This window comes from Pseudomonas sp. AL10 (assembly GCF_029960685.1).
Lineage (GTDB): Bacteria > Pseudomonadota > Gammaproteobacteria > Pseudomonadales > Pseudomonadaceae > Aquipseudomonas > Aquipseudomonas lactis.
On the sequence record NZ_JASBQZ010000011.1, the window covers coordinates 57,535 to 115,205 of the forward strand.

Below are 57,671 nucleotides of genomic sequence, written 5' to 3' on the forward strand. Positions count from 1 at the left end.
AGCTTTTGCTCGCCACGGCCGGATGGTGCAGCACGCGTTCGATGCTGTTGGCCAGGTCCAGCGTGCTTGGGTCGAAATCATCGCCCAGTTCAGCTTCACGGTTGGCCGAACGGTGCATGCGCGGGGCCTTGCCCAGCAGCACTTCCAACGGCATGTCCACGGGGCTGTTGCCAAAGTGGCTGTCGGTGACTGTCAGCTGTGGCTCGGCAGTGGCTTCGCCGACCACGGCAAACGGGCAACGCTCGCGTTCGCAGATGGCCTGGAAGCGTGCGAAGTCTTCAGGGCCAACGGCCAGTACGTAGCGTTCCTGGGATTCGTTGCTCCAGATTTCGTGCGGGGCCATGCCCGGCTCGTCGTTTGGAATGTTGCGCAGTTCGAAACGGCCACCACGGTCGCCGTCGTTGACCAGTTCCGGGAAGGCGTTGGACAAACCACCGGCGCCGACGTCGTGGATGAAGCTGATCGGGTTCTTGTCACCCAACTGCCAGCAACGGTCGATGACTTCCTGGCAGCGGCGCTCCATCTCAGGGTTTTCGCGCTGTACGGAAGCGAAGTCCAGGTCTGCCGAGCTGGTGCCGGTGGCCATGGAAGAAGCCGCGCCGCCGCCCAGACCGATCAGCATCGCCGGGCCGCCGAGCACGATCAGCTTGGAGCCGACCAGAATCTCGCCTTTCTTGACGTGTTCTTCACGGATGTTGCCCATGCCGCCGGCCAACATGATCGGCTTGTGGTAGCCGCGCACTTCATCGCCACGCGGGGTGGTGATGGACTGTTCGAAGGTCCGGAAGTAACCGGTGAGCGCCGGGCGCCCGAATTCGTTGTTGAACGCGGCGCCGCCCAGCGGGCCTTCGATCATGATGTCCAGCGCGGTGACGATGCGCTCAGGCTTGCCGTACGGCACTTCCCACGGCTGTTCAAAGCCCGGGATCTGCAAGTTGGATACGGTGAAACCGGTGAGGCCCGCCTTGGGCTTGGCGCCACGGCCGGTAGCACCTTCATCGCGGATTTCACCGCCCGAACCGGTAGCTGCGCCCGGGAACGGGGCAATCGCGGTCGGGTGGTTGTGGGTTTCAACCTTCATCAGGATGTGCACCGGCTCCTGCACCGCGCCGTACTGGCGGGTTTCCGGGTCCGGGAAGAAACGGCCGGCGACGGAGCCGACGATCACCGAGGCGTTGTCCTTATAAGCCGACAGAACACCTTCGCTGTGCATCACGTAGGTGTTCTTGATCATGCCGAACAGGCTTTTCTCTTGGCTTTGGCCGTCGATGTCCCAACTGGCGTTGAAGATCTTGTGACGGCAGTGCTCGGAGTTGGCCTGGGCGAACATCATCAGTTCGATGTCGTGGGGGTTGCGCTTCAAGCCGTTGAAGGCGTTGACCAGGTAGTCGATCTCGTCTTCGGCCAGGGCCAGGCCCAGCTCGGTGTTGGCCTTCTCGAGGGCGGCGCGGCCACCGCCCAGCACGTCAATGGCGGTGAGCGGCTTCGGCTCGGCGTGGCTGAACAGGCCGGCAGCCTGTTCCAGCTGACTGACGATGATCTGGGTCATGCGGTCGTGCAGGCTGCTGGCGATCAGCTCCGCCTCGGCGTCGCTGAACTGGCCGGCGACGTAGAAGGCGATCCCACGCTCCAGGCGCTGGATTTTGTCCAGGCCGCAGTTGCGGGCGATGTCGCTGGCCTTGCTCGACCAGGGCGAGATGGTGCCGAACCGTGGCAGAACCAGGAACAAGCGGCCAGTCGGCTCTTGAACGGGAACGCTTGGGCCGTACTTCAGAAGGCGTGCCAGCACTTGCTGTTCGTCGGCGGTCAAGACGCCGGTTACGTCGGCGAAGTGAGCAAATTCAGCGTACAGGCCTGTAACAGCTGGAACCTTCTGGCTCAGTTGCTCAAGGAGTTTGCTGTGGCGAAAGGCAGAAAGGGCAGGAGCGCCGCGCAGGATCAACATCTTCGGGACAGCCTCGGGAAGGGGTGTGCTTTGAGGCCGTGCATTCTAGCGTAAACCTTCGCCAACGGCACCCGAAACGCTACCGGTGGCCGCCGCCGAACGTCAGTTGGCACGCTTTGCCTGGGATCAGGGCGTTATCCAGGGCATTGGGCGCAGTTATTTTAACCGTCACAAACGCTCGCCAAGCCCCGTTTCTGCGGGCTGCAGCACAGTTTTGCGCTGGCTAGCAGACAAGTGCGCCGCTGTCGAGATATGGCGCCGTGAGCCGTTTGCGTATACTGCGCAGATGTTCTTCCCAACTGTTTCGCGCCAGCGATGCGTCAAATGGCTCATCGCCACCTTGCTCTTCCTGATGCTCAGTGCCTGTGTTGATAAACCCAGCACACTGGAGCGAATCAAGGAGGATGGCGTATTGCGGGTGGTCACTCGCAACAGTCCCGCTACGTATTTCCAGGACCGTAACGGTGAAACCGGCTTCGAATACGAACTGGTCAAGCGCTTTGCCGACGACCTGGGCGTGAAGCTGGAAATCGAGACGGCCGACAACCTTGACGACCTGTTCAACCAGTTGAGCAAACCCAACGGCCCGGTACTCGCTGCCGCCGGCCTGGTGAGTAGCGACCAGCGCCAGCAGCAGGTGCGCTTCTCCCACCCGTACCTTGAAGTCACCCCGCAGATCATCTACCGCAACGGCCAATCGCGCCCCACCAACGCCGCCGACCTGGTGGGCAAGAAGATCATGGTGCTCAAGGGCAGCACCCACGCCGAACAACTGGCGGCACTGAAAAAACAGAACCCGGCGATTGAGTACGAAGAATCCGACGCCGTTGAGGTGGTGGATCTGCTGCGCATGGTCGACGAAGGGCAGATCGACCTGACCCTGGTGGACTCCAACGAAGTGGCCATGAACCAGGTGTACTTCCCCAACGTGCGCGTGGCCTTCGACCTCGGTAATGCCAGCAACCAGAGCTGGGCGGTGGCGGCCGGTGAAGACAATAGCTTGCTCAACGAGATCAACAGTTACCTGGACAAGGTCGAGAAAAACGGCACCCTGCAGCGTCTGAAAGATCGCTACTACGGGCACGTCGATGTACTCGGCTATGTCGGCGCCTATACCTTTGCCCAGCACCTGCAACAACGCCTGCCCAAGTACGAGAAACACTTTCGCGCCTATGCCAAGGCCGAGAAAGTCGATTGGCGGTTGTTGGCAGCCATTGGTTATCAGGAATCGCTGTGGCAACCCACGGTCACGTCCAAGACCGGCGTGCGTGGCCTGATGATGCTGACCCAGAACACTGCCCAAGCCATGGGCGTGTCCAACCGCCTGGACCCCAAGCAGAGCATCATGGGCGGCGCCAAGTACCTGGCCAGGATCAAGGATGAGCTGGACGACAAGATCGCCGAACCCGACCGCACCTGGTTCGCCCTCGCCGCCTATAACGTGGGCACCGGCCACCTGGACGACGCGCGCATCCTGGCGAAGAAAGAAGGCCTGAACCCGAACAAGTGGCTGGACGTGAAGAAGATGCTGCCACGCCTGTCGCAGAAGCAGTGGTATAGCAAGACCCGCTACGGCTACGCCCGCGGCGGCGAGCCGGTGCATTTTGTGGCGAACATCCGGCGTTACTACGACATCCTCACCTGGGTGACCCAGCCGCAGCTGGAGGGTAACCAGGTGGTGGAAGGCAACCTGCATGTGCCGGGTGTGGACAAGACCAAGCCTGCGCAAGACACCCCACAACTCTGATTACGACAGCCCGCACACTGCAAATCCCTGTGGGAGCCGGGCTTGCCCGCGATGGCGGCCTGACAGTCAAGGTATTCGGCGCCTGACACACCGCTATCGCGGGCAAGCCCGGCTCCCACATCTGATCATCGTCGCCTTATAGGCCGGTGAGCAGATGAACCACGCCGCCCGGCAGTACCATCACTGCGGGTACACCGGCAGCCTTCAACGCCGACTCATCCAACCCACCCACCTCCTTCAATTGCACCCGCACCCGCGTGAGCGCCACGCGCTGCTGTGACGTGACGTTGCACTCCCCGCCCAATGCACTCAGCACCTCGGCCGACAACAGGCTGGGTGTCGACGCGGTAACCGTCTCCGCCACCAAATCAGGCGTCAGGGCTTTCCAGAACGCCCGCTGCAATTTCTCGAACATGCTCAGTGCTCCACAACAGGTGAGGTTTCAACGGTGGCCGCGTGGTACAGGCGCAGGGCCTCGCGTACTTGGTCGGCTTCTTCCAGGCCCAGCACCTGGCGGGCGATGATCTGGCAGTCGTGCAGGTCCAGCTCGCGCACGGTGGCCTTGATGGTGGGGATCAGCGGCACACTGACCGACAGCTCATCCACGCCCAGGCCGATCAACACCGGCACCGCCATGGTTTCGGACGCCAGCGCACCACACACGCCGACCCATTTGCCGTGGGCATGGGCCGCTTTGACGGTGATGTCGATCAGGCGCAGCACCGCCGGGTGAAAACTGTCGGCCTGGCTGGCCAGCCGGGGGTGGTCGCGGTCCATGGCCAGGGTGTATTGGGTGAGGTCGTTGGTGCCGATAGAGAAGAAATCCACATGGGGCGCAAACACATCCGCCATCAGCGCCGCACTCGGCACTTCGATCATGATGCCCAGCTTGGGCAGTTCGCTCAGGCCAAGGGCCTGTGCTTCCTCTTCGAGCATTTTGCGCGCCAGGTGCAGCTCCGACAGCAGGCTGACCATCGGCAACATGATATGCAGCCGCGCCAAGCCGGCGCTGGCAAGAATCGCACGTAACTGTTCACGCAACAGTTCGGGGCGTTCCAGGCACAGGCGGATACCGCGCAGGCCAAGGAATGGGTTGGTCTCGCTGTCCATCGGCACATAGGCCAAGGGTTTATCGCCGCCCACATCCAGGGTACGTACCACCAGATTACGCTCGGTGCCGAGGGCGCGGGCGATGGCGCTGTAGGTGTCGGCCTGCTCCTCTGCGCTCGGCGCACGGTTGCGTTCCAGGTAGAGGAACTCCGAACGCAGCAGGCCCACGCCTTCACCGCCCAGGGTCAGGGATTGTTCCACTTCCTGCAACGAGGCGACGTTGGCTGTGACCTCGACGTGGTGACCGTCGCGGGTGACCGCTGCCCGTGAGGCCTGCGCCACCTCACGCTGCAGCCGCAGCTTTTGCTGTTGGCGCACCGCCTGCAGTTGCTCGATTTCGGCCAGGTTCGGCTCCAGCTGCAGCTCGCCTTTGTCGGCATTGAGCAATACCCGCTTGCCGTTGGCCAAGGCCAGTACTTGGCTGGGTACGCCGCAAAGGGATGGCAGGCCGAGGGCCCGGGCGAGGATGGCCACGTGGCTGGTAGCGCCACCGGCGACCGTGACGAAGCCCAGCACTTTGCTGGTGTCCAGGCCGGCGGTTTGTGAGGGTGTCAGTTGTTCAGCGACCAGGATGGCGCATTCCGGCAGCTCCATGGACCGCTCTGGCACGCCCAGGATCAACTTGAGCACGCGCTGGCCGACGTCGGCCAAGTCCGCCGCACGCTCAGCCAGCAGCGCTTTGCCCAAGCCTTCAAAAAGTTTGGCGGTCGCCACCGTTGCCGTGTTCCAGGCAAAGGCGGCACTCTTGCCTTCGGCCAGCAGGCTATGGGCTTGTTCAAGCAGGGTCGGGTCTTCGAGCAGTTCTTGGTGGGCGCGGAAGATCTCGGCCTGGGCGCTGCCGGCCGCCTTGGCCTGCAACGCTTGCAACGCCTCGTTTGCAGCCCGCAGGCCACGCGCCAATGCGGTACGTTCGAAGGTTTCTCCCGCACCGGCTTCGGGAATCTCAAGCGCTGGCTCAGCCACTTGGACAACCTGGCCGAACGCCGAACCCGGCGACGCACAGACGCCTCGCAATACGGAGGCCGAAGACGCAGGCGCAGCGGGCTTGCTGATTTTCTCGATCGCTACCGGCAGCGTCTCGCCACAGCCGTCGAGCAACAACGCCACCAGCGCCTGGATAGCCGCCTCGGCATCCTCCCCCGCCGCGCTCACTTGCACGCTGTCGCCCTGGGAGGTCTGCAGCGCCATGATCGCCACGAGAGACTTGGCATTCGCGCTCAGGGTTTGCTTGTGCAGGAAAATGCTGGAACTGAACCCCTTCGCCGCCTGGGCAAACACCGCCGCAGGGCGGGCGTGCAAGCCGCTGGCATTGGGCAGGGTCACTGGCTTGGAAAACAGCGCATTGCCCGCCTCCTCGTCCACCTCAGCTTTCATCGGCCCCGGTGAGACCTGCAACAGTGGCTGGCCGGACTCGACCAGCGCCTGATCGGCCACCAACGGCACAAACGGCTCGCCGCTCACAATGAGCATCAAGGTCAGCAGGCTGCGTGCATTGAGCGCGACATAGTCGGCATCGAACTCAATCAGCGGCTGTCCGGCCTCCACCCGCTGGCCCTCCTCGACCAGCCGGGTGAAGCCCTGGCCCGCCAGGTTCACAGTGTCCAGGCCAATATGCAGCAGCACTTGCACACCGTTATCGGCGGTGACGCTGACCGCATGGCCGCTGTCCTGAATGTTGCTGATCACCCCAGCCAACGGCGCGCAGAGGGTTTGCGAGGTGGGGTCGATGCACAGGCCATCGCCAATCACGCGGCCAGAAAATACCGGGTCGGGCACCTGGTCCAGCGCCAGCAAAACCCCGGACAAGGGTGCCAGCAGTTCCAGGGGTTGAGATGTGATCATGACTTCACCTGTTTGTGTTGTTCTTTAAAAATCATTGAGTCGATGCAAGGTTGAGGTTGACGAAGGTCAGTGTGGGAGCGGGCTTGCTCGCGAAAGCGGTGTATCAGGCGACACATTCACTGACTGACCCACTGCATTCGCGAGCAAGCCCGCTCCCGCATTAGCCCGCGTACTCCCTCCTGATTACTTCCACCAATATTCGACCTGCACACCGACGTTCGACCCATGCCGCGCCGTGCCATAGGCGCCGGTGTCGGACAACGCCGTGCCCGCCGCCAGCTCATTGGCCGCACGCTTGGCCGCTTTGTTCCAGGACGCATAGGTGTAATACAACCGCACCTCCGGCCGCGCCCAGAATTCAGGGCCTTTGGGCGACCAGGTCGGGGCGAAGGTAAATTTGCTCAATTTGCGCGTACCGCCGGTGGCATCGACTTGATCGTGCCCCAGCTCAGCAACCAGTTTGAATTGCTCGCTGAGCGCATACGCCGGGCGCACACCCAGGGACATCCAGTTCTGGTCCTGACGCCCTGGGCGCACATCTTTCTGGTACACCGCTTCAACTTGCCCGCCAAAACGCGGAGTCAGTTGCCAATCAAAGAACTCCACCGCGCGGTAACTTTTGCTGCTCTTGTCCAGCGCGGTATTGCCGGTGTAGCCCAGGCCGGTGCCGGGGCCTTCGCCGTACTGCAGGGCAAACTTGTTCTTGCCACCCAGGAAGGCTGCTTGCACATGCTGCGCCGTCAGCGCCCAGCCGCTGTTGGTGTCACGCCCACCGGCCTTGGCGATGTAGCTCAAGCCCAGTTCCAGTTCGCCACCGGGGTTGGTCTTGAAACCGGCGACATTGAAGTCGTGACGGGTGGCGTATTCCTTCTGGTACAGGTTGTCCTTGCGCGACAGGGCGTAGCTGTATTTCAAACCGCCGATCAGCACGTCCTCGATCCCGCCACCGGTGGCGCTCTGGTTCCAGTAGTAGAAGTCGGAGATATGGATATCGTTACGCTTGTAGTAACGCCGCCCGGCCCACAGCGAACCACCATTGAGGCTGGGCAGGTTGGACCATTGCGCATACATCTGCGGCATGCGCGCCGAGCCGTTGTTTTCACCCTGGAATTTCAGGGCACGATCGTACTTGTTATAAAGGGAAGCCATGGCATCGACGCTGAGCACCGAACCGTCGTCGAAGGTCAGCAAATCCTGACGCAGTTCCAGCTCGGCGTACTGCTCGCATTCGTTACCCAGGCGGTATTTGGTTTGCGCACCCGGCAGTTGGAAACATTGCTGCTTGCCGCTGCCCGTTGACGTGCCCACGCCGCTGCGCAAATACCCGGCAAACTCCAGGGCTTGCGCGCCAAAAGGCACCGTGAGGCAGGAGGCAATAAGGCCCAGCTTTATTGTTGTTTTCATGAAACGCTCCTTTTATTTTTATTGTTTTTTCTTACTGTCTTGCGTGACGCGATCACCTGTAGGAGCGAGCTTGCTCGCGAAGAATTTGCAGCCTCCACGCAACACCTGGAGGGGCGCGTTTTCGTTGACGATCTTCGCGAGCAAGCTCGCTCCTACAGGGGGTGTTTCAATCAGTCAGGTGCAGCACGAAGGATTCATAGGGGCGTAGCACCACCGTGCTCGTGCGCAGCGGGCAGTCGGGGTAGTTGCTGATCAGCAGGCGTTGCTCGTTTGCGGCGTTGATCACGCCTTCTGGCAGTTGGATCTCGCATGGCGATCCATAGAAGTTGTTGAGTACCAACAGGCGCTCGCCATGGCCTTCACGCAGGTACGCCCAGACCTGGAGATGGTCTTGCAGCAACGGGCGGTAAACGCCTTGCTGTATCAGCGGTTCGCGACGGCGCAAGTCGATCAGCCTGCGGTAGTGATGCAGCACCGAATCCGGGTCATCCATCTGGCTGTTGACGTTGATCTGCGCAGCATTGGCGGGGATGCCGATCCAGGGTTCACCGCGGCTGAACCCCGCATTCGCTTCGGTGCTCCACTGCATGGGCGTACGCCCGTTGTCGCGGGACTTCTGCATGATCGCCGCCATGCTTGCGGCTTCGGACTCGCCCGCATCGCGCTTGAGCCGGAAGATGTTCAGGGTTTCCACATCACGGTACTGCGAGATGCTGTCGAAGCCGGGGTTGGTCATGCCAAGCTCTTCGCCCTGATACACATACGGCGTGCCCTGCAGAAAGTGCAGCGCCGTGGCGAGCATCTTGGCCGAGACCACGCGGTATTCGCCGTCGTCACCAAAACGCGAGACCACCCGTGGCTGGTCGTGGTTGCACCAGAACAGCGCGTTCCAGCCGCCACCGGCTTGCATGCCCATCTGCCAGTCGGAAAAAATCTGCTTGAGTTGAAGGAAATCGAAGTCGGCCTTCACCCACTTTTGCAGGTTCGGGTAATCGACTTTCAGGTGGTGGAAATTGAAAGTCATCGACAGCTCTTTCGACGCTGGATTCGAATAGCGAATGCAATGTTCCAGGCGGGTGGAGGACATCTCGCCGACGTTGATCAGGTCATGGCCTTCAAAGACTTCGCGGTGCATTTGCTGCAGGTATTCATGCACGTTCGGGCCGTCGGTGTAGAAACGGCGGCCGTCACTGTTGTCCTCGGGGAAATCGGCGGGCTTGGAGATCAGGTTGATCACATCCAGGCGGAACCCACCCACGCCTTTGTCGCGCCAGAAACGCATCATCTTGAACACCTCGGCGCGCACCTGGGGGTTGTCCCAGTTGAGGTCGGCCTGGGTGTGGTCGAACAGGTGCAGGTAGTACTGGCCGGTCTGTGCTTCGTATTCCCAGGCCGAGCCGCCGAACTTGGATTCCCAGTTGTTCGGCTGGTCGCGCCAGATGTAGAAGTCGCGGTAGGGGTTGTCGAGGCTGCTGCGCGCCTGCTGGAACCATTCGTGTTCAATGGAGGTGTGGTTGACCACGATATCGAGCATCAGCTTGATGCCACGCTTGGCGGCTTCGCTGATCAGCAGCTCGCAATCGGCCATGGTGCCGTAGCTGGGGTCGATGGCGTAGTAGTCGCTGATGTCGTAGCCGTTGTCGCGCTGGGGCGAGCGCAGGAACGGCGTGACCCACAGGCAATCCACGCCCAGCCACTTGAGGTAGTCGAGTTTGTCCACGATGCCCAACAGGTCACCGGTGGCGTTACCCGCGTGGCTGTGGAAGCTTTTGGGGTAGATCTGGTAGATCACCGAGTGTTGCCAGGTTTGCATGGTGGGTTCCTTCAGTAGAGTTGGGTGCTGGCCCTTCTGGCCTCATCGCAGGCAAGCCAGCTCCCACACTTGAATGTGTTCACACATCACTGTGGGAGCTGGCTTGCCTGCGATAGCGATCTTCAGGCGACCCGGTAACCAGGCCGAACGATCTTCATGCTCAACATGCACGTCAGCGCAAACGGCACGACCATCGCCACGACCATGCCGATCACGAACATCGGAATCGCGCTTGGCACGATCGAGATAAACCCGGGCAACCCACCGACACCGATGGCCGACGCCTGTACCTTGTTCAACGACAGGAAGATGCTGCCCAGCGCCGAGCCCAGCAGCGCGGCGTAGAACGGAAACTTGAAGCGCAGGTTCACCCCGAACATCGCAGGCTCTGTGATGCCGAAGTAAGCGGAAATCGCCGAGGTCGAGGCCATGCTTTTGTCCCGTGCATTGCGGGTCATGTAGAACACCCCGAGGGCGGCGCTGCCCTGGGCCAGGTTGGACATGACAATCATCGGCCAGATAAAGGTGCCGCCCTGGGTGGAGATAAGCTGCAGGTCGACCGCCAGGAACATGTGGTGCATGCCGGTGATCACCAGCGGCGCATAGAGCAGGCCGAAAATCGCGCCGCCGATCATCGGGGCGATCTCGAACAGGGTCACCAGGCCTTCGGTGATCAGGATGCCAAGGTGACGAGTCACCGGGCCGATGATCGCCAGGGCCAGCACACCAGTGACAACGATGGTGGTGATCGGCACCACCAGCAGTTGAATGGCATTCGGCACCCGCGCCCGCAGCCACTTCTCGATCACGCTCATGACAAAGGCGGCCATCAGGATCGGCAGGATCTGCCCCTGGTAACCCACCTTCTCGATCTGGAACCAGCCGAAGATTTCGAAGTACGGCAGGCTCTGGCCGTCGAGGCCGGCGACCGCCTTGCCGTAGTTCCAGGCGTTGAGCAGGTCCGGGTGTACCAACATCAGGCCCAGCACGATGCCGAGGATTTCACTGCCGCCGAACCGCTTGGCCGCCGACCAGCCCACCAGCGCCGGCAGGAACACGAAGGAGGTGTTGGCCATCAGGTTGATCAGGCTCCACAGGCCATCCAGGTTCGGGTAGGCCTCCAGCAGCGTCTGGCCTTCGATGAACATGCCCTTGGCGCCCATCAGGTTGTTCACGCCCATCAACAGGCCGGCGATGATCAGCGCGGGCAGGATCGGCATGAACACATCGGAGAACACCCGCACCAGGCGCTGCATGGGGTTGGTCTTGTCGCCGCCGGCTTTCTTGACGTCGGCAATGGTCGACGCGGCCAGGCCGGTCAATTCGCGCAGGGCGGCGTAGACCTTCTCCACTTCGCCGGGGCCGATCACCACTTGGAACAGGCCGCCGGTAAAGAACGAGCCCTTGACCAGGTCGACCTGGTTCAGGGCACTGCTGTTGACCAGGCTAGGGTCCTTGAGCGCAAGGCGCAGGCGGGTCACGCAATGGGCAGCCTGCTCAAGGTTTTCGCGGCCCCCGAGGTTGTCGAGAATCTCGCGGGCAATCGTTGAATAGTCGTGGCTCATGCTCGTTTTCCACTGTGATTGTTTTTATGGGTGGCAGTCGTTGGCAGCACGCCGAGGAGGGAAAAGTACTCGTCTGTACGAGTTAAATCAACAACTCGTCTGTACGAGTTACACTTTTGTTTATGCCTGCGAGCTTTCTGTCAGATTTTTCCCCGGCTCGTACCTCCGTCCAATGGACAAACCCCACCTCTGCCACTATGGTTCCTGCCTTGAACGCGCAGTCCACCTTCATAACGCCGGGCAAGAGCCATCCCATGAGCAAATACAACCAGATCTATACGGATCTGCTTGCCAGCATCACCACCGAGCGCCTGCAGCGCGGTACGCGCCTTCCCTCCGAAACCGAACTGATGGACGCCTACCAGGCCAGCCGTGGCACCGTGCGGCGCGCCATCGAGCAGTTGCAGGAACGTGGCTTTGCACAAAAAATCCACGGCAAGGGCACCTTTGTGTTGTCGCCCAACCCGATCGAGTTCCAACTGGGCGGCATCGTCAGCTTCCACGAAACCCACGCCGACCTGGGTGATGACGTACGCACCGAGGTGGTCGAGTTCACCCAGATTCCACTGGAAGGCTCACTGCTGCAGCACATCGAGGCCGAGCCCGGCACCCTCATTACGCGCATCAAGCGGGTACGCCGCATCGGTGGCAAACGGGTGATCCTGGACATCAACCACTTCATCAGTGACCTGATTCCCGGCCTGGATCACGACATCGCCGAGCAGTCGATCTACGCGTTTATCGAGCAAACGCTGCAGCTGCAGATCAGCTATGCGCAGCGCACCATCGAAGCCTTGCCGCGCAGCAAGGACGACCAGGCGCATCTGGATCTGGATGGGCAAAGCCATGTGATTGTGGTGAGCAACCAGACGTTCTTGCAGGATGGAAGGCAGTTCGAGTACACCGAGTCGCGACATACGTTGGATAAGTTTTATTTTTCGGATGTGGCACGGCGCTAAACCCGGCTGCTCCCTGGGGCTCGCTTAAACCCGGCCCCTCACGACACCGAGATACTCCTGGCCAAGCCTGCTGCCCATGCGCCGGCCATCTTTTCCCCCACGGCTTCGAACTCCGGGTGGGTACTTCGATACTCGGATAGCTCCGCCATGGCGCGACTCATGCCATCGTCCACTCTGGCGAGCAATTCGTTACAGCGCGCCTGCGTCAAACTGCACGAACTGCGCCCGAACTGCACAAGCATCTTGCGCTTTGGCCACGCCTTCGAACCGCCAAGCAACAGCCCCATGATGTCGTTGCCGGCGTAGACCGTAGTGGTCACCAGGTCATAAACGGGGGCAAGCCAGACATCGGCATCCTCGGCGCAGTTTTCATAAAGCAAGCCGAAGTTTTTCAGGTGTGCATCACCGTTCTGAATACCGGCCGAGAGCGCCACCATTATGAAAAAGTCTTCAAGAGCCCTGGCTACCCGGCTTGGCGTGACAAATGACCTGATCAGTTTTGCGCACCCTTGATAGCTGCCGTCATATTTTTTCCCGGTTCCCCATCCCGATAGAACACACATATCCTCAAATCCGAGGTAGGCGTTTTCACCGATGTCGAACCGCTTCACTACCAGAAACTTCCCGTTATGACTGAGCTGGACCTCAGGCACCTCAAGACCACAATGGTATGCGGCACGCATGCAGAAAAATTCATTGGCCGCCAACTGAGGAACGTCCGACTCATTGAACGCCTTTACCAAATGCGTGGCGCCCTTGTGGGTAAGACGTTCAATATCAGCAGCCATATCGCCAACATCGCGAACCAGCACTTTCGGCTGAACGCCCGACACCCCTGAATAAGCGGCGTAGGTTTTCAGAAGCTCATCGAACAGGTCTTCAGCCCCGTCGTACACCAGCAGGTCAGCCAGCTTGACCCCAGGCAACGACGCATCACCCGCTTGATGGGCAACGCTGATACGACCCAATTGGTGCGGACCTACGATGCCCAATAAAGCAAAGTCATCAAAACCGCGCACCGATTTGCTGAAACGCCGTACGAGTTCGGCCTTGAGATGCCCTTCAGGAATGTGCATCTCAAACAACGGGTGAATGCCGTACTCCCAGTTGTAGCTTTCCAGGCGCACCGGCATGGTCAAGGACACTGCTTGCTCTTGGGCCACCGTGTCGTTATACGAAAAAATCGAGTCACGCTGATTTTCATTACGTCGCCCGAGCGTTCCAGCAGGCACACCGTTGGTGCCGATGTACAACCGATCACGTTGGCTAGTCATGGACACCTCCTGCCTTCAATTCGTCGAGAGTCATGCGTCGAGGATTGGGGGTGGCGGTCAATTCGTATCCCAAGCCTTCAAGAATCGCTGCGACCTTGCGAATACCTATTTCAGGGATGGTATTGTTTTCGATCCCCGAGATGGTGGCGCGACTCATGCCGTGCCGCTGTGCTAGCTGACTTTGCGAAAGGCCTGCGGACTTTCGCAGGGTTTTGATCAGAATTCCTAGATCCTCCATCTATATCGCATCCTATACAATGCAAAACCTCATAAATTACAATTTTGCATAATATACAATGCATTTTGTAGTGAACAGCTTCCTTGATGTACAGAGGATGAGTTCTTCTAACCTACTCGCCTAACATGCAAAAACCCCGGCACATGGCCGGGGTTCTGTTATTCAGTCCTCACCTGCTATCGCAGGATCATTCCCACTCAATCGTCGCCGGCGGCTTGCTCGACACGTCATAAGTAACGCGCGAAATACCTTCGATCTCATTGATAATCCGGCCGCTGACCGTCTCCAGCAGTTCGTAAGGCAGGTGAGCCCAACGCGCCGTCATGAAGTCGATGGTCTCTACGGCACGCAGCGCAACAACCCATGCGTAACGACGGCCATCGCCTACAACGCCAACCGATTTCACCGGCTGGAACACCACGAACGCCTGGCTGACCTTGTGGTACCAGTCGGCCTTGCGCAGTTCTTCGATGAAGATGTGGTCGGCACGACGCAGCAGGTCGGCGTATTCCTTTTTCACTTCACCGAGGATACGCACGCCCAGGCCCGGGCCTGGGAATGGGTGGCGGTAGACCATGTCGTACGGCAGGCCCAGTTCCAGGCCCAGACGGCGGACTTCGTCCTTGAACAGCTCGCGCAGCGGTTCTACCAGCTTGAGGTTCATTTCCTCAGGCAGGCCACCCACGTTGTGGTGGGACTTGATCACGTGGGCCTTGCCGCTCTTGGCGCCGGCCGACTCGATCACGTCGGGGTAGATGGTGCCCTGGGCGAGGTACTTGATGTTGTCCAGTTTGGTGGACTCGGCATCGAATACGTCGATGAAGGTACGACCGATGATCTTGCGCTTCTTCTCCGGGTCGGACTCGCCGGCCAGGTTGTTGAGGAACTGGTCCTCAGCGTTGGCGCGGATCACCTTGACGCCCATGTTCTCGGCGAACATGGCCATCACTTGCTCACCTTCGTGCAGGCGCAGCAGGCCGTTGTCGACAAATACGCAGGTCAGCTGGTCGCCGATGGCCTTGTGCAGCAAGGCCGCCACAACCGAGGAGTCAACGCCGCCGGACAGGCCGAGCAGCACGTTGTCGGTACCGACCTGGGCGCGCACTTGGGCGATGGCGTCTTCAGCGATTTTAGACGGGGTCCACAGGGCTTCACACTCGCAGATGTCGAGGATGAAGCGCGACAGGATGCGCCCGCCTTGCTTGGTGTGAGTCACTTCCGGGTGGAACTGCACGCCGTAGTAGCGACGCTCGTCGCTGAACATGCCAGCGATCGGGCAGCTCGGGGTGCTGGCCAGGATGTGGAAGTCTTCCGGCATTTTGGTGACCTTGTCACCGTGGCTCATCCATACGTCGAGGCCGAACAGGCCGTCGGCGTCGATGTGGTCTTCGATGCCGTCCAGCAGGCGGCTCTTGCCAACCACGTCCACACGGGCATAACCGAATTCACGCAGCTCGGAACCTTCAACCTTGCCGCCCAGTTGCTCGGCCATGGTCTGCATGCCGTAGCAGATGCCAAATACCGGCACGCCCAGGTCGAATACCGCTTGCGGGCAGCGCGGGCTGTTGGCTTCGTGAACGGACTCGGGGCCACCGGCGAGAATGACGCCTTTGGGTGCGAATTCGCGGATCGCTTCATCGTCCATGTCGAACGGGTGCAGTTCGCAGTACACGCCGATTTCACGCACGCGGCGGGCGATCAGTTGGGTGTACTGGGAACCGAAGTCGAGGATCAGGATGCGGTGGGCGTGAATGTCGAGGGCCATGAAGTCAGTCTCGTCTAATGAATCAGAAACAACTCGGGGCTGAAGAACAGCCCCGGTTACTTAACATTTTGCTGGAAGGCTCAACCTACACGGTAGTTTGGCGCTTCCTTGGTGATCTGCACGTCGTGGACATGGGATTCAGCCATGCCGGCGCCGGTGATTCGCACGAACTCTGGCTTGGTGCGCATTTCTTCGATGTTGGCGCTGCCGGTGTAACCCATCGAGGAACGCAGGCCGCCCATCAGTTGGTGAATGATCGCGCTCAGGGTGCCTTTGTATGGCACACGGCCTTCGATACCTTCCGGTACGAGCTTCTCGGCGCCTGCCGAAGAGTCCTGGAAGTAACGGTCGGAAGAGCCTTGCGCCTGGGACATGGCGCCCAGCGAACCCATGCCACGGTAAGCCTTGTACGAACGGCCCTGGAACAGTTCGATCTCACCTGGCGCTTCTTCGGTACCGGCGAACATCGAGCCCATCATCACGCACGAGGCGCCGGCAACGATGGCCTTGGACAGGTCACCGGAGAACCGGATGCCACCGTCGGCGATCAACGGTACGCCCGTGCCTTCAAGGGCAGCGGCGACGTTGGCGATGGCGCTGATTTGCGGCACGCCCACACCGGCAACGATGCGCGTGGTGCAGATGGAACCTGGGCCGATACCGACCTTGACTGCATCGGCGCCAGCTTCGGCCAAGGCCTTGGCGGCAGCGCCGGTGGCGATGTTGCCGCCGATCACCTGTACGTCAGGGAAGTTCTGCTTGACCCAACGCACGCGGTCGATCACGCCTTTGGAGTGGCCGTGAGCGGTGTCGACCACCACCACGTCAACACCGGCAGCAACCAGGGCCGAGACGCGGTCACCGGTGTCTTTACCGGTACCAACCGCAGCGCCAACGCGCAGACGACCTTGGTCATCCTTGCTGGCCAGCGGGTAAGCCTTGGCTTTTTCGATGTCGTTGACGGTCATCATGCCTTTGAGGGCGAATTTGTCGTCGACGATCAGCACGCGCTCGATGCGGTGCTTGTGCAGCAGTTCGCGCACATCGTTCTTGTCGGCGCCTTCCTTGACGGTGACGAGGCGCTCTTTAGGCGTCATCACTTCGCGGACGGTCACTTCAAGGCGGTTCTCGAAACGCACGTCACGGGAAGTGACGATGCCGACCAGGTCGCCATCGTGCAGCACCGGGACGCCGGAGATGTTGTGCATGCGAGTGAGTTCGAACAGATCACGCACGGTGGCGTCAGCTTCGATGGTGATCGGATCTTTCACCACACCGGCTTCGTAACGCTTGACCTTGCGCACTTCGGCAGCTTGCTGCTCGATGGTCATGTTCTTGTGGATGATGCCGATGCCGCCTTCCTGAGCCATGGCAATGGCCAGACGGGCTTCGGTGACGGTGTCCATGGCAGCGGAAACCAGGGGAATATTCAGCTCGATGCCACGGGTTAGGCGGGTCTTGAGACTGACTTCGTTAGGAAGCACCTCGGAATAACCGGGCACTAGGAGAATGTCGTCGAATGTCAGAGCTTCTTGGCTGATACGCAGCATCGCGGGGGCTCCCGAGCGGGAAAATGGAAGCGCGCCATTATATACATGCACCCTGCCGGGCTCAATGTAAAACTCTGACAAACTTGGTAATAGTGATAGATGGTTTAAAGCTCGACTTTGACCCAGCTCACCTTCTGGTCCAACCAATCGGCAAACTCGTCGATAAAGCTCTGCTTGAAACCCGCCTCCGCCCAGTTGTTGAAAATGAAGCCCAGGTTGGAAAACCCGCACTCCTGCAAGAATAAAAAGCCATTAATGTCGTCTTCATGCCCACATAGCGGGCAGGTGAAGTTATCGGTGTGGCCGGGCATCCAGTCTTCCAGGCTTTCGAACAGCGCTTCTCCGACCTCCTTCAGGCACTCCGGGCAACCGGCCTCCTCGAGAAAGCCCTTGGCCGGGGTATAGATGCAACGCTTATAGATGATCTCCAAGCCATTGACCGGCTCGTTGAACGGCAACGCCTCGGGATGCAGCACCACGGCGCGGGCGCCATCGGCCAGGGCGTAGCCCATGCGGTTGCCGGTGCGGCCGCAAGTGGTGAGCTCTTCCTTGATGATGTTCTTGCGCACCAGCCAGCGCACAATCGCCCGGGCGCGGGGTTCGTGGACGGGCAAGGTGGAGATTTTCGGGACAAGGATGCTTTGGGAATTCATGGGAGTCCTGCGGTGTGGCTACTGGCGCCATCGCGGGCAAGCCCGGCTCCCACAGTTGATCGCATTCCAGTGTGGGAGCCGGGCTTGCCCGCGATGACGCCCGGGAGGACGGCAGCTTAATCCCTGAAAAAATCAGGTCAAGTACTCACATACCGCCCGATCAACGCAATACCACTGGCCAATACCAACCAGGTCACCAACCGCACGAACGCCTCACGAGACAGCCGCATCGTCAGCCTGCGCCCACACCACAGCCCCAGGGCCATCGCTGGCAACAGGCAAACCGCCAACATCAATAACGGCCAATCTGCATAAACCCCGGCAATCAGGAACAGACTCAAACGCACAACCGTGCTGCAACTGATCAGCGCACTTTGCGTGGCCCGCGCTGCGTCCTTGGGCAAACGGCTATTCAGATAGATCGCATATAAAAAGCCGCCACTGCCAAATAGCGCACCAAACAGGCCACCCACAGTGCCCATGGGAATCGACCACCCCGCCGCCAGCTGACTGGGCCGTGCTTTCACCGCCAGGCTGTAAATCGCGTAGGCGCTGATAAACAGCCCCATCAACAACAGCAGCAGGTCCGAATGCAGGTTGAGCAAAAACACCACCCCCAGGGTGCAGCCGATGGCCATGCAGGGCAGCAACCGCAACAGTTCTGGCTTGTTCACATCGCGCCGCGTTTGCAGCAGGCCACCAAACGCCGCGACAAAGTCCAGAAGCACCAGCAACGGGATGATCTTCGACAGCGGCATGAATAGAATCAGGATCGGCCCCGCCACCAGCGCGGTGCCAAACCCGGCAATGCCGAACACGATGTAAGCCACCGCCACACCCAGGCCGATCACCAGCCAATCCACACCGCCGAACGACCACTGGCTCATCAACTCCACCGGGCTCATGACTTATTCCTTCTATTTCAGATGCCACTCACTTTAGCCATCGAGGAGTGTTGCGACTAATATCTTCAAAGCTCGCTACCCATCTCAAAAAGGCATGACTTTTGATCTCCACTCGCCAACTGCGTTATTTCGTCGAAATCGCCGACAGCGGTAGCTTCAGTGCCGCGGCCCAACGCCTGTTCGTGGCGCAATCGGCGTTGAGCCGGCAGATCAAGGAGCTGGAATCACAACTGCAAACCCCGCTGTTCGAACGCACTGCACGCCAGCCACGGCTGACGGCCGCCGGCGAAGCCTTTTACCCACGGGCGCGCAACCTGCTGAGTGAGTTGCTCAAGGCCAGCGACCTGGCGACGCAAGTGGGCCAGGGCCAACTCGGCACTCTGCGCCTGAGCCACTCGAGTACCGTGCCGATGAGCGGCGCGTTACTGCAAGGCATCAGCACGTGGCTGGAGCGCTGTCCGGGTGTGTCGATGGATATCGTCAAGCTCTCCTCCGAAGCCCAACTGGAGGAAATCGCCGAGGGGCGACTGGACGTCGGCCTGCTGCGGTTGCCGGTGTTGCGCCAGCGCGAAGGCGTGCGCGTGGTGCCGTTGTACACCGAGCCGTTGGCGCTGGCGGTGCCGACAGGTCACCCGTTGGCACGCAGCGACGCAGCGGTGGAGTTGGCGCAACTCAAGGACCAAGCGTTTATCTCGATCCCCCATCCTCAGCGCGGCGGGCTGAGTTATCTGTCGGCCGAATTGTGCATGCGTGCAGGTTTTTTCCCCAAGGCAGCGCGGGTGATGTCGCGCAAGACCACGCAGTTGCAATTGATCCAGGCCGGTTTTGGCATTGCCTTGTTACCAAAATCCATGCAGGACATCGCCCCGCCCAACGTGCATTTTTTGCCCTTGGCCGACCCGGACTGCCACAGCACCGTAGCCCTGGCCTGCGCGCAAGCGCCAAACGCGCTGGTGGAGCAATTCTGTCAAACCCTGCACGAATGCCTATAAACTGCCGCCCATGATTAAAGATCCTTTTGCCCGCTTGGGCCTGGACCGCGAAGTCCTGACTGTCAGCCAACTCAACGGCCGTGCGCGGGTGTTGCTGGAAGACGTGTTCACCAATATCTGGGTGGAAGGCGAGATCTCCAACCTCGCCCGCCCGGCCTCCGGCCATGTGTACTTCACGCTCAAGGACAGTGGCGCCCAGGTGCGTTGCGCGCTGTTTCGCAATAACGCGGCGCGGGTACGCCAGGCGTTGAAGGACGGCCTGGCGGTGAAGGTGCGCGGCAAGGTCTCGTTGTTCGAGGGCCGTGGCGATTACCAACTGATCCTCGATACCGTGGAGCCGGCCGGTGATGGTGCGCTGCGCCTGGCCTTTGATGCACTGAAGGAAAAGCTCAGCGCCGAAGGCCTGTTCAGTGCCGAACGCAAAGTGGCGCTGCCGGTGCATCCTCGGCGCATCGGCATTATCAGCTCACCCACCGGCGCGGTGATTCGCGACATCATCAGCGTGTTCCGCCGCCGTGCGCCGAACGTTGAACTGACCCTGATCCCTACCGCCGTGCAAGGCCGCGAAGCAATCGCGCAGATTGTGCGGGCGCTGAAACTCGCCGACGCACGCGGTTTCGACGCGCTGATCCTGGCCCGTGGCGGTGGCTCCCTGGAAGACCTCTGGTGTTTCAACGAAGAGGCGGTGGCTCGCGCAATTGATGCCTGTGTTACCCCCATCGTCAGTGCCGTCGGCCATGAAACCGATGTATCCATCAGTGACTTCGTGGCGGACGTGCGCGCCCCTACCCCCTCCGCCGCCGCCGAGTTGCTGGCCCCAGACGCCAGCCATCTGGTGCGCCAAGTAGAAAATTTGCAGCGCCGCCTGGTGATGCTGATGCGCAACCGCCTGAGCCACAGCCGCCTGCGCCTGGAAGGCATGGCCCGCCGCTTGCGTCACCCTGGTGAGCGCTTGCGCCAACAGGCCCAGCGCCTGGATGACCTGGACATGCGCTTGCGCCGTGCGTTTGAGCGCAGCCTCAATACCCGTCGCGAGCGCTTGATCCGCCTGGAAACCCGCCTCGCCGGCCAACATCCTGGCCGTCAACTGGCCCTCTTGCGCCAGCGCCTGGACAGCCTCGCCGAACGCCTGCCCCGCGCCATGCGCGAAGGTCTCAAGGCGCGGCGCCTGCAACTGCAGAGCCAGGTGCAGACGTTGCAGGTGGTCAGCCCGCTGGCGACCCTGGGCCGTGGCTACAGCATCCTGTTGGACGAGCGCGGCCAGGCGATTCGCAATGCCGCGCAAACCCACACCGGCCAGCGCCTCACCGCGCGCCTGGGCGAAGGCCAATTGCAAGTGCGGGTGGAAGACAACCACCTGACACCCGTCACCCTTTCATTATTGGATTGATCGATGCCACGCCTACTGAGCCTGTTGATGCTGTTGTGCCTCACGTTTAACGCCCACGCCGACAGCTACATCACGCGAGCCCTGAACAAACCCGTGCCTGGCGGCGTGGCCGTCGTCGAACTAGGCCCTTCGGCCACGGCGCCAAAAGCCACCTACCAGGGCAAGCCGGTGCTGGTGGTCAAGGAGCAGGACAACTGGCTGGCGATTGTCGGCATCCCGTTGACGGTCAAGCCTGGCAACGAGCGCATCAGCAGCGGGGGGCGCAACCTGCCGTTTATCGTCGGCTACAAGAAGTATCCGGAACAACGCATCACCTTGAAGAACAAAAGCCAGGTCAACCCCGACCCGGCCCAGCTCAAGCGCATCGAAGGCGAATTGGCAGTGCAGCTCAAGGCTTACCGCAGCTTCAGCCCGAATTTGCCGAGCAATCTGGTGCTGGATAAACCGGTGAACGGGCCGCTGTCGAGCAAGTTCGGCGTGCGACGCTTCTTCAACGGCGAAGAGCGCAACCCGCACTCGGGCCTGGACTTCGCCGTACCGGCCGGCACACCGATCAAGACACCCGCCAATGGCAAGGTGATTCTGGTCGGCAATTACTTCTTCAACGGCAATACCGTGTTTGTCGACCATGGCCAGGGGTTTATCAGCATGTTCTGCCATATGTCGAAGATCGATGTGAGGGTGGGTCAGCAACTGGTGCGCGGTGCGGTAGTCGGCAAAGTAGGCTCGACAGGCCGGGCCACTGGGCCGCATATGCACTGGAACGTCAGCCTGAACGATGCGCGGGTAGATCCGGCGATTTTTATCGGCGCGTTTCAACCCTGAATACCGTGGCCGTGAGGGGCGTCAGTGATTTCCTGCGCTGACGCCTGATCTGCCGCAGGTTCGCTGCAATGCACTGTGATCTTCTTACACTTTTGCGATGAACCATCCGACACCCGAGACTCACTCAACCAGCGATTTACACGGACGTAATGAGCAGGACCTGAGCATTGGAGATCCAATTCCCATGAGACTCTTTCCATGTCCCTTACCCCAGCACTGTCAGAGCGACATTCGCAAAACCTCTTGACCTCATCTCACGCCTCACCCGGTACCCCCCCGACCAGCCCGCCTACACCACCCGCAACTCTGCAACAACCTGCATCAGTCCCCTTGCCCGCCGCCGCCAATTACGCCCCCGATCACCCGCCTACTCCCGCCTCGTCAGGTATAACCCCGGCGAAAATGCGATACCAACAGTTGGTGAAGCATTTCAAACCCAGCAATGAAATACAGTTCACCACTGAACACGCGATGCTGACTGAAGACATGCAACGCCTGCACAGCCAGCAACCCGGCTTCAAGGCCTTTGTGCAGGCGCAACTTGAGGAGGCGTTCCCCGCGATCAGGCCGCTGGATACCGACATGCTCAGTTTCAATCGCTACCGCGTGGGCGATGGACGCGAATCACTGGCCTCTTCAGAACCCCTGATGACTGCGCTGGCCAGGATGATCCGCGACATCCAGGCCAACCCGAATGCGTTGATGCGCCCGGAGCGGGGCATAAGCACTCAATTCACTCATCGACGAACCATTGCCGACCTGGCGGTACCGGTCTTTACCGAAGGCACACTGCAATCCATTGCTCGCAGCATTGCCACGCAATACCCGCAGGCGCTTGAAGAATACTGGAGCACACCGCGGCCGGTGGAAAATCAGCCGACTCTCCAGATGCCGCCGCAAGAGCAACTGTTGTTCCTGCACAAAAAGCAGCTGTCGATCCTCGCCTCACTGCGCCTGAGCGATGGCACCCTGAGCGCGACCGGCAAAGACCTGATCGACTCCGCATTGCGCTACCCCACCCTGCAAGACCGAGAAAAACGCTTCACCGACGGTGATCGCTTTGGGGTGTACCCCGTCACTGTGGATGACCAAACGGAACATGGCGCGATGCTGCCAGGGGCCTTTCTCATCACCCGAAAAGACGGCTCATATGCTACGCCGCCCACCTGGCCGAATGGGCGCGCACTTGCGCTCAACGATGACAATGGCCCCGTCGTGATGTACACGCCCAGCGAAGGTTTCGAGGAATTCGCAACCCCGGCCCAGGCGCGCCAGGCTTTGGCCAGCCGCCTGGACCAGGGCGGTGTCGAGGCCAAGTTGCTCCTGCAAGGCCTGCCCCCGGCTCTGCAAAACCGGCCCGATCCTATTACCGGAAAAGATCTGATGTCCAGTGTCGAGCCATCGGCCGGGGATGTGTTGGCGCAATCCATCCCCTGGATGCTCAAACGCCAGCGGGCAGACATTAATACCCACCTGAGCACAGCATTGGCGCCAGGCAAAACCGTCAACCCTCTTCTCGACAGTGCCACATTGGAAGGTATCGATAATGCGGCCGATTGGTCGTACCTCATCGATGGCACCAACGCCATGCTGGCCCGGGACGCCAAACTGACCGACAAACTCCAACCCGAATGGTTGAAAAATCTAAGCCCCTTTCAAGAAGCCTTGTTTTTGCACTTGGAAAAGGCGCAGGAACAGAGCCTGGATGCGCTGACGCCCCTGCTTGAAAAAATCCCGGCGCTGAACACCTTCGCCCGTGATCGCCTGAATGCAGCCATCAAACAGCGATACCCGGCAGCAGAAATCGATGCGGATCAACTCATGGTGCAGGTCCACACCCGCACCGCCATCCACGGTGGGAGAGGGACTGGCCAACCCCTCTATTCGAAACAAGACGCGGTGTCCCTGACCGACTTGGCGCTGAAGAATCCCAGTGGCTTCCCTGCCGTCGAAAGAGGTGTATACACCGATGAGAAAATGACCTTGCCTCTGCGCGACAAGCACGGCAAGCCTGTGCGAGACCTGAGCGGCAAGCCGGTTACCCTGGATACCGACGATCTCAAGGCACTGGTCAATACCACCGATGTCGGGGGCGAATACACCAAACTGCTCAAACAGGAAATGGCCCCAGATGCCCCATCGGGGAGCGCTGTGCTCTTGCGCACAGCGTGGAAAGCTCATCTGGCAGACGCGATGGACAAAGAGGCGTTTCTGGCAGAACTCAGCCCCGACGCCTATACGGAACTGGCCAGCGACAACATCCATAAACGCGCGGCGCAGTGGGCGGATGCGGTACTGACTCACCCCGACCCGGCCACCCGCCCTCAAGTCGATGGGAAAACCATCGTCGCCAACAGCCTGCTCCACAGGGGGCTAGCGGTGCAGGGCGTAATGGTGATCGGCAACCAGACAGATCCATCACTGGTGCTGTACACCCCCAAGGCTCCCGACGGCATTACTTATCGCGAAGTGGCGGATCACACGGCCCTCAACACCCTCCTGGAGAAAAAAGAGTGGGCAACCTATATCGCGCAAAGAAAATCACCGGTCAGTAAAGATGAGATCGATCAGTTCAAGGGAGCGCTTAAAGAAGTTGCGTACAACCCAACGAAATTGATGTCCCCCGAACTGGTGGTTTCGTCGGTCAAGCTGCTGGGAGGCGCCACTCGCCTTGAGCCCATAAAAGGTGATTTCCAAGACCATCTGTACAAGCAACACGTACAGATGGCGATCGACCGAGCGGATCACCAGTCCGTAAGCAGTGCGCAGGTCGCACGGCAATCGCTCAAGAACAAAATCGAGTTCGGCATTGAAGTGGCATTGATCTTTACTGACCTGATACCCGTGGCTGGCAAGGGCGTGTCTGCGGGTTTTCGTCTGGGCAAAGCCGGCATCAGCGCACTGCGTGCCAACAGCAGAGTGTTGCCACACCTGATCAAAAGACCCGGCCTGGGACGGGCGATCTACAGTGATTTCACTCTGTCTGCGTCGGGTATCTCCAATGTTCGCGCGGCCCCCATGCGCCCGGTATTCAAATCGTCGACGGCCACAGGCGCGATTACCCCGCGCCCTGGGCCAAGAGCACTGCCTGCGCCCGTCAGCCCAGTGCCGGCGCGCCCCTTCGCCAGCACCGGCAACACTATTGCCGGCTCACGCACGCCCAACGACGCCGTCATTCCAGAGCGCGACTTGAGTGCGTACGCCAGGCCTGGCGACATGATCAACGGTCGGACGCTCAGGAGTGACGGTACCTATAACGTTGGCGACGAGTGGTTCATCCGATTTACCGACAGTACCCGCGTGAGGAGGGTTTATCAGATCGATTCAGCCTTTCACGCTCGCAGTGGCTGGGTCAATATCATCGACCCGAACGTCCCATCAACTGCGCCCAAAAGCAGCAGGATCGTCGCCTCTGTACAACATGCGGGCAACGGTGAATGGCGCCTGAATCAACTGCCCGGTGGAGCCCCCACGCCGACACCGGGAACTTCGACGACAGGCGCCGGGGCCCCTGCCCGACCAGCGTTACCAGACGCCGAGTATTTCAGCCTCAACAGAGGGCGGCTGGTCGAAGCCGACTTCACCGCTAAAACCTTGCCTGTGGCCAGGTATTGGTTCAGGCGGGATTTGTATAACTTCTACAAGAACATGCTCACTCAAGGCCAGATGCCGCCGCGCCCGCCCCGGCTGGAGCTCGCACCCGGCACCTCGCCGGCCGACCTGTTGCGTAAGGCCTACGAAATCACTGATGTGGTGGTACTGGGCGAGCGCCATAACGAAATCGCCAGTTTCCAGATGCTCAAAGAGAATATGCAGGCCCTCAAAGAGTCTGGGGTTACCACACTTTATCTTGAGAATGTCGAAACCAATGCCGCGGGCCAGCTCATGGATGTGGGCATGGGGGCCCACCGTCCTCAAGGCGCGTCTCCCACGCTCTCGGAACTGGTTCAACTTGCCAATGACAATGGAATCACCGTCAAATCCCTCGAGCACCACTACTTGACCCGCCGATCGGATATGCCCGATTTCTATAAGTACGTTGGGGACAACGACGAAGGTATTACTCGCCTGCAAGAATTCAATTACTTCGCGAGCCGTATCTTGGAAACACGCAAGCCGGGCGAAAAAGTACTCGCCTTGGTAGGCCGGGCCCATATGAACACGGCCCGAAACGTTCCAGGTCTGGCGGAACTCAATGGAGGGGTGGGCATAGGCGTGTACCCCGACACAACATTCAACAAAAGTGTTGCCATCAGCGGCCCATCAATCCCGAGAGATCCCGGGGCTAACGTCACGAATAGCCTCACGGTAGGGGATTATCAGATCTTCCATAAAGTCACTTGAGCAATCACCGTCGTGCGTTGTTTGCGCGATGGTGAGCCTCTCACTGTCGCATGCTGGGACACGTGAAAACCTCATGACCAAAATTGCGCCACCACCTACAGCAGCGCAACAATGTGAAGAACATAAGATATTATTAGCAATAAATATCTATAAAGCTTGTTTTACACAGAAAATCTATCAATTTTTCCTGGCCACCTTGCCATCTCACTTGGCCACGGTTAGGGTTGGGCTTATGAAAACCTCTCACACCCTCATTCAGCTCCGCCAGCACCGCAGCCTGTGCCTAGTCAGCGCACGACTGCCAGGCTGAATCGATCTGCCTCGTCCTCAAGTTTTATCCCCAATAACAGTTCTACGGCAGGCCGCCTTTTCTCGGCCCCTACAACCAAGGATTTCCCGATGAGCATGCTCAAAGACCCGTCTTCGAAATACCGCGCGTTCCCGACCATCGACATCCCGGACCGTACCTGGCCGTCGAAGACCATCACCCAAGCGCCTATCTGGTGCAGCTCCGACCTGCGTGATGGCAACCAGTCGCTGATCGAGCCGATGGACGCGGTGAAAAAGCTGCGCTTCTGGAAGACCCTGGTGGCCGTTGGCGTGAAGGAAATCGAAGCCTCGTTCCCGGCTGCTTCGCAAACCGACTTCGACTTCGTGCGTACCCTGATCGAAGACAACCACATCCCCGAGGACACCACCATCCAGGTGCTGACCCAGGGCCGTGAAGATTTGATCGCACGCACCTTTGAATCCCTGCGCGGCGCCAAGAAAGCCATTGTGCACTTGTACAATGCCACCTCGCCGTCGTTCCGCCGCATCGTGTTCAACCAGGACAAGGACGGCATCAAGGCCATCGCGGTCAACGCGGCCAAGCTGTTCGTCAAGTACGCTGCCCAGCAGCCGGAAACCCAGTGGACGTTCGAATACTCCCCAGAGACGTTCAGCGCCACTGAGCTGGAATTCGCCAAGGAAGTCTGTGACGCAGTGATCGAGGTGTGGAACCCCACGCCTGAGCACAAGATGATCCTCAACCTGCCCGCCACGGTTGAATGCGCCACGCCGAATATCTATGCCGACCAGATCGAGTGGTTCGGTCGCCATATCAACCGTCGCGACAGCGTGATTATCAGCCTGCACACCCACAACGACCGTGGCACTGGCGTGGCGGCCACCGAGCTGGGCCTGATGGCCGGTGCCGACCGTGTTGAAGGCTGCCTGTTTGGCAACGGCGAGCGCACCGGTAACGTCGATTTGGTCACCGTGGCGCTGAACATGTACACCCAGGGCCTGGACCCGCAGTTGGACTTCTCCGACATCGACGGCGTACGCAAAGTGGTCGAGGAATGTAACCAGATCCAGGTGCACCCACGTCACCCATACGTCGGCGACTTGGTACACACCGCGTTCTCCGGCTCGCACCAGGACGCGATCCGTAAAGGCTTCTCCCAGCAGAAAGACGATGCCTTGTGGGAAGTGCCGTACTTGCCGATCGACCCGGCCGATATTGGCCGCAGCTACGAGGCGGTGATCCGTGTGAACAGCCAGTCGGGTAAAGGCGGTATCGCCTACCTGCTGGAGCAGGAATACGACATCAGCTTGCCGCGTCGCATGCAGATCGAGTTCAGCCAGGTGGTACAGGCCGAAACCGACCGCGTGGGCCTGGAGATGACCGCACCACAGATCTACGCCTTGCTGCAGCGTGAATACCTGCAAGCCAACACGCCGTACGCGTTGGTCAGCCACCGCCTGCAGGAAGAGAATGGCAACAGCTTTGTCGAGGTGGAAGTTTCCGGCAAAGGCCAGGGCGAAACCAACCTGCATTGGAAGGGCAAAGGCAACGGTGCGTTGGAAGCGCTGGTAGCGGGCCTGCCGATTGGCGTGGAGATCATGGACTACAACGAGCACGCGATTGGTGCGGGTACCAATGCCAAGGCAGCGGCCTATATTGAACTGCGCGTGAACGGCGAACGCCCGGTGCATGGTGTGGGGATCGATGAAAACATCACTACCGCCAGCTTCAAGGCGCTGTTCAGTGCGTTGAACCGTTCGTTGAGCCAGTTGGAAGCCAAAGCCGCGTAAGCATTGCCGTAATGCAAAAGGCCCCTGGGTGAGAATCCAGGGGCCTGATCGTTCCCACGCTCTGCGTGGGAATACAGCCCTGGACGCTCTGCGTCCGCCCTTAGAAGCGGTACGCAGAGCGTCCCAAGAGGCGTTCCCACGCAGAGCGTGGGAACAATCTCAGAGCCTTAGACAAACTGAAAACTATCGGCATCCAGGTTCGCCGGGAACCGCGTACGGTAAGCCGCCAGCTCCGCCGCATCCAGGATCACCTGGAACACCCCATCCGCCTCACCCGCACTCAGCAACGTCTCCCCCTGAAAATCCAGCACCTGGCTATCGCCGGTGTAGGCAAAGCCCTTACCGTCCGTGCCGACCCGATTCACCGCCGCCACGTAACACAGGTTCTCAATCGCCCGCGCCGGCAACAGCCGATTCCAATGCTGACGCCGCGCACCCGGCCAGTTGGCGGTGTACAGCAGCAGGTCCGTATCCTGGGCATCGCGGCTCCACACCGGGAAGCGCAGGTCGTAGCAGATCAGCGGGCGAATGCGCCAACCCTTCAATTCGAACTGCACCTGGCGCTCGCCTGGGGTGTAATGGTCATGTTCACCGGCCATGCGGAACAGGTGGCGCTTGTCGTAATGCAACACCTCGCCATCCGGCCGCGCCCACAGCAAGCGGTTGCGGTGGCTGCCATCGGCGGCCTGGATGATCACACTGCCGGTAATCACGGCCTGGTACTTTGCCGCTTGGGCCTGGAGCCAATGATGGGTGGGGCCGTTTTCCGGCTCGGCGAGGCTTTCTGATTCCATGGAAAACCCTGTGGTGAACATCTCTGGCAGCACGATCAAGTCGGCGCCTTTGGCCTGCTCCAGCAGCAACTCGAAGTGTTCGAAATTGGCCTGGCGGTCATGCCAGGCCAGGCTCGTCTGCACCAGGGCAATGTTCAGATTGGGCAATGTACTCAGATCACGCATAGTTTTTGCGCCGCATGTCGCAGCGTCTCCTCGCGTTTGGCAAAGCACAGGCGCACCAGGCGCTGGCCTTGGGGTGGGTGCTGGTAGAACACCGAAACCGGAATGGTCGCCACGCCATGTTCGCGGGTCATCCACAGGGACATGGCCACGTCATCCAGGTCTGGGCGAATCTGCGAGTAATCCACCAGTTGGAAGTAAGTGCCGGTCACCCGGGTAAAGCTCAAGCGCGATGGCGCCAGCAGGTCGCAGAACAGGTCCCGCTTGGCCTGATAGAAGGCCGGCAGCTCTTCGACATGTTCCGGGTGTTCGGCCATGAAGTCCGCCAAAGCGTACTGCAAAGGGGTCACGCCGCAGAAGTTGACATATTGATGCACCTTGCGCAGTTCGGCCGTCAGGGCCGGCGGCGCGACCACGTAACCGGTTTTCCAGCCGGTCACGTGATAGGTCTTGCCGAAGGAGCTGACCACAAAGGCGCGCTGATACAGTTCCTGATGGGCCAATACGCTGACGTGGGGCACACCGTCGAATACGAGGTGCTCGTAGACCTCATCGCTGACCAGATAAATATCACGGTTGCGGATCAGTTCGGCCAACTGGTCCAGCTCGGCGCGGCTGATCAGTGCGCCGGTGGGGTTATGTGGCGAGTTGATGATGATCATGCGGGTGCGCGGTGACAGCGCCGCCTTGATCTTCTCGAAGTCCAGGGCAAAACCGTCCAGGCTCAGTTGCACGTGCACGCAACGACCACCGGCCAGCTCCACCGAGGGCTCATAGCTGTCGTAGCTGGGGTCGAACACGATGACTTCATCGCCATGATGAATCACCGCCTGAATCGCGCAGAAGATCGCCTCCGTGGCACCAGGGGTGATGGTCACCTCGCTGTCGGCATTGACTGTGGCGCCATAACTGCGAGCAATCTTGGCGGCCACCTGCTGACGCAACACGGGCAAGCCGGTCATGGGCGCGTATTGGTTGTGACCCAGAGCGATATGCCTGCCCACTGCGTCGAGCAAACCTTGCGGGCCATTGAAATCCGGGAAACCTTGGGACAGGTTGAGCGCGCCAGTTTCAGCGGCGAGTTGTGACATGGTGGTGAAAATGGTCGTGCCGACGTTTGGCAGCTTACTGGTGATCATCAAAAGCCCCTGCAGGTGAGCCCCAAGTTTTAAGCTGCCTATTGCATCGGGTCAAGGCACAAACGGTCGCGCACAAAAAAGGGCTCCAAAGGAGCCCTTTTTTGCAGCGTGTCGCTTACCACTCAAAGCTGCCGTTATTTCTTGTCACGGCGCTTCTTGTCGGCCTTCTTGTGGTGAGTCATCAAACGACGCTTCTTGTTCACCTGACGGTCGGTCAGTGTGTTCTTGTTGCCTTCGTATGGGTTATCGCCACCCTTGAACTCGATACGGATCGGCGTACCGACCAGCTTCAAGACACGGCGGTAGGTGTTTTCCAGGTAACGCACATACGACTTGGGCACCTTCTCGATCTGGTTACCGTGGATCACGATAATCGGCGGGTTGGCACCACCCAAGTGGGCGTAACGCAGTTTGATCCGGCGGTTGTTGACCATCGGCGGTGCGTGCTCGCCCACCGCGTCTTCCAGGATCTGGGTGAGGCGGTTGGTCGGCCAGCGGGTGACCGCAGACTTGAACGAGTTCTGGACGGACGCGTACAGGTTGCCCACGCCAGTGCCGTGCAGTGCCGAGATAAAGTGGATATCGGCGAACTCGACGAAGAACAAGCGACGTTGCAGCTCGATCTTGACGAAATCACGCTCGCTCGGCGTCATGCCGTCCCACTTGTTGATCGCGATCACCAGGGCGCGACCGGCTTCCAGGGCAAAGCCCAGCAAGTTGAGGTCGTGGTCTACCACGCCTTCGCGGGCGTCCATCACGAAGATCACCACGTTGGCGTCTTTGATGGCTTGCAGGGTTTTGACCACGGAGAACTTTTCAACTTCTTCGTGGATCTTGCCGCGCTTGCGCACACCGGCCGTGTCGATCAGCGTGTACTTTTCCTCGTTGCGTTCGAACGGGATGTAGATGCTGTCGCGGGTAGTACCGGGCTGGTCGTAGACGATAACGCGGTCTTCACCGAGCATACGGTTGACCAGGGTCGACTTGCCGACGTTCGGACGGCCAATGATGGCGATCTTGATACCGTCTTTTTCGCTCGGACCCGGAATGCGCTTGGCTTCCTCGCCTTCAGCAACGATCTCTTCTTCGCCTTCTTCTTCCTCGACATCATCCTTGGGGAAGTCGCGCAGGGCGATTTCCAGCATCTGGGTGATACCGCGACCGTGAGCACCGGCGACCGGGATCGCGTCACCCAGGCCCATCGGGCTGAATTCGGCACGGGCCGCCTCAGGATCGATGTTATCGATCTTGTTGGCGACCAGATAGGAACGCTTGTTGCGCTTGCGCAGGTGCTCGCCAATCATCTGGTCGGCAGCGGTGTAGCCCGCGCGGGCGTCCACCAGAAACAGCACCACATCGGCTTCTTCGATAGCGAGCAGCGACTGCTCGGCCATCTTTTCGTCCATGCCATGCTCGTCACCGGAGATACCACCGGTGTCGACAATAATGTAGGAGCGCCCTTGCCACTTTGCCTCACCGTATTGGCGATCACGGGTCAGACCGGACAAGTCGCCGACAATGGCGTCACGAGTCCTGGTCAGGCGGTTGAACAAGGTGGACTTGCCGACGTTAGGTCGGCCCACCAGGGCGATTACGGGAACCATGCGGCTCTCCACTTCGTTATTTCAGAAAATACAAAAGCCGCTGCAGGGCAGCGGCTGGTGCTCGGGGCGGCATTTGAAATACCACATGCCCTGCTCTGGCACTACTACTGTAGGAGCGAGCTTGCTCGCGAAAAAACCGAGAACGCCGCGTTTATCCAGAAAACCCGCGTTATCGTTGACGTCCTTCGCGAGCAAGCTCGCTCCTACACAGAGCATTGAAGCAGGGCCGCCTGGGGGTTACCCCAAGCATAGTCAAACCTTTACTTGATGGTCAGGGCTTCCAGCTTGCCGCCGTTGCCATACACATAAAGCATGTTACCCACCACCAGCGGACGCGCACGCAGGCCGTCGCTGTCGATACGCTGGCGACCGACAAAACGACCGTCCACCTGGCTCAGCAGGTGCAGGTAGCCTTCGAAGTCACCCACCGCCACGTAGCTGGAGAAAACTTCCGGTGCCGACAGTTGACGGCGAGCCAGGGAGTCATTGCTCCACAGTGCAGTGGTGGAACGCTCATCGACACTTTCAACGGTGCCGGATGCCAGGCTCACATAGACGCTGCCAAACCCTTGGGCGACACCCGCATAACTGGAAGCATCACGCTGCCAGTTGATGCGGCCGCTTTGCAGGTCCAGCGCGGCAACACGGCCCTGGTAGGTGGCGACGTAGATCGTTTCACCCGACAGCAGCAAGCCGCCGTCGATGTCCACAACGCGATCCAGTTCGGAACGACCTTGTGGGATAGCCACACGGGTTTCCCAGGCCGGCACGCCGTTCTGGGTATTGAGGGCAACCACTTTACCGGTCGACAGGCCTGCAACCGCGAGGTTGTTGGTCACAATCGGACCACTGGTACCACGCAGGGTCAACACCGCAGGGGTGCTGTCGTACAACCAGCGTTGGTCGCCGGTGGAGGCATCCAGGCCGATCACGCGGTCGTCCTGGGTTTGCACCACGACGATATCGCCGTTGGTCGCCGGTGCCGAGAGCACTTCACTGGTCACGCGAGCGCGCCATTTCTCTTCACCGGTGCTGGAGTCCAGCGCGACCACGTCACCCTTGAGCGTACCGATCAGCACCATGCCGTAGCCGACGCCCACACCGCCGGAAACCGGCAGTTCGAGGTCTTTCTTCCACTTGACGTCGCCGTTCATGCGATCCATGGCAACTACAACGCCAGTGGAATCAGTGGCCACGATGTTGTCGCCGTCAATCGCCGGCTGCAACAGGTTATAGAGGTCGCCCTGCCCATCACCAATGGATTGGCTCCATTGTTTTTGCAGGACCACTTCTTCCTTGAAGCTGGTCAGCTCGGCAGGCGGCAGTTCTTTTTTACTGTTGCTGCTGCAACCCGCGGCCAAAACGGCCAGAGCCAGCAATGCTGCATGTTTCCAACGGATCACGTCACGCATCCCCTTTGGCCAAGTCGTCGAGCTTGATTTGTAAGCCACCGACCGCCGCTTCATCAGACAGCGCCGCCTTGGCTTTTTGGTACGCAGCATGGGCTTCGTCGGTACGACCCAATTGGACCAAAAGGTCGCCCTTGAGCTCTTCGCGAGTGGCCACGAATGCCTTGTCAGCATCGCCGTCGAGCAGTTTGAGTGCTTCGTCAGCCTTGTTCTGTGCCGCCAATACCTGTGCCAGGCGCTGACGTGCGATTTCACCCAGGGTCGGGTTGGTCGGCTTGTCGGCGATGGCCTTCAGCTCGGTGGCCGCGTCATCCAGCTTGCCGGTGTCGACCGCGACTTTCGCGACGAACAGGCTGCCGTATTGGGCGTAGGTGCTACCGCCGAATTCGTTTTTCAGCTTGCCGGCCAGGTCTGCAACCTGCGCAGGATCAGGCTTGCCGTCCGGTGTGAGGGTAGTTTCCAGCAATTGCTGATAAACGATCGAGGCGCCTTGGGACTGGTTGGCCTGATACTTGGTCCAGGCTTGCCAGCCGAACACCACCACTAAAGCCAGCAGACCGCCCGTAACCAGGGGCTTGCCGTTACGCTGCCACCAGTCCTTGAACTCGGCCAGTTGCTCATCATCAGTACTCGACACCCCAATACTCCTTAATCGCTAAATTCGGCTGTTCGACAGCTTCAACCCTGCACGACGCAGGTGGCCAAGTGCGCAGCGAGCGCATCAAAGGCAATGTTCTGTTGTTCGCCCTGGCCACGCAGGGGTTTGAAACCTACCACTTGCTGGGCCAGCTCGTCATCGCCGAGGATCAGTGCGTACAGCGCACCGCTCTTGTCGGCCTTCTTGAACTGGCTCTTGAAGCTACCAGCGCCGGCATTGACCTGCAGGCGCAGGCTCGGCAGTTGGTCACGTACTTTTTCGCTCAAGGCCAGGGCCGCCAGTTCGGCAGCCTCGCCGAAGGCGCACAGGTACACGTCCACCTGGCGGGAAATCTCTTGCGGGACCTGCTCCAGGGTTTCCAGCAGCAGGATCAGCCGCTCAATGCCCATGGCAAAGCCTACGCCCGTGGTCGGCTTGCCGCCCATTTGCTCGACCAAGCCGTCGTAGCGACCACCGGCACACACGGTGCCCTGGGCGCCGAGCTTGTCGGTGACCCACTCGAACACGGTCTTGCTGTAGTAGTCGAGGCCACGCACCAGCTTGGGGTTGATCACGTAGGGAATACCGGCTGCATCCAGGCGAGCCTTGAGGCCCTCGAAGTGCACGCGGGACTCGTCGTCCAGGTAATCGGCCATTTTCGGCGCATCGACCAGCACGGCCTGGGTGTCGGCGTTCTTGGTATCCAGGACGCGCAACGGGTTGGATTTCAGACGGCGTTGGCTGTCTTCGTCCAGTTTGTCCAGGTGGGCGGACAGGTACTCGACCAGGGCTTCGCGGTAGCGCCCACGGGACTCGCTGGTGCCCAGGCTGTTGAGTTCAAGCTTGACCGCATCACGAATGCCCAACTGGCCCCATAGGCGCCAGGTCAGCACGATCAGCTCGGCGTCGATGTCCGGGCCGTCCAGGTTGAAAACTTCGCAACCGATCTGGTGGAACTGGCGATAACGGCCTTTCTGAGGGCGCTCGTGGCGGAACATCGGGCCGATGTACCACAGCTTCTGGGTCTGGCCACCACCGGTGATGCCATGTTCCAGTACGGCGCGCACGCACGCGGCAGTGCCTTCCGGACGCAGGGTCAGGGAGTCGCCGTTGCGGTCTTCAAAGGTGTACATCTCTTTTTCGACGATGTCGGTCACTTCACCGATGGAGCGCTTGAACAGTTCGGTGAACTCGACGATCGGCATGCGGATCTGCTTGTAACCGTAGTTATCCAGCAGGCGCGCGACCGTGCTCTCGAAGTAGCGCCACAGTGGCGTCTGCTCCGGCAGGATGTCGTTCATGCCACGAATGGCTTGCAGAGACTTGCTCACATCAGATCCTTAAATTCGGTCAATCAGCCGCGAGCGATCAGCGCTGCGTCAGCGGCGACCTTCTCGGCCGCTTTCTCGCGGATCAGCTTTTCCAGCTCATCCACCAGATTGTCATTCGTTAGCTTCTGCGACGGCTTGCCGTCGATGTAAATCAGGTTCGGTGTACCACCGGTCAGGCCCACGTGGGCCTCTTTGGCCTCACCCGGCCCGTTGACCACACAACCGATCACTGCGACATCCAGCGGCACCAGCAGGTCTTCGAGGCGCAACTCCAGGTCGTTCATGGTTTTCACCACGTCGAAGTTCTGCCGCGAGCAACTCGGGCAGGCGATGAAGTTGATACCACGGGAACGCAAACGCAGGGATTTGAGAATGTCGTAGCCGACCTTCACTTCCTCTACGGGGTCTGCCGCCAGGGAGATGCGGATAGTATCGCCAATCCCTTCGGCGAGCAGCATACCGAGACCCACCGCAGATTTCACCGTGCCTGAGCGCAAACCGCCCGCTTCAGTGATACCCAAGTGCAACGGTTGCACGATTTCCTTGGCCAGCAGGCGATAGGCTTCTACGGCCATGAACACGTCGGAAGCCTTTACGCTGACCTTGAAGTCCTGGAAATTCAGGCGTTCAAGGTGTTCAACGTGGCGCAGTGCAGACTCAACAAGGGCCGCGGGCGTGGGCTCGCCGTATTTTTTTTGCAGGTCTTTTTCCAGGGAGCCGGCGTTGACGCCGATGCGGATTGGAATACCACGATCCCGGGCAGCATCCACCACGGCACGCACGCGATCTTCACGCCCGATGTTGCCGGGGTTGATACGCAGGCAGTCCACACCCAGTTCGGCCACGCGCAATGCGATCTTGTAGTCGAAGTGAATATCGGCAACCAGTGGCACCTTGACCAACTGCTTGATACGACCAAAGGCCTCGGCTGCGTCCATGTCCGGAACGGACACCCGCACGATGTCCACGCCGGCAGCTTCCAGACGGTTGATCTGGGCCACGGTGGCGGCCACATCGTTGGTGTCGCTGTTGGTCATGCTCTGCACTGCGATGGGGGCATCGCCACCCACCGGCACCGAGCCGACCCAGATCTTGCGCGATACGCGACGTTTGATTGGAGATTCGCCGTGCATGACTATTGTCCCAACTTGAGGCGAGCAGTCTCGCCACTGGTGAACGGCGCCACGTCTACAGGCTGGCCGTTGTAGGCCACTTGCGCGCCACGGGCAAAGCCCAGACGCAGCGTCAAAGGAGGCTTGCCGCCCTGGTCAAGCGTATCTCCCTTACGCTTCAAACCGCTGAACAGCACTTTGCCGTTGCCATCGGTGACCTGCGTCCAGCAGTCAGCGATGAAGGTAATCTGTACGCGCCCATCACCGGCGATCAACGCAGGGGTGGTGGGAGGTGACATCGCCGGCGCTGCGGGTGCGGCTGGCGCAGGGGTCGCAGGAGCAGGTGTCGGAACCACCGGAGCCTGGGCCACGGGTGCTGCCGGAGCGGTTGGAACCGCCGGAGCCGGCACCGCAGCCGTCACAGCCGGGGCCGTGCCAGCGTCTGGCGCGGGTTGCTCGGCAGTGGCCGGCGCTTGCGGCGCGGCTTGCCCTTCTACCACGGCCTGGTCTTCCGGCTCGTCCAACGGGTGAATCTGGGTAGTGCCGTCGGCGCTTTCGACTTCGACATGTTCCATGGCATTGCTGGTCAGGTCTTTGTTGCGCTGGGAGGTCTGGTCCTGCCACCAGACAAAACCGCCGCCGACCACGGCAATCAGCAACAACAGGCTGACAATTCGCAAAATCGTGTGGGAAACCCGCGTTGGCTCCTCGATACGCCCCAACCCATGGACATTACTGCCCTGGGCGTCGGTACCGGTGAACTGGTCGAACTCCTGGACCAGCACGGCCTGGTCGATACCCAGCAATTTGGCATAGGCGCGGATATAGCCGCGGGCAAAGGTGTGCCCAGGCAGCTTGTCGAACGCGCCGGCTTCCAGATTGGCCAGGGAGGTGCTGGTCAAATTGAGCTTGAGGGCCACTTCCGCCAGCGACCAACCATTGCTTTCGCGGGCCTGGCGCAAGGTTTCGCCTGGGTTGACGCGATTAGCTGCTACATCTTCCGGGTGCGCGGCTTTCATCATTGCTCCGACAGGTATTGCTGATATTCCGGCGTACCGGGATAGAGTCGTTCGAGTTGCTGGCCAAAACGTGCGGCCGTGTCGTGTTCTTCATGAACCGTCGCCAGGCGCACACCGAGCAATAGACTACGTGCATTTTGCCCGCTGAGCAGGCTAAAACGCTCGTAATAGTCACGTGCCGGCACATAATGCCTGTCTTCGTAAGACAACTCAGCCATTTCGAGCAATGCCCGTGGCTGGTGACTGTTCAAATGCAGGGCTTTTTCCAGTTGCTGGCGGGCGCTGTCGCGTTGGCCGAGGCGCATCGAGGTCACACCGAGGTTCTCGAACACCCGCGAACGCTGCGGGTAGAGAGTATCGGTGGCGGCTTGCTGGAAATAACGTGACGCCAGGTCATACCGTTGCTGCTCGAACAGGAAACTGCCGTAGTTGTTCAGCAGCCGCGGGTCGGCAGGACGGGAGGCCAGGGCCTTGTGAAAATAGCGGTCGGCCAGCTCGGGCTCGGCCTGGGCCTGAAACACCAGGGCCAGCGCAGCATTGGCATCAGCATCATCGGCGTCCAGCTCAAGGGCCTTTTTCAACGGCACCTTGGCCTGCTCGCTCATGCCTTGGCGCAGGTACCCCAAACCCAGTTGCACATAGGCAACTCGCGCCTCATCACGGCCTTTATCAGTGCGCAACGGGCTGTCATGGCCCGATGAAACGCAACCGGCCACGAGGCCGGTAAACAGTAAAAGCAGCGCAAGGCGCAAGGGCATAGAGATCCTCTCTCAGATTCGATTCACAGCGATTTGCGGCAAATCTTCAGCGGCGTTAAGTTCGCGCACGGCGATATAACGTTCACTGCGGCGGGTGCGGTCCATCACCTGCCCTACCAATTGGCCACACGCGGCGTCGATGTCTTCACCACGGGTGGTTCGCACAGTGACGTTATAGCCGGCCTGGTGCAGTTGATCCTGGAAACGACGGATGGCGTTGTTGCTCGGCCGCTCGTAGCCAGAATGGGGAAACGGGTTGAACGGGATCAAGTTGATCTTGCACGGGGTGTCCTTGAGCAATTCGATCATCTCGACCGCGTGTTCCAGCTTGTCATTGACGTCCTTGAGCATGGTGTACTCAATGGTCAACACACGCTTTTCACCCAGGGTCGCCATATAACGCTGGCACGACTCGAGCAGCATCTTAAGCGGATACTTCTTGTTGATCGGCACCAATTGGTTACGCAATGCGTCATTAGGTGCGTGCAGCGACAACGCAAGGGAGACGTCAATGTGCTTGGCCAGCTCATCGATCATCGGTACCACGCCGGAGGTCGACAGGGTCACACGGCGCTTGGAGATGCCGTAGCCCAGGTCGTCCATCATCAGGTGCATGGCCGCAATCACGTTGTCGAAGTTCAGCAGCGGCTCACCCATGCCCATCATCACCACGTTGGTGATGGCACGGTCGACGGTCGCCGGGACGCTGCCAAAGGATTTGTTGGCAATCCACACCTGGCCGATGACTTCGGCGGCGGTGAGGTTGCTATTGAAGCCTTGCTTGCCGGTGGAGCAGAAACTGCAATCCAGGGCACAGCCTGCCTGGGACGAAACGCACAAAGTGCCACGTTTGCCCTGGGGAATGTACACGGTCTCGACACAGCTGCCGGACGCCACGCGCACGACCCACTTACGGGTACCGTCGCTGGAGATGTCCTCGCTGACCACTTCGGGACCACGCACCTCGGCAATGGCCTTGAGCTTGTCGCGCAGGGCCTTGCTGACGTTCGTCATGGCGTCGAAATCGTCGACGCCAAAGTGGTGAATCCACTTCATTACCTGACCGGCACGGAAACGCTTCTCCCCGATTGAGTCGAAGAATTTCTCCATTTCCGGCTGAGTCAGACCCAGCAGGTTGGTTTTAACAGTCGATGTAGTCATGGATTCACCCTCACTCTTTAAGCCGATGCTTAGCGAGCGGTTACTTCAGTAGCAGCGAAAAAGTACGAGATTTCGCGAGCAGCGGCAGCTTCGGAGTCCGAGCCGTGAACAGCGTTGGCGTCGATGGATTCAGCGAAGTCAGCACGGATGGTGCCAGCAGCCGCTTCTTTAGGGTTGGTAGCGCCCATCAGCTCACGGTTCAGAGCGATAGCGTTTTCGCCTTCCAGAACCTGAACAACAACAGGACCGGAGATCATGAAGGCAACCAGGTCGCCGAAGAAGCCACGAGCGCTGTGCTCAGCGTAGAAGCCTTCAGCTTCAGCCTTGGACAGTTGCTTGAGTTTCGAAGCTACAACCTTCAGGCCGGCTTTTTCGAAACGAGTGGTGATCTCGCCGATGACGTTTTTTGCAACAGCGTCAGGCTTGATGATGGAGAAAGTACGTTGAACAGCCATGGTGTAACTCCAGAAACGGTAATTTACGAAAAATTAAACCCGCGAATTATACGCGGGTTATTGGGTATTGCCTAACTGCGTGAGGGAGGCGTCAGTCCTGTTCTTCTTTCCAGGCAGTCTGGATAGCTTCCAGGACCTTTTCACCACCACGATCACGCTCATCTTCGAACCCAGGCAACGCCATGACCATGTCACGCAAAGCCACAAAGTTCAGGGAGTAAGGATCCAGATCCGGGTTGCCATCAGCCAACAGGATAGCGATCTCTTGTACATCAACCCATTTAAGACTCATGACACTTCCTTGAATCAATGCGGCGCTTCGGCCGCATGGTTGAGCGAATATTTCGGGATTTCGACGGTGAGGTCTTCAGTCCCCACTTTCGCCTGGCAACTGAGGCGCGACGTCGGCTCCAGGCCCCACGCCCTATCAAGATAGTCTTCTTCCAGGTCGTCAGCCTCATTGAGGCTATCGAAACCTTTACGAATGATGCAGTGGCAAGTGGTGCAGGCATTGACACCGCCACAGGCACTTTCGATCTCGATGTGGTTGTCATGCGCGACGTCGAGCAGGGACTTGCCGGTCTCGGCCTCCACGACCATGCCATCCGGGCAATGCTCGGCGTGCGGTAGAAAAGTGACCTGCGGCATCAGTTATTCCTCAATTTCATTCAGGTTGCGGCCCGCCAACGCGGCTTTAACCGTCTGATCCATACGGCGGGCGGCAAAGGCATCAGTCACTTGCGACAGGCGCTTGGTCTGTTGCTCGATGGCGTAGCCATCGTTGCCTTTCATCAGTTCGGCCAGTTCCTGCATTTGCAGGTCAATGACCATGCGTTCTTCGGCATCCAGCAGGCGCTCGCCATCGGCTTCAAGGGCACCCTGCACCGCTTCGAGCAGGCGCTGGGCATCTACTTGCTGCTCGCGTAATACACGGGCGACCTTGTCGTCACCGGCATACTGGAACGAATCCTTCAGCATCTTGGCGATTTCGCCATCGGTGAGGCCGTAGGACGGCTTGACCTGGATGCTGGCCTCCACGCCCGAAGCCAGCTCACGCGCAGCCACGCTGAGCAAGCCATCGGCATCGACCTGGAAGGTCACGCGAATCTTGGCGGCACCGGCCACCATCGCCGGAATGCCACGCAATTCAAAGCGCGCCAGGGAACGGCAGTCGCTGATCAGCTCGCGCTCACCTTGCAGCACATGAATCATCATGGCTGTCTGGCCGTCTTTGTAGGTAGTAAAGTCCTGGGCACGGGCGACGGGGATGGTGGTGTTGCGCGGAATCACCTTCTCCATCAGGCCACCCATGGTTTCCAGGCCCAGGGACAACGGGATCACGTCGAGCAACAGCAATTCGCCGCCATCGCGCTTGTTACCAGCCAGGGTATCGGCCTGGATGGCAGCGCCGATGGCGACGACTTGATCCGGGTCGATTTCGGTCAGCGGTTGGCGCCCAAAGGCTTCGGCGACCGCTTCGCGCACGCGCGGCACGCGGGTGGAACCGCCGACCATGACCACTGCACCGACGTCTTCCAACTCGATACCGGAATCACGCACAGCACGACGACAGGCTTTGAGGCTGCGGGCGACCATCGGCTCGATCAGCGCATCAAAGGCTTCGCGGGTCAGCTGTGCCGACCAGTCACCGTAGGACACTTCAACAGAAGCAGCGTCAGTCAGCGCCTCTTTGGCCGCGCAGGCAGTTTGCAGCAGGTTGCGCTGCGCGCCTGGGTCCAGGTCGGCCGATAAGCCAGCACTGCTGATGATCCAGCCAGCAATAGCGTGATCGAAATCATCGCCACCCAGGGCGCTGTCGCCGCCGGTCGCGAGCACTTCGAACACACCGCCGGTCAGGCGCAGGATCGAAATATCGAAGGTGCCGCCGCCCAGGTCATAAATAGCGACCAGGCCTTCAGCGTGCTGATCGAGGCCGTAGGCCACCGCCGCCGCAGTCGGTTCGTTGAGCAAGCGCAGCACGTTCAAGCCGGCAAGTTTCGCCGCATCCTTGGTGGCTTGGCGCTGGGCGTCATCGAAATACGCCGGAACAGTGATCACCGCCCCTACCAGCTCACCGCCCAGGGTGCTTTCTGCACGCTGGCGCAGCACCTTGAGGATATCAGCCGACACTTCCACCGGGCTCTTGGGCCCCTGGACGGTGTCGATGAACGGCATATGGGATTCACCGCCGACAAAGCGGTACGGCAGTTGGTCGCCCAATTGCTTGACGTCGGACAACCCACGACCCATCAAGCGCTTGACCGACAACACCGTGTTCAAAGGGTCTGCGGACGCGGCCAATTTGGCCGATTCGCCCACTTCAGTGCGGTCGGCGTGATAACGCACGGCGGACGGCAGGATCACCTGCCCATCGGCGTCAGGCAGTGGCTCGGACAGGCCGCTGCGCAAGGCAGCAACCAGGGAGTTGGTGGTGCCCAGGTCAATCCCGACCGCCAGGCGACGCTGGTGCGGTTGAGGGCTTTGGCCGGGTTCGGCGATTTGCAGTAGAGCCATGGTAATCAGGTCTTATCTGTCTATCAGGCGTGCATCACGGGCAGCACTGGGTTAATCGTCGAGGCGCTCTTCTAGCTGGCGCACTTCGTAGGTGAGCTTGTCGAGGAATTGCATGCGCCGCATCAGGCGTTCGGCCTGCTCACGTTGCGCCGCATCATCCCAACAGGCTGCGAAGCTTTCGTTGAGCTCATCCTGGGCCGCCTTCAGACGGCGCTTGAAGACCACGACACCCGCCACATCGGCTTCGTCCTGCAAGTCTTCGAGCTCTTCGCGCCACTGCATCTGCTGCATCAGGAAGTCCGGGTCATGCACGGTGACTTCCATCGGCAACTCGCCGCCCGTCATCGCCAGTAAATAACGTGCGCGTTTCGGGGGGCTTTTTAGCGTCTGATAGGCTTCGTTGAGGCTGGCCGATTGCTCCAGCGCCAAGCGTTGCTCACGCTCGGAAGCGTCGGCAAAGCGGTCCGGATGCACGCCTCGCGCCAATTCACGGTAGCGCGTGGCAAGCTGCTCAAGGTCCAGCCGAAAGCTCGGCTGCAGCTCGAATAAAGCGAAATGACAAGGAGTACCCACGAGTAGCCTCAGATGTTGAAGCTTTCGCCGCAGCCACATTCACCGCGCACGTTAGGGTTGTTGAACTTGAAGCCTTCGTTCAACCCTTCCTTGACGAAATCGAGTTCGGTGCCGTCCAGGTAGGTCAGACTTTTCGGGTCGATAATCACTTTCTCGCCGTGACTTTCGAACACCTGATCCTCTGCAACCACCTCGTCGACAAACTCCAGCACGTAGGCAAGGCCGGAACAGCCCGTGGTGCGTACACCCAGACGAATCCCCTCACCTTTACCGCGCCCATTCAGGGAGCGGCGAATGTGCTGCGCAGCCGCTTCTGTCATGCTGATAGCCATCGTTGACTCCTTACTCGTCGCCAAATGCTTAGATCAAGCCTTTCTTCTGCTTGTAGTCGCGAACGGCCGCCTTGATGGCGTCTTCCGCGAGTACCGAGCAGTGGATTTTCACTGGCGGCAGCGCCAGTTCTTCGGCCAGCTGGGTGTTGCTGATGGTGACAGCCTCATCCAAGGTCTTGCCTTTCATCCATTCGGTCGCCAAGGAACTGGAGGCGATGGCCGAACCGCAGCCGTAAGTCTTGAATTTGGCGTCTTCGATAACACCAGCATCGTTGACCTTGATCTGCAGGCGCATCACATCGCCGCACGCCGGAGCGCCGACCATGCCGGTGCCGACATCAGGATCTTCCGCGTTCATCTTGCCGACGTTGCGCGGGTTTTCGTAGTGGTCGATGACCTTTTCGCTGTAAGCCATGGTACTGAATCCTCACTCATCAGGGCCGCTCTGGAACCCTGTAGAAACGCCTGCGTTTTCCGCCACGTTCCTACAGAGCTTGGGTGGCGGCTTCTATAGTTAGTGTGCCGCCCACTCGATCTTGGAAATATCGACACCGTCTTTGTACATGTCCCACAGTGGCGACAGAACGCGCAGCTTGTTGACGGCTTCGCAGACCTTCTGCGCGGCGTAGTCGACTTGCTCTTCGGTGGTGAAGCGGCCGAACGTAAAGCGGATCGAGCTGTGTGCCAGTTCGTCGTTGCGGCCCAGGGCGCGCAGTACATACGAAGGCTCAAGGGACGCCGAGGTGCAGGCCGAACCGGACGATACCGCCAGGTCCTTGAGCGCCATGATCAGCGACTCGCCTTCGACGTAGTTGAAGCTCAAATTCAGGTTGTGCGGTACACGGGCGGTCATGCTGCCGTTGATGTACAGCTCTTCAAGGTTTTCGACCTGCTTGTAGAAGCGGTCACTCAGCGCCTTGATGCGCACGTTTTCGGCAGCCATGTCTTCCTTGGCTACACGGAAGGCTTCGCCCATGCCGACGATCTGGTGGGTTGCCAGGGTGCCCGAACGCATGCCGCGCTCGTGACCGCCGCCGTGCATGGTGGCTTCGATGCGCACGCGAGGCTTGCGGCTTACGTAGAGAGCACCGATGCCTTTAGGGCCGTAAGTCTTGTGGGCAGAGAACGACATCAGGTCGACTTTCAGCTTGGACAGGTCGATATCGACCTTGCCGGTGGACTGAGCAGCGTCGACGTGCAGCAACACACCCTTGGAGCGGGTGAGTTCGCCGATGGCGGCGATGTCATTGATGGTGCCGATTTCGTTGTTCACGTGGATCACCGAAACCAGGATGGTGTCTTCACGCATCGCAGCTTCGATCATGGCCGGGGTGACGATACCGTCGGTGGTCGGCTCGAGGTAGGTGACCTCGAAACCTTCACGCTCCAGTTGGCGCATGGTGTCCAGGACAGCCTTGTGCTCAATCTTGGTGGTGATCAGGTGTTTGCCTTTGGTCGCGTAGAAATGCGCCGCGCCCTTGATAGCCAGGTTGTCGGACTCGGTGGCACCGGAGGTCCAGACGATTTCGCGCGGGTCGGCATTGACCAGGTCAGCGACTTGGCGACGAGCGTTCTCGACCGCTTCCTCGGCTTTCCAGCCGAACACGTGGGAACGGGAGGCCGGGTTGCCGAAGTTTCCGTCGACCAGCAGGCATTCGCTCATTTTTTGCGCGACACGCGGATCAACCGGGGTGGTCGCTGAGTAATCAAGGTAAATCGGCAATTTCATGGACTTTCTCCTAAATCAGGCTGGCTGGCGTGCCGTTAGCTCTTCGGCTGTCACTCGACGGCGGACGCTTCAATCTTGTCCAGACGCGGCGCCTTGGTGTTGCAACGGCGCTGGTCCTGACGCTGGGCTACTTCTTGCACCTCACGGCGAGTCACAAGATCAGCCAAGCTGATACCACTCAAAAACTCATGGATCTGCAGGCTCAAGTCACACCACAAGTGGTGCGTCAGGCAGGTGTCGCCGGCATGGCAATCACCCAAACCCTGGCATTTGGTGGCATCGACGGATTCGTTGACCGCGTCGATCACCTGAGCCACCTGAATGCCCTGCATGTCGCGGGACAACTGATAGCCACCACCCGGACCGCGAACGCTGGAAACCAGATTGCTACGGCGCAATTTGGCGAACAACTGCTCGAGGTAGGACAGGGAAATGCCTTGGCGCTCGGAGATATCGGCCAGGGACACCGGCCCAGTTTGCGCGTGCAAGGCCAAGTCGAGCATGGCGGTCACCGCGTATCGGCCTTTTGTAGTCAGTCTCATGGACAAGTACCAAGGTGTTTCAGAATGGGAGCAAGTATGCGATTCCCGAGTATTTAAGTCAACTATAAGACCTAGTACTTTAGTCAGGATTACCCGTAAAAAGGGCGCGCGAATCATAGCAGGATGGGGTCGGATCGAACAGCGCAACCAGGCCTGCTGCAAGACCACTGAGCCAATGGAGATCAAATGTGGGAGCTGGCTTGCCTGCGATAGCTATCTATCAGCTAGCTTATAGGTTGCTGGCCCGCCGCAATCGCAGGCAAGCCAGCTCCCACAGTGGACCACGCTCAGCCTGCCTTGGTGGTAGCGGTTTCGTCCTTGATCTCAGCAAAATCCTCTTCGCGCAGCTCAGGCAAGTCTTTGGCACAGTACGGGCTGCCCAGCTCCTTCAGCGCCCCGCACATACCCTCCAGCTTGCCATCCACCGCCTGCAGATGATCAAGCAATTGACCAATCGCACGAGCCACCGGGTCGGGCATGTCTTCACTGACGCCATAGGCATCAAAGCCAATCTTCTCGGCCATGGCCTTGCGCTTGGCCTCTTGCTCATCACCGACTTGTGGCTTGACGATGATCCGGCCCGGAATGCCCACAACCGTGGCACCCGGCGGCACAGCCTTGGTCACTACCGCGTTGGAGCCAACCTTGGCGCCGGCACCCACGGTAAACGGCCCGAGCACCTTGGCGCCCGCCCCTACCACCACGCCATCGCCCAGCGTTGGGTGGCGCTTACCCTTGTTCCAGGTGGTGCCGCCCAGGGTCACGCCTTGATAGAGGGTGACGTCATCGCCGATCTCAGCCGTTTCGCCAATCACAATGCCCATGCCGTGATCGATAAAGAACCGGCGACCCACCTTGGCACCCGGATGGATCTCGATACCGGTCAACCAGCGCCCGAAGTTCGATACCAGCCGCGCCAGCCATTTCCAGCCCATGCCCCACAGGGCGCCGGACAGGCGGTGGATCCAGATCGCATGCATGCCCGGGTAGCAGGTCAGCACTTCAAAGGCGTTGCGCGCCGCCGGGTCACGGTGGAAAACACTTTGGATATCTTCTCGCAAACGCTCGAACATTTTTAATCCTTCCGCTTAAGAAGCTCACCACGGGCCGCTTTCTGGGTTTCCGTGAGGATGCCACGCAATATGTTCATTTCAGCCCGGCTCACCGAGCTGCGGCCGTACAAGCGACGCAGGCGCGCCATCAAGTGCCGTGGCTTTTCAGGGTCGAGGAATTCGATGGCGACCAGGGTTTGCTCCAGGTGCTCATAGAACCGTTCCAGCTCGTCCATGGTGGCCAACTCGCCACTTTTGGTTGAGGCAACCTCTTCCTTTTCCACTTTGCTCGGCTGGCCGGCAGCAGCCAGCCAGGCCATGCGCACTTCATAAGTCAGCACCTGCACCGCCGCCCCGAGGTTCAGCGAACTGAACTCAGGATCTGAGGGGATATGCACGTGGTAATGACATCGCTGCAGCTCTTCGTTGGTAAGGCCGGAGTCTTCACGGCCGAATACCAAGGCGATTTCAGCACCGCCAGCAGCCTCTTCCACCACTTTGGTGCCGCATTCACGCGGATCCAGCAGCGGCCAAGGGATACGCCGATCACGGGCGCTGGTGCCGAGCACCAGATTGCAGCCGACCAGGGCTTCCTCCAAGGTGGCGACCACCTGGGCATTTTCAAGCAAGTCATTGGCGCCGGACGCACGGGCATCAGCCTCGTGGTGCGGGAATATCCGCGGTTCGACCAGCACCAGGCGCGTCAGCCCCATGTTTTTCATGGCTCGCGCCACCCCGCCGATGTTGCCGGGATGACTGGTATTGACCAAGACGACACGAATGTTTTGCAGCAAGGGAGGCGCTCTCGGACACAGGAAAGGGGAGCAAATCTTACAGAACCGCCTAAGGTTATGCCATGAAAGCGAACGTCGTCCTTCACCTGAAGAAAGTTTCTGCTAGAATGCTCGGCTTTCTTTAACAACCTTAGGTGACCTATCCATGCAGCCCATGCTGAATATCGCGCTGCGCGCCGCCCGCAGCGCCAGTGAATTGATTTTCCGCTCCATCGAGCGCCTGGATACCATCAAGGTCGACGAAAAAGACGCCAAGGATTATGTATCCGAGGTGGATCGCGCCGCCGAACAGAAAATCATCGACGCTCTGCGTAAGGCCTATCCTACCCACGGCATCCTCGGCGAAGAAACCGGCCTGCACAAAGGCAGCGGCGAAGGCGAAGACTACCTGTGGATCATCGACCCACTGGATGGCACCACCAACTTCCTGCGCGGCATCCCGCACTTTGCCGTGAGCATCGCCTGCAAATACCGTGGCCGCCTGGAACACGCCGTTGTGCTGGACCCGGTTCGCCAGGAAGAATTCACCGCCAGCCGTGGTCGTGGTGCCCAGTTGAACGGCCGCCGCCTGCGTGTCAGCGGCCGCACCAGCCTGGACGGCGCCCTGCTGGGTACCGGCTTCCCGTTCCGCGACGACCAGATGGACAACCTGGAAAACTACCTGGGCATGTTCCGCGCCCTGGTTGGCCAGACCGCCGGCATCCGCCGCGCCGGTGCAGCCAGCCTGGACCTGGCGTATGTAGCCGCCGGTCGTTTTGATGCGTTCTGGGAGTCGGGCCTGTCAGAGTGGGACATGGCTGCTGGCGCCCTGCTGATTCAGGAAGCGGGCGGCCTGGTGAGCGACTTCACCGGTGGTCATGACTTCCTGGAGAAAGGCCACGTCGTGGCTGGCAACACCAAATGCTTCAAGGCAGTACTGACGGCGATCCAGCCGCACCTGCCGGCTTCGCTGAAGCGTTAAGCGAGCGAGCAAAAAAAAAGCACCCCACGGGGTGCTTTTTTTATGCCTGGGATTTAGCAAAAAACCAATTCCAACTGACTCAATACAATCCAATGTGGGAGCTGGCTTGCCTGCGATGGCGGGCTGCCAACCAACTTATTAGTTACTGACCCACCGCCATCGCAGGCAAGCCAGCTCCCACATTTGGATCGAAACCAGACCTGGGGATTACTGCTGGTTCTGACCCAGGATCAGACGACCTTCTTTATCCACCGGAATCTGGCTGCCAGGGTCACGCTCCATACGCACGGTACCTTCCTTGCCATCCAGGTTGTAACGCACGTCATAACCGACCACCTTGTCACTGATGTCGTTAACGGTATTACAGCGAGTTTGAGTAGTGGTGTAGGTATCGCGGTTCTGCATACCTTCCTGAACCTTGTTACCGGCGTAGCCACCACCGACTGCACCAGCCACGGTGGCCAGCTTCTTACCGTTACCGCCACCAATCTGGTTGCCCAGCAGGCCACCCGCAAGGGCGCCCACCACGGTACCGGCGATTTGATGTTGGTCCTGCACCGGACGCTGCCGGGTCACAGTGACGTCCTTGCAGACCTCACGAGGGGTTTTAATCTGGGTTTTCACCGGCTGCACCGCCAGCACTTGCGCATACTCAGGGCCGCTTTTTACCAGGCTGTAGGTGGCAACAGCGCCTCCGGCAGTCACACCGACAGCACCCAATACCGCACCAACCAGCAACGACTTGTTCACATGAACCTCCTGACCATCACAAGCGGACCGAAAGATCCGCGCTATACCCAGCCTTGGAGCAAAAAAAAAGGCGCGAGTTCAATACTCGCGCCTTTCTTGTAACAGCGGATCAACAAGCGCCCATCAAGGACGGTCGTCGACCTCCTTGTCGGTAGCGGCAGGAGGGATCAAGTCTTCGCTGTTGAGGTTCAGCCAGATCAGCACCACGTTGGCGATGTAGATCGACGAGTAGGTACCCGCCAGAACGCCGATAAACAGCGCCAGGGAGAAGCCCCACAGGTTGTCGCCGCCGAAGATCATCAGCGCAGCAATCGCCAGCAAGGTGGAGATCGACGTCGCCATGGTCCGCAGCAGGGTCTGGGTGGTGGAGATGTTGATGTTCTCGATCAACGTCGCCTTGCGCAGTACACGGAAGTTCTCACGAACCCGGTCGAATACCACGATGGTGTCGTTGAGCGAGTAACCAATGATCGCCAGCACGGCTGCCAATACGGTCAGGTCGAAGGTGATCTGGAAGTAGGCCAGGATACCCACGGTGACGACCACGTCGTGGATCAGCGACACAATGGCGCCGACACCGAACTTCCACTGAAAGCGGAACGCCAGGTAGATCATGATGCCGACCAGCGCCATCAGCATGCCGAGGCCGCCCTGGTCGCGCAGTTCTTCACCCACTTGCGGGCCGACGAACTCGACGCGTTTGACCGACGCAGGGTTATCGCCGCCGACCTTTTGCAAGGCCTCGGCTACCTGGTGACCCAGTTGCGGGTCTTCGCCAGGCATACGCACCAGCAGGTCGGTGGTGGCACCAAAGCTCTGTACCACGGCTTCGTGATAGCCGGCCTTGACCAGCTCGCTGCGCACCAGGGTAACGTCGGCCGGCTTCTCGTAGGTCAGCTCGATGAGCGTACCGCCGGTGAAGTCCAGGCCGTAGTTCAGACCCTTATGGAACCAGCTGAACAACGCCAGAACGGTAAGGAGCACGGTGACGCCGAACGCAACGTTGCGAACGCCCATGAAGTTGATTGTACGTAACATGGCAGCCCCTTAAATCCACAACTTCTTGAAGTCACGCCCGCCAAAGATCAGGTTGACCATTGCGCGGGTCACCATGATGGCCGTGAACATCGAGGTAAAGATCCCGAGGGACATGGTCACCGCAAAGCCTTTCACCGGGCCTGTGCCCATGGCGAAGAGAATCCCGCCGACCAACAGCGTGGTCAGGTTGGAGTCGAGGATCGCGGTAAATGCCCGGCCGAAGCCTTCGTTGATTGCACGCTGCACGGTCATGCCGGCGGCGATCTCTTCACGAATCCGCGAGAAGATCAGCACGTTGGCATCCACCGCCATACCCATGGTGAGTACGATACCGGCAATACCTGGCAGGGTCAGTGTGGCACCCAGCAACGACATCAGAGCCAGCAACATCACCATGTTGCCCGCCAGGGCAACGGTGGCGATCACACCAAAGAAGCGGTAGATGGCGATGATGAACAGCGACACGAACAACATGCCCCACAGCGCTGCATCGACACCCTTGGTGATGTTGTCGGCACCCAGGCTCGGACCGATGGTACGCTCTTCAGCGAAGTACATCGGTGCAGCCAGGCCACCGGCACGCAGCAGCAACGCCAGCTCGGACGACTCGCCCTGGCCGTTCAGGCCAGTGATACGGAACTGAGCACCCAGCGGCGACTGGATGGTCGCCAGGCTGATGATCTTCTTCTCTTCCTTGAAGGTCTGCACCGGCACGTCTTTCTCGACGCCGTTGACCATCTGCTTGGTGTAGGTGGTCACCGGGCGCTGCTCGATGAAGATCACTGCCATGCTGCGACCGACGTTGCTGCGCGTGGCGCGGCTCATCAGTTCGCCGCCATGGCCATCCAGGCGGATGTTCACTTCAGGCGTACCGTGCTCGCCGAAACCGGCCTTGGCGTCGGTCACCTGGTCACCGGTGATGATCAAACCACGCTCGATCAACGCAGGAGGACGGTTGCCTTCACGGAATTCGAACTCTTCGGAAGTGGCACGCGTAGCGCCTGGGTCTGCCGCGAGACGGAACTCCAGGTTGGCGGTCTTGCCGAGGATACGCTTGGCTTCAGCGGTGTCCTGTACGCCCGGCAACTCAACCACGATACGGTTGGCGCCCTGGCGCTGCACGATCGGCTCGGCCACACCCAGCTCGTTGACGCGGTTACGCACCGTGGTCAAGTTCTGCTTGATGGAGTATTCGCGGATTTCGGCGATCTTGGCCGGGCTCATCGCCAGACGCAGTACCGCTTGACCATTGAGGTCGGCAGGCACGATGTCGAAATCATTGAAGTTCTTGCGGATCAGCGCACGGGCCTGTTCGCGGGACGCTTCGTCAGCAAAGCCCAGCTGAATGGCACCGTTGAGCTGCGGCAGGCTGCGATAGCGCAGCTTCTCTTTGCGCAGCAGGCTCTTCACGTCGCCTTCGTAGACTTTCAGACGTGCGTCCAGGGCCTTGTCCATGTCGACTTCCAGCAGGAAGTGCACACCACCGGACAAGTCCAGACCCAGCTTCATCGGGTGCGCGCCAATGCTGCGCAGCCATTGTGGCGTGGTCTGGGCCAGGTTGAGCGCGACAACGTAGTCATCACCCATGGCCTTGCGTACGACATCTTTGGCCGGCAATTGGTCTTCTTGCTTGGTGAGGCGCAACAAGCCGCCTTTGGAACCAGCTGCCAAGGTTGCCGCTTTAACCTGGATACCCGCGTCGTTGAGCGCTTTGCTCGCACGGTCCAGATCAGCCTGATTGACCTGCAGCGAAGTGCTGGCGCCAGAGATCTGGATCGCCGGGTCATCAGGATAGAGATTGGGAGCGGAATAAATAAAGCCGATCGCCAGCACCGCCAGGATCAGTACGTATTTCCACAGAGGGTATTTGTTCAGCATCACGCCGCCCGCTTATAACGCGGGGCGCCTTGCGCGCCCCGTCGATTGGTAAAGGTTGTTACTTAGATCGCTTTGAGCGTGCCTTTAGGCAGCGTGGCGGCGATGGCGCCCTTCTGGAACTTCATTTCCACGGTGTCGGAGACTTCCAGTACCACGAAAGCATCGGAAACCTTGGTGATCTTGCCGGCGATGCCGCCAGTGGTCACGACTTCGTCGCCTTTTTGCAGGCTGCCCAGCAGGTTTTTCTGCTCTTTGGCGCGCTTGGCCTGTGGACGCCAGATCATCAGGTAGAAGATGACCAGGAAGCCGACCAGGAAAATCCACTCGAAACCACCGCCCATAGGGCCGGCAGCAGCAGGCGCAGCGGCGTCAGCCATGGCGTTAGAGATAAAAAAGCTCATTTAGCACTCCAGTTGCAAATAGTGAATCTTAGGGTCGGAAAACTCAGTCCAAGGGCGGCACAGGGAGGCCACGCTTGGCATAGAAGGCATCGACGAAGGCGGCCAATGTACCCTGTTGAATAGCCTCGCGCAAACCAGCCATCAGGACTTGGTAATGACGCAAATTGTGGATGGTATTCAACATGCTACCCAGCATTTCCCCGCACTTGTCCAGATGGTGCAGATAAGCACGGGAGAAGTTCTGGCAGGTGTAGCAGTCACAGGTAGGATCCAGCGGCGAATCATCATGGCGATGGAACGCGTTACGGATCTTCAGCACGCCTGTATCGATGAACAGATGCCCATTGCGGGCATTACGGGTTGGCATCACGCAATCGAACATGTCCACACCGCGGCGCACACCCTCTACGAGATCTTCCGGTTTGCCAACGCCCATAAGGTAACGAGGTTTGTCTGCGGGCATCAGGCCCGGCAGATAATCCAGCACCTTGATCATTTCGTGCTTGGGCTCGCCCACCGACAAACCGCCGATGGCCAGGCCGTCAAAGCCGATCTTGTCGAGGCCTTCCAACGAGCGTTTGCGCAGGCTTTCATGCATGCCGCCCTGGACAATACCGAACAGCGCCGCCGTGTTATCGCCATGGGCGTTCTTCGAACGCTGGGCCCAGCGCAGCGACAACTCCATGGAAATACGCGCCACGTCTTCATCAGCCGGGTACGGCGTGCACTCGTCGAAAATCATCACGATGTCCGAACCCAGGTCGCGCTGGACCTGCATCGACTCTTCCGGGCCCATGAACACCTTGGCGCCGTCGACCGGTGAGGCGAAGGTCACGCCCTCTTCCTTGATCTTGCGCATGGCGCCCAGGCTGAACACCTGGAAACCACCGGAGTCGGTGAGGATCGGGCCTTGCCACTTCATGAAGTCATGCAGGTCGCCATGCTTCTTGATCACTTCCGTGCCCGGGCGCAGCCACAGGTGGAAGGTATTGCCGAGGATGATTTCGGCGCCAGTGGCGACGATGTCGCGCGGCAACATGCCCTTGACGGTGCCGTAGGTGCCGACCGGCATGAAGGCCGGGGTCTCCACAGTGCCGCGCGGGAAGGTCAGGCGGCCGCGACGGGCTTTGCCGTCCGTAGCGAGCAATTCAAACGACATACGACTCATAAGTTGTCCTCAGGGCCGCGCGGCGCCGGGTTACGGGTGATAAACATCGCATCACCGTAGCTGAAAAAACGGTACTCGTTAGCAATGGCGGCCTGGTAGGCAGCCATGGTTTCCGGGTAACCGGCAAATGCCGACACCAGCATCAACAGCGTGGATTCCGGCAAATGGAAGTTGGTGACCAGGCAATCGACCACATGAAAAGGTCGCCCTGGAAAAATGAAGATATCGGTGTCGCCACTGAACGGTTTGAGCACGCCATCACGTGCCGCGCTCTCCAGCGAACGCACGCTGGTGGTGCCCACGGCCACCACTCGACCGCCCCGCACCTTGCACGCCGCCACCGCATCCACTACATCCTGGCTGACTTCCAGCCATTCGCTGTGCATATGGTGGTCTTCGATGTTATCCACACGCACCGGCTGAAACGTCCCGGCCCCCACGTGCAGGGTCACATAGGCGGTGTCGACGCCCTTGGCAGCAATCGCATCCAGCAGTGGCTGGTCGAAGTGCAACCCGGCGGTCGGGGCGGCGACGGCGCCGAGGCGCTGTGAGTACACGGTCTGATAACGCTCGCGGTCCGCGTCTTCGTCGGGGCGGTCTATATAAGGAGGCAACGGCATATGGCCGACACGCTCCAACAGCGGCAACACCTCTTCAGCAAACTTGAGCTCGAACAAGGCATCGTGGCGCGCGACCATCTCGGCTTCGCCACCGCCCTCGATCAGGATGCTCGACCCCGGTCTAGGCGACTTGCTGGAGCGTACATGGGCCAGCACGCGATGGCTGTCCAGCACCCGCTCCACCAGGATTTCCAGCTTGCCGCCGGAAGCCTTCTGGCCAAACAGCCGCGCCGGAATCACCCGGGTATTGTTGAAAACCATCAGATCGCCTGGGCGCAAATGCTCAAGCAAATCAGTGAATTGACGGTGTGCGAGGGCACCGCTGGGCCCGTCCAGGGTCAGCAGTCGACTGGCGCGACGCTCGGCCAAAGGGTGGCGAGCGATCAGCGAATCAGGGAGCTCAAAAGTAAAGTCAGCAACGCGCATGATGGGGTTCGTCTAGCAGGGCCGGGAAGTCTAGCGGAAATAGTGAAAATAGACCATGAAACGTGATTGACCAACGGTAATCTCATCTCTATACTTCGCCGCCATTGAGCCCTGATGGCGGAATTGGTAGACGCGGCGGATTCAAAATCCGTTTTCGAAAGGAGTGGGAGTTCGAGTCTCCCTCGGGGCACCATCTTAAAAAAAGACCTTGAAATTCAAGGTCTTTTTTTTCGCCTGCAAAAAAGTGCCAGGCGTGGCAGTGGAGGTAGCGGGACCATGGAGTTGACGCTTGAAGCAGTTGCGTTGTTTGCGCTGAAGCTGGTGCATGAGACTGACCACGGCAGCCCATTGCTGCGCGATGATCCGGTGATGGAGGGCTATGAGCGCGAGGTGTTCGGGTTGTTAGTGCGCCAGGGAAACCTGGCTGAGATCCAGTTGAAGCTCGATGAGTGCATCACCCAGGCGTTGATTGCATTGGGTGGAGCGGACAGCGTTCTCGGGCGTGAATTGCAAAGGCTATCCACCGATGTGCAAAACATCGCTCGTCTTGATGAGTTGACCTGCCCGCTGACCGTACTAAAGGGCTATCTGAAAGATGTGCAATGAATCGTTGATCAGCATAACGGCCAGGTAAACCATCAACACCGCCACCCCTGCATCCAGCCAGCGCCAGACCGCAGGCTTGCGAAACAATACCGTCAATCGCTGACAGCACAGCGCCAACACCACGAACCACACGAGTGATGCCGTCATGGCGCCTGTCGCGAACAGCGCCTGTTGGCCCGCAGGTTTCGTGGCACCGATGGAACCAATCAACACCACGGTATCGAGCCAGGCGTAAGGGTTGGCAAAGCCGAGTATGACCGCCGAGCGCAACAGCCCTCTTTGCGAGTTGCCGCCTTGAGCATCCGGCATGGACTGATCCCGGATACAAGCCAACAGACGTTGGCCACCAAACCAAAGCAGATAGGCAGCGCCGGACAACAGCAATAGTGCCATCACCTCAGGCCGACTTCCCAACAACGAACCTAAACCCGTGACCCCGAAAGCGATCAGGAAAATATCGGCCAATACGCAAATAGCGACAACGCCCCAGATCGGCCCGCGACCGACACCTTGGCGGATCACCAAGGTGTCTTTCGGGCCAGGGGCGGCGAACAGTCCGATACCCAAGAGCAAACCTTCGAGGTAAAGGGCATTGAAGTGAGGAAACATGGACTGTTCGAGCCCTCCAGGACTATTTAGCGCAGTTGAATCGGTTGATTACCGAAACCGGTATGACGAGCATTCACAGTACTGCCCAGCTCAATGGGTTTCTGACGATAAAAGGTCGTTAGCAACTGATCCGGATTGGGGTTTGCAAAGTAGATCAATGAACTTCTGGCAACCGGTTTGCTAGGTGCAAGTACAGCATGGTAGGCGGCAGGCACGGCATGATCAGAGAGTTCTGTCAGCAAGGAGCCCGCCAGCACCGCGACCTCGTTCTCCAGAAGGCGTACCGGCTCCAATGATCGTCCTTTCATCAAAACCAGCCCTTCGCGGGTAGGCTTGATAAACGAAAGCATATGCCCGTCTTCATGAGGATCCTGGGCATATTGACGAGAACTGTCTTTGGCCTGTGGACCATAGACACACAACTGGATGTACGATGCAGAGCGAAAGGGGGCCAAGGTTTGAACGCCAAACTCCTCGCAAATGCCATCCATCACTCCCTGGGCCAACTCGCTCATCTGTCGCTCATAACTGCCGACTGCGGCCACGAAAGTACTTCGGGTGAATTCGAAAGCGGTTCTTTTTGAAGCGTGCGCGGGCCAGTAACAAAACCGCTCGCACAGGTCCGGGTGATCCTCGGCAAGGGAGTACTCGGCGCCAAAAGGGAAAAACCCATCCGTGTCCTGGGCAAAGGAAAATTCATCCTTGATGGCCTGGGGAATGGCCGAATACCCATCAATGATCTTTTTGTAGTCCTGCAACATCGAATCAGGAATTTGCAGGATGCCAAAGCCTGATCGGGCTATGGATTCGCAGCATGCTTTAAATTGAGACATAGCTATATCCAAAGATAGTTGTAAAGGAATGCAACACACCAGGTTCGCAAGCATGCGAGAAACCGCGACACTGGATATAGTCAAACAGAAAGGGACCGATCCATGTCCTTCACAACGTCGCTAGCAGGTTGCGAGTGTGCACGGTCCAATACACGCAACGGCGAGCAAGTTGTCCTTTTTGGCGAACAAGTTGACGACTTTTTTCAAGGATTGGGGGATCACATACGGACATGAGCATCAAAACCCGCGACACCCTCCAGGCACTGGTCATACGACGCAGTCGGGAACTGGGAAAGTCCATGACTACCCTGGCTAAGGAAGCCGGTATTTCACGAACCTATTTGTACGGATTGGCGGGTGGCATCTCAAAAGATCCGTCGGTACGCACCTTGATCAAATTGGCCAAGGCGCTGCAGGTGTCCCCCTTAATGCTGTTCCGCTACTTCGCCGATTTGTCCGGCTCGCCCGTCGATGCCCATTCAATGGCAACCACCAACCGAGCCATCGGCCTGCATGATCTTGGCGACGTTGTGGTATTCAACGCCGATGTCACCACCCCCGACCAAACCGTCGTGTTGCCAGGCGAAACATTTCAGAAAACCTGGGAGATCCAGAATGTGGGCACCCGCGCCTGGCGCGGTCGACGATTGGTACGAGTAGACGGTGAATACGTCATCGCCCGTCGAACGGCTACAGGCGAGCCCCTGGAAGTGGTGATGGACAGCCACCTGCGCAGCCTTGACAGCGAAGTACCGATCGCCGAAACCCTGCCTGGGCAGCCGGTGCATATCACGGTGGAGTTTGGAGCGCCGCGGGAGACCTGTACGGTCACCTCGATCTGGCGTATCGAAGATGAACACAGGC

52 protein-coding genes and 1 tRNA gene (2 of these 53 only partly in view) are annotated in these 57,671 nt (G+C 59.5%); 11 read left to right on the forward strand and 42 right to left on the reverse strand.

Features of this window, described 5'->3' with window-relative positions; genetic code table 11:
- Nucleotides 1–1,945 carry the 5' end (the start) of a phosphoribosylformylglycinamidine synthase gene (purL, locus tag QK296_RS13500; RefSeq protein ID WP_057710510.1) on the reverse strand. The gene continues 1,952 nt to the left of window position 1, outside the view, so only the first 1,945 of its 3,897 coding nucleotides appear in the window; the start codon lies at nt 1,943–1,945; its stop codon lies off the left edge, out of view.
- A gap of 286 nt (nt 1,946–2,231) precedes the next feature.
- On the opposite strand from purL, the gene mltF reads away from it, so the two are divergent.
- A complete protein-coding gene (gene mltF / locus QK296_RS13505) occupies nt 2,232–3,692 on the forward strand; it encodes a membrane-bound lytic murein transglycosylase MltF (RefSeq protein ID WP_169856289.1) in 1,461 nt (486 codons plus the stop codon).
- A 136-nt stretch (nt 3,693–3,828) separates the two neighbouring features.
- Here mltF and QK296_RS13510 read toward each other — a convergent pair whose 3' ends face one another.
- From QK296_RS13510 to treP, 5 genes are all read right to left on the reverse strand, one after another.
- Nucleotides 3,829–4,107: a PTS transporter subunit EIIB gene (locus tag QK296_RS13510; RefSeq protein WP_003193989.1), complete on the reverse strand. Its 279-nt coding sequence runs from the start codon at nt 4,105–4,107 to the stop codon at nt 3,829–3,831.
- Nucleotides 4,108–4,109: 2 nt separating this feature from the next.
- Nucleotides 4,110–6,644 carry a phosphoenolpyruvate--protein phosphotransferase gene (gene ptsP / locus QK296_RS13515; RefSeq protein ID WP_282391029.1) on the reverse strand — a complete coding sequence of 845 codons (2,535 nt, stop codon included), beginning with the start codon at nt 6,642–6,644 and terminating at the stop codon, nt 4,110–4,112.
- 183 nt (nt 6,645–6,827) lie between these two features.
- On the reverse strand, nt 6,828–8,048 hold the full coding sequence (locus QK296_RS13520; protein ID WP_003193991.1) for a carbohydrate porin: 1,221 nt from the start codon (nt 8,046–8,048) through the stop codon (nt 6,828–6,830).
- A gap of 166 nt (nt 8,049–8,214) precedes the next feature.
- A complete protein-coding gene (gene treC, locus QK296_RS13525) occupies nt 8,215–9,861 on the reverse strand; it encodes an alpha,alpha-phosphotrehalase (RefSeq protein ID WP_003193992.1) in 1,647 nt (548 codons plus the stop codon).
- A gap of 122 nt (nt 9,862–9,983) precedes the next feature.
- A complete protein-coding gene (treP, locus tag QK296_RS13530; protein WP_282391030.1) occupies nt 9,984–11,426 on the reverse strand; it encodes a PTS system trehalose-specific EIIBC component in 1,443 nt (480 codons plus the stop codon).
- A gap of 254 nt (nt 11,427–11,680) precedes the next feature.
- Here treP and treR point away from each other — a divergent pair, with 254 nt between their 5' ends.
- Nucleotides 11,681–12,385, forward strand: a complete 705-nt coding sequence (treR, locus tag QK296_RS13535) for a trehalose operon repressor (protein WP_003193994.1) — start codon at nt 11,681–11,683, stop codon at nt 12,383–12,385.
- Nucleotides 12,386–12,423: 38 nt separating this feature from the next.
- Here treR and QK296_RS13540 read toward each other — a convergent pair whose 3' ends face one another.
- The 6 genes from QK296_RS13540 to QK296_RS13565 form a co-directional block, all read right to left on the reverse strand.
- Nucleotides 12,424–13,659: a type II toxin-antitoxin system HipA family toxin gene (locus QK296_RS13540; protein WP_003193995.1), complete on the reverse strand. Its 1,236-nt coding sequence runs from the start codon at nt 13,657–13,659 to the stop codon at nt 12,424–12,426.
- A complete protein-coding gene (locus tag QK296_RS13545; RefSeq protein WP_003193996.1) occupies nt 13,652–13,897 on the reverse strand; it encodes a helix-turn-helix transcriptional regulator in 246 nt (81 codons plus the stop codon). Before QK296_RS13545 ends, QK296_RS13540 begins: the two co-directional genes overlap by 8 nt.
- Nucleotides 13,898–14,084: 187 nt before the next feature.
- The gene (gene guaA / locus QK296_RS13550; protein ID WP_003193997.1) at nt 14,085–15,662 is read right to left on the reverse strand and encodes a glutamine-hydrolyzing GMP synthase; all 1,578 of its coding nucleotides are present in this window, start codon (nt 15,660–15,662) and stop codon (nt 14,085–14,087) included.
- Nucleotides 15,663–15,742: 80 nt separating this feature from the next.
- Complete coding sequence (guaB, locus tag QK296_RS13555; protein ID WP_003193998.1) at nt 15,743–17,212, reverse strand: IMP dehydrogenase; 1,470 nt, start codon at nt 17,210–17,212, stop codon at nt 15,743–15,745.
- 104 nt (nt 17,213–17,316) lie between these two features.
- The gene (locus QK296_RS13560; RefSeq protein WP_003193999.1) at nt 17,317–17,865 is read right to left on the reverse strand and encodes a hypothetical protein; all 549 of its coding nucleotides are present in this window, start codon (nt 17,863–17,865) and stop codon (nt 17,317–17,319) included.
- A 137-nt stretch (nt 17,866–18,002) separates the two neighbouring features.
- Nucleotides 18,003–18,770, reverse strand: coding sequence for a sulfite exporter TauE/SafE family protein (locus QK296_RS13565; protein WP_003194000.1), 768 nt, complete (start codon nt 18,768–18,770; stop codon nt 18,003–18,005).
- Between the two features lie 101 nt (nt 18,771–18,871).
- Between QK296_RS13565 and QK296_RS13570 the strand changes: the two genes are divergently transcribed.
- The 5 genes from QK296_RS13570 (at nt 18,872) to leuA (ending at nt 28,400) form a co-directional block, all read left to right on the forward strand.
- The gene (locus tag QK296_RS13570; RefSeq protein ID WP_282391031.1) at nt 18,872–19,762 is read left to right on the forward strand and encodes a LysR substrate-binding domain-containing protein; all 891 of its coding nucleotides are present in this window, start codon (nt 18,872–18,874) and stop codon (nt 19,760–19,762) included.
- 10 nt (nt 19,763–19,772) lie between these two features.
- Nucleotides 19,773–21,152 carry an exodeoxyribonuclease VII large subunit gene (xseA, locus tag QK296_RS13575; RefSeq protein WP_003194002.1) on the forward strand — a complete coding sequence of 460 codons (1,380 nt, stop codon included), beginning with the start codon at nt 19,773–19,775 and terminating at the stop codon, nt 21,150–21,152.
- Between the two features lie 3 nt (nt 21,153–21,155).
- Nucleotides 21,156–21,977, forward strand: coding sequence for a M23 family metallopeptidase (locus QK296_RS13580; protein WP_282391032.1), 822 nt, complete (start codon nt 21,156–21,158; stop codon nt 21,975–21,977).
- 471 nt (nt 21,978–22,448) lie between these two features.
- Nucleotides 22,449–26,321 (forward strand): membrane-targeted effector domain-containing toxin, encoded by a 3,873-nt coding sequence (locus tag QK296_RS13585; RefSeq protein ID WP_282391033.1) that lies wholly within the window; start codon nt 22,449–22,451, stop codon nt 26,319–26,321.
- Between the two features lie 399 nt (nt 26,322–26,720).
- Entirely contained in the window at nt 26,721–28,400 is a 1,680-nt protein-coding gene (gene leuA, locus QK296_RS13590; RefSeq protein WP_014719812.1) for a 2-isopropylmalate synthase, read from the forward strand.
- A 167-nt stretch (nt 28,401–28,567) separates the two neighbouring features.
- Here the strand turns inward: leuA and QK296_RS13595 are convergent, their stop codons facing one another.
- The 22 genes from QK296_RS13595 to trmJ all read right to left on the reverse strand — a co-directional run bounded on the left by QK296_RS13595 (nt 28,568) and on the right by trmJ (nt 47,517).
- Nucleotides 28,568–29,359, reverse strand: coding sequence for an amidohydrolase (locus tag QK296_RS13595; protein WP_003194006.1), 792 nt, complete (start codon nt 29,357–29,359; stop codon nt 28,568–28,570).
- Complete coding sequence (locus tag QK296_RS13600) at nt 29,347–30,495, reverse strand: pyridoxal phosphate-dependent aminotransferase (RefSeq protein ID WP_032900867.1); 1,149 nt, start codon at nt 30,493–30,495, stop codon at nt 29,347–29,349. The genes QK296_RS13595 and QK296_RS13600 overlap by 13 nt, the downstream gene beginning before the upstream one ends.
- Before the next feature lie 134 nt (nt 30,496–30,629).
- Nucleotides 30,630–32,099: a ribosome biogenesis GTPase Der gene (der, locus tag QK296_RS13605; RefSeq protein WP_003194008.1), complete on the reverse strand. Its 1,470-nt coding sequence runs from the start codon at nt 32,097–32,099 to the stop codon at nt 30,630–30,632.
- A 21-nt stretch (nt 32,100–32,120) separates the two neighbouring features.
- Nucleotides 32,121–32,294 (reverse strand): hypothetical protein, encoded by a 174-nt coding sequence (locus QK296_RS13610; protein WP_282391034.1) that lies wholly within the window; start codon nt 32,292–32,294, stop codon nt 32,121–32,123.
- Between the two features lie 65 nt (nt 32,295–32,359).
- The gene (gene bamB, locus QK296_RS13615; RefSeq protein ID WP_003194009.1) at nt 32,360–33,511 is read right to left on the reverse strand and encodes an outer membrane protein assembly factor BamB; all 1,152 of its coding nucleotides are present in this window, start codon (nt 33,509–33,511) and stop codon (nt 32,360–32,362) included.
- A complete protein-coding gene (locus QK296_RS13620) occupies nt 33,504–34,145 on the reverse strand; it encodes a YfgM family protein (RefSeq protein ID WP_003194010.1) in 642 nt (213 codons plus the stop codon). The genes bamB and QK296_RS13620 overlap by 8 nt, the downstream gene beginning before the upstream one ends.
- Before the next feature lie 41 nt (nt 34,146–34,186).
- Nucleotides 34,187–35,476: a histidine--tRNA ligase gene (hisS, locus tag QK296_RS13625; protein ID WP_003194011.1), complete on the reverse strand. Its 1,290-nt coding sequence runs from the start codon at nt 35,474–35,476 to the stop codon at nt 34,187–34,189.
- Between the two features lie 23 nt (nt 35,477–35,499).
- Nucleotides 35,500–36,609 carry a flavodoxin-dependent (E)-4-hydroxy-3-methylbut-2-enyl-diphosphate synthase gene (gene ispG, locus QK296_RS13630; protein WP_003175952.1) on the reverse strand — a complete coding sequence of 370 codons (1,110 nt, stop codon included), beginning with the start codon at nt 36,607–36,609 and terminating at the stop codon, nt 35,500–35,502.
- A 2-nt stretch (nt 36,610–36,611) separates the two neighbouring features.
- Nucleotides 36,612–37,607, reverse strand: a complete 996-nt coding sequence (locus tag QK296_RS13635) for a RodZ family helix-turn-helix domain-containing protein (RefSeq protein WP_034133609.1) — start codon at nt 37,605–37,607, stop codon at nt 36,612–36,614.
- Nucleotides 37,607–38,365, reverse strand: a complete 759-nt coding sequence (gene pilW, locus QK296_RS13640; protein ID WP_003194013.1) for a type IV pilus biogenesis/stability protein PilW — start codon at nt 38,363–38,365, stop codon at nt 37,607–37,609. The genes QK296_RS13635 and pilW overlap by 1 nt, the downstream gene beginning before the upstream one ends.
- Before the next feature lie 12 nt (nt 38,366–38,377).
- On the reverse strand, nt 38,378–39,526 hold the full coding sequence (rlmN, locus tag QK296_RS13645; RefSeq protein WP_003194014.1) for a 23S rRNA (adenine(2503)-C(2))-methyltransferase RlmN: 1,149 nt from the start codon (nt 39,524–39,526) through the stop codon (nt 38,378–38,380).
- A 29-nt stretch (nt 39,527–39,555) separates the two neighbouring features.
- A complete protein-coding gene (gene ndk / locus QK296_RS13650) occupies nt 39,556–39,981 on the reverse strand; it encodes a nucleoside-diphosphate kinase (protein ID WP_003175956.1) in 426 nt (141 codons plus the stop codon).
- A gap of 91 nt (nt 39,982–40,072) precedes the next feature.
- Nucleotides 40,073–40,273 carry a Fe-S cluster assembly protein IscX gene (gene iscX, locus QK296_RS13655; RefSeq protein ID WP_003194015.1) on the reverse strand — a complete coding sequence of 67 codons (201 nt, stop codon included), beginning with the start codon at nt 40,271–40,273 and terminating at the stop codon, nt 40,073–40,075.
- A 14-nt stretch (nt 40,274–40,287) separates the two neighbouring features.
- A complete protein-coding gene (gene fdx, locus QK296_RS13660; protein ID WP_005791182.1) occupies nt 40,288–40,629 on the reverse strand; it encodes an ISC system 2Fe-2S type ferredoxin in 342 nt (113 codons plus the stop codon).
- Between the two features lie 3 nt (nt 40,630–40,632).
- Nucleotides 40,633–42,495, reverse strand: a complete 1,863-nt coding sequence (gene hscA / locus QK296_RS13665; protein WP_003194017.1) for a Fe-S protein assembly chaperone HscA — start codon at nt 42,493–42,495, stop codon at nt 40,633–40,635.
- 51 nt (nt 42,496–42,546) lie between these two features.
- Nucleotides 42,547–43,068, reverse strand: a complete 522-nt coding sequence (hscB, locus tag QK296_RS13670; RefSeq protein WP_003194018.1) for a co-chaperone HscB — start codon at nt 43,066–43,068, stop codon at nt 42,547–42,549.
- A gap of 8 nt (nt 43,069–43,076) precedes the next feature.
- Nucleotides 43,077–43,400, reverse strand: a complete 324-nt coding sequence (gene iscA / locus QK296_RS13675) for an iron-sulfur cluster assembly protein IscA (RefSeq protein ID WP_003175963.1) — start codon at nt 43,398–43,400, stop codon at nt 43,077–43,079.
- Between the two features lie 28 nt (nt 43,401–43,428).
- Nucleotides 43,429–43,815 carry a Fe-S cluster assembly scaffold IscU gene (gene iscU, locus QK296_RS13680; protein WP_003175965.1) on the reverse strand — a complete coding sequence of 129 codons (387 nt, stop codon included), beginning with the start codon at nt 43,813–43,815 and terminating at the stop codon, nt 43,429–43,431.
- Between the two features lie 99 nt (nt 43,816–43,914).
- A complete protein-coding gene (locus tag QK296_RS13685) occupies nt 43,915–45,129 on the reverse strand; it encodes an IscS subfamily cysteine desulfurase (RefSeq protein WP_003194019.1) in 1,215 nt (404 codons plus the stop codon).
- Between the two features lie 50 nt (nt 45,130–45,179).
- Complete coding sequence (iscR, locus tag QK296_RS13690) at nt 45,180–45,671, reverse strand: Fe-S cluster assembly transcriptional regulator IscR (protein ID WP_003194020.1); 492 nt, start codon at nt 45,669–45,671, stop codon at nt 45,180–45,182.
- A gap of 287 nt (nt 45,672–45,958) precedes the next feature.
- Nucleotides 45,959–46,744, reverse strand: coding sequence for a serine O-acetyltransferase (gene cysE, locus QK296_RS13695; RefSeq protein WP_003194021.1), 786 nt, complete (start codon nt 46,742–46,744; stop codon nt 45,959–45,961).
- Between the two features lie 2 nt (nt 46,745–46,746).
- Entirely contained in the window at nt 46,747–47,517 is a 771-nt protein-coding gene (gene trmJ / locus QK296_RS13700) for a tRNA (cytosine(32)/uridine(32)-2'-O)-methyltransferase TrmJ (RefSeq protein ID WP_003194022.1), read from the reverse strand.
- 145 nt (nt 47,518–47,662) lie between these two features.
- Here trmJ and suhB point away from each other — a divergent pair, with 145 nt between their 5' ends.
- Nucleotides 47,663–48,478 carry an inositol-phosphate phosphatase gene (gene suhB, locus QK296_RS13705; RefSeq protein WP_003175971.1) on the forward strand — a complete coding sequence of 272 codons (816 nt, stop codon included), beginning with the start codon at nt 47,663–47,665 and terminating at the stop codon, nt 48,476–48,478.
- 207 nt (nt 48,479–48,685) lie between these two features.
- Here suhB and QK296_RS13710 read toward each other — a convergent pair whose 3' ends face one another.
- The 6 genes from QK296_RS13710 to queA form a co-directional block, all read right to left on the reverse strand.
- Nucleotides 48,686–49,228: a glycine zipper 2TM domain-containing protein gene (locus QK296_RS13710; RefSeq protein WP_003194023.1), complete on the reverse strand. Its 543-nt coding sequence runs from the start codon at nt 49,226–49,228 to the stop codon at nt 48,686–48,688.
- A gap of 123 nt (nt 49,229–49,351) precedes the next feature.
- A complete protein-coding gene (gene secF / locus QK296_RS13715; RefSeq protein WP_003194024.1) occupies nt 49,352–50,266 on the reverse strand; it encodes a protein translocase subunit SecF in 915 nt (304 codons plus the stop codon).
- Nucleotides 50,267–50,275: 9 nt separating this feature from the next.
- Entirely contained in the window at nt 50,276–52,144 is a 1,869-nt protein-coding gene (gene secD, locus QK296_RS13720; protein ID WP_003194025.1) for a protein translocase subunit SecD, read from the reverse strand.
- 62 nt (nt 52,145–52,206) lie between these two features.
- Entirely contained in the window at nt 52,207–52,545 is a 339-nt protein-coding gene (gene yajC, locus QK296_RS13725) for a preprotein translocase subunit YajC (protein WP_003175975.1), read from the reverse strand.
- A 43-nt stretch (nt 52,546–52,588) separates the two neighbouring features.
- The gene (tgt, locus tag QK296_RS13730) at nt 52,589–53,704 is read right to left on the reverse strand and encodes a tRNA guanosine(34) transglycosylase Tgt (RefSeq protein WP_032803964.1); all 1,116 of its coding nucleotides are present in this window, start codon (nt 53,702–53,704) and stop codon (nt 52,589–52,591) included.
- Between the two features lie 5 nt (nt 53,705–53,709).
- Nucleotides 53,710–54,759 carry a tRNA preQ1(34) S-adenosylmethionine ribosyltransferase-isomerase QueA gene (gene queA / locus QK296_RS13735; RefSeq protein WP_282391035.1) on the reverse strand — a complete coding sequence of 350 codons (1,050 nt, stop codon included), beginning with the start codon at nt 54,757–54,759 and terminating at the stop codon, nt 53,710–53,712.
- A gap of 108 nt (nt 54,760–54,867) precedes the next feature.
- Here queA and QK296_RS13740 point away from each other — a divergent pair.
- Both QK296_RS13740 and QK296_RS13745 read left to right on the forward strand, forming a co-directional pair.
- Nucleotides 54,868–54,952: transfer RNA gene (locus tag QK296_RS13740), tRNA-Leu, on the forward strand.
- Nucleotides 54,953–55,035: 83 nt separating this feature from the next.
- Complete coding sequence (locus tag QK296_RS13745) at nt 55,036–55,365, forward strand: hypothetical protein (protein WP_282391036.1); 330 nt, start codon at nt 55,036–55,038, stop codon at nt 55,363–55,365.
- On the opposite strand, the gene QK296_RS13750 is transcribed toward QK296_RS13745, so the two are convergent.
- A complete protein-coding gene (locus QK296_RS13750; RefSeq protein WP_044268254.1) occupies nt 55,336–55,974 on the reverse strand; it encodes a LysE family transporter in 639 nt (212 codons plus the stop codon). The two genes, QK296_RS13745 and QK296_RS13750, sit on opposite strands and share 30 nt — an antisense overlap.
- Before the next feature lie 26 nt (nt 55,975–56,000).
- Nucleotides 56,001–56,807: a 2OG-Fe(II) oxygenase family protein gene (locus QK296_RS13755; RefSeq protein WP_282391037.1), complete on the reverse strand. Its 807-nt coding sequence runs from the start codon at nt 56,805–56,807 to the stop codon at nt 56,001–56,003.
- A gap of 230 nt (nt 56,808–57,037) precedes the next feature.
- On the opposite strand from QK296_RS13755, the gene QK296_RS13760 reads away from it, so the two are divergent.
- Nucleotides 57,038–57,671 carry the 5' portion of an NBR1-Ig-like domain-containing protein gene (locus tag QK296_RS13760; protein WP_282391038.1) on the forward strand. 59 nt of this gene lie beyond the right edge of the window, so 634 of the gene's 693 nt are visible here — the first part of the coding sequence; its start codon is at nt 57,038–57,040; its stop codon lies beyond the right edge, outside the window.

Bases quoted from the DNA above. Each gene is read 5' to 3' on its own strand.
- mltF (WP_169856289.1), top strand. From the start codon at position 2,232: ATGTTCTTCCCAACTGTTTCGCGCCAGCGATGCGTCAAATGGCTCATC.
- QK296_RS13510 (WP_003193989.1), bottom strand. From the start codon at position 4,107: ATGTTCGAGAAATTGCAGCGGGCGTTCTGGAAAGCCCTGACGCCTGAT.
- ptsP (WP_282391029.1), bottom strand. From the start codon at position 6,644: ATGATCACATCTCAACCCCTGGAACTGCTGGCACCCTTGTCCGGGGTT.
- QK296_RS13520 (WP_003193991.1), bottom strand. From the start codon at position 8,048: ATGAAAACAACAATAAAGCTGGGCCTTATTGCCTCCTGCCTCACGGTG.
- treC (WP_003193992.1), bottom strand. From the start codon at position 9,861: ATGCAAACCTGGCAACACTCGGTGATCTACCAGATCTACCCCAAAAGC.
- treP (WP_282391030.1), bottom strand. From the start codon at position 11,426: ATGAGCCACGACTATTCAACGATTGCCCGCGAGATTCTCGACAACCTC.
- treR (WP_003193994.1), top strand. From the start codon at position 11,681: ATGAGCAAATACAACCAGATCTATACGGATCTGCTTGCCAGCATCACC.
- QK296_RS13540 (WP_003193995.1), bottom strand. From the start codon at position 13,659: ATGACTAGCCAACGTGATCGGTTGTACATCGGCACCAACGGTGTGCCT.
- QK296_RS13545 (WP_003193996.1), bottom strand. From the start codon at position 13,897: ATGGAGGATCTAGGAATTCTGATCAAAACCCTGCGAAAGTCCGCAGGC.
- guaA (WP_003193997.1), bottom strand. From the start codon at position 15,662: ATGGCCCTCGACATTCACGCCCACCGCATCCTGATCCTCGACTTCGGT.
- guaB (WP_003193998.1), bottom strand. From the start codon at position 17,212: ATGCTGCGTATCAGCCAAGAAGCTCTGACATTCGACGACATTCTCCTA.
- QK296_RS13560 (WP_003193999.1), bottom strand. From the start codon at position 17,865: ATGAATTCCCAAAGCATCCTTGTCCCGAAAATCTCCACCTTGCCCGTC.
- QK296_RS13565 (WP_003194000.1), bottom strand. From the start codon at position 18,770: ATGAGCCCGGTGGAGTTGATGAGCCAGTGGTCGTTCGGCGGTGTGGAT.
- xseA (WP_003194002.1), top strand. From the start codon at position 19,773: ATGATTAAAGATCCTTTTGCCCGCTTGGGCCTGGACCGCGAAGTCCTG.
- QK296_RS13580 (WP_282391032.1), top strand. From the start codon at position 21,156: ATGCCACGCCTACTGAGCCTGTTGATGCTGTTGTGCCTCACGTTTAAC.
- QK296_RS13585 (WP_282391033.1), top strand. From the start codon at position 22,449: ATGCTGACTGAAGACATGCAACGCCTGCACAGCCAGCAACCCGGCTTC.
- leuA (WP_014719812.1), top strand. From the start codon at position 26,721: ATGAGCATGCTCAAAGACCCGTCTTCGAAATACCGCGCGTTCCCGACC.
- QK296_RS13595 (WP_003194006.1), bottom strand. From the start codon at position 29,359: ATGCGTGATCTGAGTACATTGCCCAATCTGAACATTGCCCTGGTGCAG.
- QK296_RS13600 (WP_032900867.1), bottom strand. From the start codon at position 30,495: ATGATCACCAGTAAGCTGCCAAACGTCGGCACGACCATTTTCACCACC.
- der (WP_003194008.1), bottom strand. From the start codon at position 32,099: ATGGTTCCCGTAATCGCCCTGGTGGGCCGACCTAACGTCGGCAAGTCC.
- bamB (WP_003194009.1), bottom strand. From the start codon at position 33,511: ATGCGTGACGTGATCCGTTGGAAACATGCAGCATTGCTGGCTCTGGCC.
- ispG (WP_003175952.1), bottom strand. From the start codon at position 36,609: ATGCACGGCGAATCTCCAATCAAACGTCGCGTATCGCGCAAGATCTGG.
- QK296_RS13635 (WP_034133609.1), bottom strand. From the start codon at position 37,607: ATGAAAGCCGCGCACCCGGAAGATGTAGCAGCTAATCGCGTCAACCCA.
- pilW (WP_003194013.1), bottom strand. From the start codon at position 38,365: ATGCCCTTGCGCCTTGCGCTGCTTTTACTGTTTACCGGCCTCGTGGCC.
- rlmN (WP_003194014.1), bottom strand. From the start codon at position 39,526: ATGACTACATCGACTGTTAAAACCAACCTGCTGGGTCTGACTCAGCCG.
- ndk (WP_003175956.1), bottom strand. From the start codon at position 39,981: ATGGCTGTTCAACGTACTTTCTCCATCATCAAGCCTGACGCTGTTGCA.
- iscX (WP_003194015.1), bottom strand. From the start codon at position 40,273: ATGAGTCTTAAATGGGTTGATGTACAAGAGATCGCTATCCTGTTGGCT.
- fdx (WP_005791182.1), bottom strand. From the start codon at position 40,629: ATGCCGCAGGTCACTTTTCTACCGCACGCCGAGCATTGCCCGGATGGC.
- hscA (WP_003194017.1), bottom strand. From the start codon at position 42,495: ATGGCTCTACTGCAAATCGCCGAACCCGGCCAAAGCCCTCAACCGCAC.
- iscA (WP_003175963.1), bottom strand. From the start codon at position 43,400: ATGGCTATCAGCATGACAGAAGCGGCTGCGCAGCACATTCGCCGCTCC.
- iscU (WP_003175965.1), bottom strand. From the start codon at position 43,815: ATGGCTTACAGCGAAAAGGTCATCGACCACTACGAAAACCCGCGCAAC.
- QK296_RS13685 (WP_003194019.1), bottom strand. From the start codon at position 45,129: ATGAAATTGCCGATTTACCTTGATTACTCAGCGACCACCCCGGTTGAT.
- iscR (WP_003194020.1), bottom strand. From the start codon at position 45,671: ATGAGACTGACTACAAAAGGCCGATACGCGGTGACCGCCATGCTCGAC.
- cysE (WP_003194021.1), bottom strand. From the start codon at position 46,744: ATGTTCGAGCGTTTGCGAGAAGATATCCAAAGTGTTTTCCACCGTGAC.
- suhB (WP_003175971.1), top strand. From the start codon at position 47,663: ATGCAGCCCATGCTGAATATCGCGCTGCGCGCCGCCCGCAGCGCCAGT.
- secF (WP_003194024.1), bottom strand. From the start codon at position 50,266: ATGTTACGTACAATCAACTTCATGGGCGTTCGCAACGTTGCGTTCGGC.
- secD (WP_003194025.1), bottom strand. From the start codon at position 52,144: ATGCTGAACAAATACCCTCTGTGGAAATACGTACTGATCCTGGCGGTG.
- yajC (WP_003175975.1), bottom strand. From the start codon at position 52,545: ATGAGCTTTTTTATCTCTAACGCCATGGCTGACGCCGCTGCGCCTGCT.
- tgt (WP_032803964.1), bottom strand. From the start codon at position 53,704: ATGTCGTTTGAATTGCTCGCTACGGACGGCAAAGCCCGTCGCGGCCGC.
- queA (WP_282391035.1), bottom strand. From the start codon at position 54,759: ATGCGCGTTGCTGACTTTACTTTTGAGCTCCCTGATTCGCTGATCGCT.
- QK296_RS13745 (WP_282391036.1), top strand. From the start codon at position 55,036: ATGGAGTTGACGCTTGAAGCAGTTGCGTTGTTTGCGCTGAAGCTGGTG.
- QK296_RS13750 (WP_044268254.1), bottom strand. From the start codon at position 55,974: ATGTTTCCTCACTTCAATGCCCTTTACCTCGAAGGTTTGCTCTTGGGT.
- QK296_RS13755 (WP_282391037.1), bottom strand. From the start codon at position 56,807: ATGTCTCAATTTAAAGCATGCTGCGAATCCATAGCCCGATCAGGCTTT.